Source organism: Collinsella sp. AM40-7AC (assembly GCF_003468125.1).
Lineage (GTDB): Bacteria > Actinomycetota > Coriobacteriia > Coriobacteriales > Coriobacteriaceae > Collinsella > Collinsella aerofaciens_O.
In genome coordinates this window covers 57,672-115,342 of record NZ_QSGK01000004.1, presented here as the reverse complement: position 1 = coordinate 115,342, position 57,671 = coordinate 57,672, and the positions used below count along the sequence as shown (strand labels likewise).

40 protein-coding genes, 1 tRNA gene and 3 rRNA genes (1 of these 44 only partly in view) are annotated in these 57,671 nt (G+C 59.4%); 5 read left to right on the top strand and 39 right to left on the bottom strand.

What is annotated here, in order from left to right; translation table 11 throughout:
* The 22 genes from DW892_RS04720 to uvrA all read right to left on the bottom strand — a co-directional run.
* Positions 1-1,019, bottom strand: the 5' portion of a protein-coding gene (locus tag DW892_RS04720) for an ABC transporter permease (protein ID WP_117758574.1). 19 nt of this gene lie to the left of the window's left edge; only the first 1,019 of its 1,038 coding nucleotides appear in the window; the start codon lies at positions 1,017-1,019; its stop codon lies beyond the left edge, outside the window.
* A gap of 157 nt (positions 1,020-1,176) precedes the next feature.
* Positions 1,177-2,853: an ABC transporter substrate-binding protein gene (locus DW892_RS04715; protein WP_117766057.1), complete on the bottom strand. Its 1,677-nt coding sequence runs from the start codon at positions 2,851-2,853 to the stop codon at positions 1,177-1,179.
* Positions 2,854-3,143: 290 nt separating this feature from the next.
* A complete protein-coding gene (secG, locus tag DW892_RS04710) occupies positions 3,144-3,398 on the bottom strand; it encodes a preprotein translocase subunit SecG (protein WP_006236144.1) in 255 nt (84 codons plus the stop codon).
* A gap of 165 nt (positions 3,399-3,563) precedes the next feature.
* The gene (gpmI, locus tag DW892_RS04705; RefSeq protein WP_117766055.1) at positions 3,564-5,117 is read right to left on the bottom strand and encodes a 2,3-bisphosphoglycerate-independent phosphoglycerate mutase; all 1,554 of its coding nucleotides are present in this window, start codon (positions 5,115-5,117) and stop codon (positions 3,564-3,566) included.
* Between the two features lie 5 nt (positions 5,118-5,122).
* The gene (gene tpiA, locus DW892_RS04700; RefSeq protein ID WP_089572945.1) at positions 5,123-5,890 is read right to left on the bottom strand and encodes a triose-phosphate isomerase; all 768 of its coding nucleotides are present in this window, start codon (positions 5,888-5,890) and stop codon (positions 5,123-5,125) included.
* On the bottom strand, positions 5,883-7,073 hold the full coding sequence (pgk, locus tag DW892_RS04695) for a phosphoglycerate kinase (RefSeq protein WP_117766053.1): 1,191 nt from the start codon (positions 7,071-7,073) through the stop codon (positions 5,883-5,885). The genes tpiA and pgk overlap by 8 nt, the downstream gene beginning before the upstream one ends.
* 140 nt (positions 7,074-7,213) lie before the next feature.
* Positions 7,214-8,239, bottom strand: a complete 1,026-nt coding sequence (gene gap, locus DW892_RS04690; RefSeq protein WP_099431436.1) for a type I glyceraldehyde-3-phosphate dehydrogenase — start codon at positions 8,237-8,239, stop codon at positions 7,214-7,216.
* Between the two features lie 193 nt (positions 8,240-8,432).
* On the bottom strand, positions 8,433-9,362 hold the full coding sequence (gene whiA / locus DW892_RS04685) for a DNA-binding protein WhiA (protein ID WP_117766051.1): 930 nt from the start codon (positions 9,360-9,362) through the stop codon (positions 8,433-8,435).
* A 6-nt stretch (positions 9,363-9,368) separates the two neighbouring features.
* Positions 9,369-10,289 carry an RNase adapter RapZ gene (rapZ, locus tag DW892_RS04680; RefSeq protein ID WP_022094878.1) on the bottom strand — a complete coding sequence of 307 codons (921 nt, stop codon included), beginning with the start codon at positions 10,287-10,289 and terminating at the stop codon, positions 9,369-9,371.
* A gap of 101 nt (positions 10,290-10,390) precedes the next feature.
* A complete protein-coding gene (locus DW892_RS04675; RefSeq protein ID WP_022094877.1) occupies positions 10,391-11,077 on the bottom strand; it encodes an N-acetylmannosamine-6-phosphate 2-epimerase in 687 nt (228 codons plus the stop codon).
* 70 nt (positions 11,078-11,147) lie between these two features.
* Entirely contained in the window at positions 11,148-12,113 is a 966-nt protein-coding gene (locus DW892_RS04670) for an ROK family protein (RefSeq protein WP_117766049.1), read from the bottom strand.
* A 171-nt stretch (positions 12,114-12,284) separates the two neighbouring features.
* Complete coding sequence (locus DW892_RS04665; RefSeq protein WP_117647503.1) at positions 12,285-13,205, bottom strand: dihydrodipicolinate synthase family protein; 921 nt, start codon at positions 13,203-13,205, stop codon at positions 12,285-12,287.
* 68 nt (positions 13,206-13,273) lie between these two features.
* Entirely contained in the window at positions 13,274-14,125 is an 852-nt protein-coding gene (locus DW892_RS04660; RefSeq protein WP_117766047.1) for an acetylxylan esterase, read from the bottom strand.
* The gene (locus DW892_RS04655; RefSeq protein ID WP_117766045.1) at positions 14,118-15,095 is read right to left on the bottom strand and encodes an acetylxylan esterase; all 978 of its coding nucleotides are present in this window, start codon (positions 15,093-15,095) and stop codon (positions 14,118-14,120) included. The genes DW892_RS04660 and DW892_RS04655 overlap by 8 nt, the downstream gene beginning before the upstream one ends.
* Before the next feature lie 80 nt (positions 15,096-15,175).
* Positions 15,176-16,003 (bottom strand): ABC transporter ATP-binding protein, encoded by an 828-nt coding sequence (locus DW892_RS04650; protein WP_117635937.1) that lies wholly within the window; start codon positions 16,001-16,003, stop codon positions 15,176-15,178.
* Complete coding sequence (locus tag DW892_RS04645) at positions 16,004-18,019, bottom strand: dipeptide/oligopeptide/nickel ABC transporter permease/ATP-binding protein (RefSeq protein ID WP_099431432.1); 2,016 nt, start codon at positions 18,017-18,019, stop codon at positions 16,004-16,006.
* Positions 18,020-18,022: 3 nt separating this feature from the next.
* A complete protein-coding gene (locus DW892_RS04640; protein WP_035138896.1) occupies positions 18,023-18,979 on the bottom strand; it encodes an ABC transporter permease in 957 nt (318 codons plus the stop codon).
* Between the two features lie 157 nt (positions 18,980-19,136).
* The gene (locus DW892_RS04635) at positions 19,137-20,750 is read right to left on the bottom strand and encodes an ABC transporter substrate-binding protein (RefSeq protein ID WP_117766043.1); all 1,614 of its coding nucleotides are present in this window, start codon (positions 20,748-20,750) and stop codon (positions 19,137-19,139) included.
* A 365-nt stretch (positions 20,751-21,115) separates the two neighbouring features.
* The gene (uvrC, locus tag DW892_RS04630) at positions 21,116-23,056 is read right to left on the bottom strand and encodes an excinuclease ABC subunit UvrC (RefSeq protein WP_316242603.1); all 1,941 of its coding nucleotides are present in this window, start codon (positions 23,054-23,056) and stop codon (positions 21,116-21,118) included.
* A 6-nt stretch (positions 23,057-23,062) separates the two neighbouring features.
* Complete coding sequence (gene murJ / locus DW892_RS04625) at positions 23,063-24,643, bottom strand: murein biosynthesis integral membrane protein MurJ (RefSeq protein ID WP_117766040.1); 1,581 nt, start codon at positions 24,641-24,643, stop codon at positions 23,063-23,065.
* A 105-nt stretch (positions 24,644-24,748) separates the two neighbouring features.
* Positions 24,749-25,249, bottom strand: a complete 501-nt coding sequence (gene ybaK, locus DW892_RS04620) for a Cys-tRNA(Pro) deacylase (protein WP_006236166.1) — start codon at positions 25,247-25,249, stop codon at positions 24,749-24,751.
* Between the two features lie 132 nt (positions 25,250-25,381).
* Positions 25,382-28,261 (bottom strand): excinuclease ABC subunit UvrA, encoded by a 2,880-nt coding sequence (gene uvrA / locus DW892_RS04615; RefSeq protein WP_117766038.1) that lies wholly within the window; start codon positions 28,259-28,261, stop codon positions 25,382-25,384.
* Between the two features lie 193 nt (positions 28,262-28,454).
* Between uvrA and DW892_RS04610 the strand changes: the two genes are divergently transcribed.
* From DW892_RS04610 to DW892_RS04595, 4 genes are all read left to right on the top strand, one after another.
* Complete coding sequence (locus tag DW892_RS04610) at positions 28,455-30,608, top strand: LTA synthase family protein (RefSeq protein WP_117766036.1); 2,154 nt, start codon at positions 28,455-28,457, stop codon at positions 30,606-30,608.
* A gap of 145 nt (positions 30,609-30,753) precedes the next feature.
* Entirely contained in the window at positions 30,754-31,584 is an 831-nt protein-coding gene (locus DW892_RS04605; RefSeq protein WP_022094864.1) for an Mrp/NBP35 family ATP-binding protein, read from the top strand.
* Positions 31,585-32,856: an NAD(P)/FAD-dependent oxidoreductase gene (locus DW892_RS04600; protein WP_117766034.1), complete on the top strand. Its 1,272-nt coding sequence runs from the start codon at positions 31,585-31,587 to the stop codon at positions 32,854-32,856.
* Positions 32,857-32,936: 80 nt separating this feature from the next.
* Positions 32,937-34,577: an NAD(P)/FAD-dependent oxidoreductase gene (locus tag DW892_RS04595; RefSeq protein ID WP_117766032.1), complete on the top strand. Its 1,641-nt coding sequence runs from the start codon at positions 32,937-32,939 to the stop codon at positions 34,575-34,577.
* A 65-nt stretch (positions 34,578-34,642) separates the two neighbouring features.
* Here the strand turns inward: DW892_RS04595 and uvrB are convergent, their stop codons facing one another.
* From uvrB to recJ, 15 genes are all read right to left on the bottom strand, one after another.
* Positions 34,643-36,883 (bottom strand): excinuclease ABC subunit UvrB, encoded by a 2,241-nt coding sequence (uvrB, locus tag DW892_RS04590; protein WP_117746698.1) that lies wholly within the window; start codon positions 36,881-36,883, stop codon positions 34,643-34,645.
* Between the two features lie 51 nt (positions 36,884-36,934).
* Entirely contained in the window at positions 36,935-37,516 is a 582-nt protein-coding gene (locus DW892_RS04585) for a lytic transglycosylase domain-containing protein (RefSeq protein WP_117766030.1), read from the bottom strand.
* Positions 37,509-38,150 (bottom strand): dephospho-CoA kinase, encoded by a 642-nt coding sequence (gene coaE / locus DW892_RS04580; protein ID WP_117766028.1) that lies wholly within the window; start codon positions 38,148-38,150, stop codon positions 37,509-37,511. Before coaE ends, DW892_RS04585 begins: the two co-directional genes overlap by 8 nt.
* Before the next feature lie 192 nt (positions 38,151-38,342).
* A 5S ribosomal RNA gene (rrf, locus tag DW892_RS04575) occupies positions 38,343-38,458 on the bottom strand.
* 144 nt (positions 38,459-38,602) lie between these two features.
* Positions 38,603-41,575, bottom strand: a 23S ribosomal RNA gene (locus DW892_RS04570).
* A gap of 399 nt (positions 41,576-41,974) precedes the next feature.
* Positions 41,975-43,480, bottom strand: a 16S ribosomal RNA gene (locus DW892_RS04565).
* The 16S, 23S and 5S rRNA genes sit together here, the layout of an rRNA operon.
* Before the next feature lie 537 nt (positions 43,481-44,017).
* Positions 44,018-44,377, bottom strand: coding sequence for a 50S ribosomal protein L20 (gene rplT, locus DW892_RS04560; protein ID WP_006234421.1), 360 nt, complete (start codon positions 44,375-44,377; stop codon positions 44,018-44,020).
* Positions 44,378-44,423: 46 nt separating this feature from the next.
* Positions 44,424-44,615, bottom strand: coding sequence for a 50S ribosomal protein L35 (gene rpmI / locus DW892_RS04555; RefSeq protein ID WP_006234422.1), 192 nt, complete (start codon positions 44,613-44,615; stop codon positions 44,424-44,426).
* A 32-nt stretch (positions 44,616-44,647) separates the two neighbouring features.
* Positions 44,648-45,217, bottom strand: coding sequence for a translation initiation factor IF-3 (gene infC, locus DW892_RS04550; RefSeq protein WP_006234423.1), 570 nt, complete (start codon positions 45,215-45,217; stop codon positions 44,648-44,650).
* A 248-nt stretch (positions 45,218-45,465) separates the two neighbouring features.
* Positions 45,466-45,552, bottom strand: a tRNA-Leu gene (locus tag DW892_RS04545).
* Between the two features lie 39 nt (positions 45,553-45,591).
* The gene (locus DW892_RS04540) at positions 45,592-47,025 is read right to left on the bottom strand and encodes a transglutaminase-like domain-containing protein (protein ID WP_117766026.1); all 1,434 of its coding nucleotides are present in this window, start codon (positions 47,023-47,025) and stop codon (positions 45,592-45,594) included.
* A 256-nt stretch (positions 47,026-47,281) separates the two neighbouring features.
* Entirely contained in the window at positions 47,282-48,148 is an 867-nt protein-coding gene (fba, locus tag DW892_RS04535) for a class II fructose-1,6-bisphosphate aldolase (protein ID WP_117766024.1), read from the bottom strand.
* Between the two features lie 196 nt (positions 48,149-48,344).
* Positions 48,345-49,028, bottom strand: a complete 684-nt coding sequence (locus tag DW892_RS04530; protein WP_117766022.1) for an MBL fold metallo-hydrolase — start codon at positions 49,026-49,028, stop codon at positions 48,345-48,347.
* A gap of 84 nt (positions 49,029-49,112) precedes the next feature.
* Positions 49,113-51,473 carry a bifunctional (p)ppGpp synthetase/guanosine-3',5'-bis(diphosphate) 3'-pyrophosphohydrolase gene (locus DW892_RS04525; protein ID WP_117766020.1) on the bottom strand — a complete coding sequence of 787 codons (2,361 nt, stop codon included), beginning with the start codon at positions 51,471-51,473 and terminating at the stop codon, positions 49,113-49,115.
* Positions 51,474-51,488: 15 nt separating this feature from the next.
* Complete coding sequence (gene recJ, locus DW892_RS04520; RefSeq protein ID WP_117766018.1) at positions 51,489-54,776, bottom strand: single-stranded-DNA-specific exonuclease RecJ; 3,288 nt, start codon at positions 54,774-54,776, stop codon at positions 51,489-51,491.
* A gap of 276 nt (positions 54,777-55,052) precedes the next feature.
* Here recJ and DW892_RS04515 point away from each other — a divergent pair, with 276 nt between their 5' ends.
* The gene (locus DW892_RS04515; RefSeq protein WP_117766016.1) at positions 55,053-56,051 is read left to right on the top strand and encodes a bile acid:sodium symporter family protein; all 999 of its coding nucleotides are present in this window, start codon (positions 55,053-55,055) and stop codon (positions 56,049-56,051) included.
* Positions 56,052-56,081: 30 nt separating this feature from the next.
* On the opposite strand, the gene DW892_RS04510 is transcribed toward DW892_RS04515, so the two are convergent.
* Both DW892_RS04510 and DW892_RS04505 read right to left on the bottom strand, forming a co-directional pair.
* A complete protein-coding gene (locus DW892_RS04510; RefSeq protein ID WP_117766014.1) occupies positions 56,082-56,879 on the bottom strand; it encodes a DUF4931 domain-containing protein in 798 nt (265 codons plus the stop codon).
* 3 nt (positions 56,880-56,882) lie between these two features.
* Positions 56,883-57,560 carry a copper homeostasis protein CutC gene (locus DW892_RS04505; RefSeq protein ID WP_117766010.1) on the bottom strand — a complete coding sequence of 226 codons (678 nt, stop codon included), beginning with the start codon at positions 57,558-57,560 and terminating at the stop codon, positions 56,883-56,885.
* Positions 57,561-57,671: the final 111 nt, after the last annotated feature.

Sequence of the window (57,671 nt, the reverse complement as noted above, 5' to 3'; positions counted from 1 at the left end):
CCGCCAAGGCGGATGCGCGGGTCGAGGAATGCATAGCTAATGTCGACGAGCAGGTTGATCACCATAACGACGACAACAATGAGCGTAACGCCGCCCATAACGATGGGCCAGTCGCGCATGCTAATGGCGCGGTAGACCTCGAAGCCGATGCCGGGCCAGTTAAAGACCGTCTCGGTCAGGATGGCGCCCGAAAGCATGCCGCCGAAGTCGACACCAATATAGGTAACGACGGGGATGAGTGCATTCTTAAGCGCATGCTTGATAATGATCGCGCGATTGGAGAGACCCTTGGCCTTTGCCGTACGGATGTAATCCTGGTTCATGACGTCAAGCAGCTGCGAGCGCATAATGCGGGCGGCATAAGCGGTCGAAACCGAAGCCAGCGTAATGGTCGGAAGCACATAGTGCATCCAATCCTGATACTGAGAGCTGGAACCGCCGGCACCCGAGATCGGCATGGAGAATGCACCGCCCGTGGCGTCCTTGAGAATGACGCCAAAGAACAGCTGCAGCAACATACCGAGCCAGAAGGCCGGGACGGCAACGAGAATCGACGTGGTGAGCGTTACCAAAATATCCCAGAAGGAATAACGCTTGACCGCCGAAATGATACCCGCACCGATACCCATGATTGCCTCGAGCACGATAGCGCACGCGGCAAGTTTGACCGTATACGGATACTTCTGGGCAAAGATTTCCGTAACCGGCAGCTTGCGCTGGTACGAATTGCCCAGATCGCCATGAAGCAGGCCGTTCATGTAATACAAGTAACGGTCCACGAGCGACGTTTGAACGGGGTCGCCGTTCTCGTCAAGGATCGCGTTGCCGTCCTCGTCCGTCTGGACCAGGTGATAGCGAACGCGAAGCTGAAGCTCTACCTCGGGGGACAGAGCCTTGTCTCCACCGATCAGCTTGATCGGATCTCCCGGCACGATATTCTGGAGGGCGAACAGAATCAGCGTAACGCCCAAAAACACCGGGATGAACTGAAGCACACGTTTAACGATGTACTTACCCATACCACTCCCCTATCTAGGGATTAACCTAATTGGGATGCCGATCGCCAGACCGGCATCCCAAAATTACCATCAGCCAGTTTACCCCAGGTTAGGGAGAACTGTATGTTTCCCATGAGGTCTACGTAAATACTTGACCCTCACGGAAGCTGCAAAACCCTTAGGCGAGCTCGGCGGTACCCAGATCGGCGTGCTTCTGCGGATCAACATAGAGATGCTTGACGCGGTCAGAGCCAGCGATGGTGTGCGTGTAGAACATCACCGGGATAACCGGGCAGTCAGCGGCGACCATGGCGTCGGCCTCCCGCATCTTGGCGATGCGCTCCTCGTCATCAACCGTGGTGCGGGCCTCGTCGACCTTGGCATCGAACTCGGGGTTGCTGTAACCGGAGCGGTTGTCGCCACCGAGGGAGTCGGAGTGGAACAGCGGGTACAGGAAGTTGTCCATGATCGGGTAATCGGCGATCCAGCCCAGACGGCCGAACTGATAGTTGAAGTTCTGATACTGCTCGAGCAGGGCAGACCACTCAGGGGTATCGGAGACAGCGGTAACGCCAACCTTGGCGAGGTCGCCGATGATGGACTCCATGATCTCCTTGTGACCACCGTCCTGGTTGTAGGAAAGGGTCACATTAATGCCACGATCGCCGTTAGCGCCAGCGGGAGCGACCTTGTCGAGGTACTCGTTAGCCTTGTCGACGTCATAGGCGCAGAACTCCCATGCGCCCTCCTTGTAGCCGGCGATTCCCGGAGGAACGATGCCGTCAGCGGGGGTACGGGTACCCTTGAAGATGGTCTTGCAGATGGCCTCACGGTTGATGGCCAGGGAGATGCCCCTGCGCAGGTCGGCGTTATTGAACGGCTCGGCCGTGGTGTTGCAGGTCAGATAGTACGTGGAAGGCTCGGCACCGAGCAGCATATGCTCGCCGTCACCCATGGTGTAGCCGTCCTTGGACTCGCCACGGTCCTTCTTTGCGGCGTCGATCTGAGCAACGGGAACGTCGCAGACATCGAGGTTACCGGCCTGGAACTCCTTGTAAGCGGTCTCCATGTCCTTGATGACCTGGAAGTGGATGGCGTCGATCTTGGCCTTGTCGCCATAGTAATCGTCAAACTTCTTGAGGTTGATCTCCTGGCCATCCTCCCACTTACCGTCCATCATGAACGGGCCGTTACCGACCGGGGCAAGGTAGAAGCTCTTGACATCGGACTCGGCGCACTCGGGAACCGGGGACAGAGCCGGGTGAGAGGCGACGAAGGGGAAGTCGGCGTAAGCGGAAGACAGCTTGACGACGAGGGTCTCATCGTCGGGGCAAGTAACACCGCTGAGCTCGGTAGCGTTGCCGGCAAGCAGATCGTCATAGCCCTCAACCATGGAAAGGTGATAGGAGACCTCGGAAGGACCATACTCGGTGGCGATGGCCGACTTGGTGTTGACTAGACGCTCCCAACCGAGCTTGAAGGACTTGGAAGTAACGTCGTCACCGTTGTGGAACTTAGCCTTCTTGATCTTGAAGGTGAACTCGGTGGCGTCGTCGTTAGCCTCAAAGGACTCGCAAGCCAGCGGAACGATCTCGCCCTTCTCGGGGTCGTACTCCGTCAGAGCGTCGAAGAGCTGGTACTCGACCTGAGTGCCCTGATCCTCCTGGACGTTGTAGGGGTCGATGCAGACCGGGTTGTTGATGTAGAAGTTCAGCGTCGAACCGGAGTCAGATCCGGAAGCGTCGCCGCCCTTCTTGCCGCATGCGGCAAGAAAAGCCATGGAGCTCGCAGCGAGGGTGCCGCCAACAAAGGCGCGACGACCCATAACGGGCTGGTGGAACATAGAATCAGCCATGCCATCCTCCTTATGAGATAGGACAAAGTGAATTCGGCCGGGCAACGTCGAGACAGCCCGATCGAACCATTCAAACGCGGTCCGCCGTTATGGCTGGTTATGCAGTGCGGACCAACGTTTCGCAATACAGTAGCGCATTTTATGCACAATATGGCGCTAATTCCGGTTAACGGTCGAGAATTTCTTTAGTTAGGCGAAGTATGTGGGGATATTTTGACTCTATTACAAGTCTGTAAACAAAAAGGGCCCCGCACATGCGGGACCCTTTACAAACGTATATACGCCGATGCTTAGTAGCCGACGATGCCCTGCGGGAAGAAGAACATGCACAGAACGACACACACAGCAAAAACGACGGCCATAATTACCGTCAGGCGATCGAGGTTCTGCTCCATGACGCCCGTGGCAGAGCTGGAGTTATACAGCGAGCTAGCGATCATATCCGAAACGCCGGTACCCTTACCGGAGTGCATCAGGACGAGAATCGTCAGCGCCACGGCAGAAACAGCCCAAACGACAAACAGAAGAATCTGAAACGGACCCATAGATAAGCTCCTTAATAGAACAATTCAAACTCCAGTACTGTACCACAACCTCCAACACTCCCCCACCTGCCATTTAGGGACGGGGTAGAAATGGCAGAAATATCAAAAAAGGGGGTTGCCCGAATTTGGGCAACCCCCTCGCATGAAAACGCTTGGAGTTTTCACTTAGGCCTCGGTGGCGAGCACGCGGCCCGTCATCTCGGCGGAAGGCTCAATACCAGCCATGGTGAGCATGGTCGGAGCGATATCGGAGAGACGGCCGTCCTCGATACCGGTGAGCCGTGCCTTCTCATTAACGATGATGAACGGCACGCGGTTGGTGGTATGGGCCGTAAACGGATGCTTGGAACCGTCGGAAGCAACGTCAAACATGTGATCGGCGTTGCCATGGTCGGCGGTAATCAGCGCAAAGCCGCCCTTGGCGAGAATCGCCGGGACAACCTTGGACAGGGCATCGTCAACAGCCTCGACGGCCTTAACGGCGGCGTCGAAGACACCGGTGTGACCAACCATGTCGCAGTTCGCGAAGTTCACGATGTAGAAATCAGCGCGATCCTCGTTAATAGCGGCGACGAGCTTCTCGGTAACCTCGGGAGCGCTCATCTCGGGCTGCAGATCGTAGGTAGCAACCTTGGGGGAAGCGACGAGCACGCGCTCCTCGCCCTCCTTGGGCTCCTCGATGCCGCCGTTGAGGAAGAACGTCACATGGGCGTACTTCTCGGTCTCGGCGGTGTGCAGCTGCTTCAGGCCATTGGCGGCGATAACGTCGGCCAGAACGTTCTCGGGGAACGTCTTGGGGAAGGCGACCTCGACGTCAAACGTCGGATCGTACTCGGTCATCGTCACAAAGTGCGAAAGCTTAATCTGCTCGCGCTCAAAGCCGTCGAACTCCTTGTCCGTGAACACGCGAGTCATCTGACGAGCGCGGTCGGGACGGAAGTTGAAGAAGATGGCCGCGTCGCCCTCGTGGATGCCCTCGTTGTGGGCAGCGAAGGGCTCGACGAACTCGTCGCCGCGCGGATCCTTCTCGTAGTAGGCCTTGATACCGGCAACGGGGTCGGTATCGGCATCGGACGCGTTGACCATGACGTCGTAGGCACGCTGGATGCGCTCCCAGCGGTTGTCGCGGTCCATGGCCCAATAGCGGCCCGAAACGGTGGCAACGCGAGCGTCGCAACCGGTCTCCTCGGAGATCTTAGCCAGGAAAGCGCAGAACTCGCTCATGTAGCCGGCACCGGACTGCGGGTCGACGTCGCGGCCATCCATGAAGGCGTGGACGCGAACGGTCTTGACGCCATGCTGGGCAGCCATCTTGACCAGAGCCTCGACGTGGTTCATGTGAGAATGAACACCGCCAGGGCTCATAAGGCCCATGAGGTGCAGGGTCTTGCCTTCGGCCTTGACGTCGTCCATAGCCTTGACGAAGACCTCGTTCTTGGCGATGGAGCCGTCCTTGATGGCGTTGTTGATGCGCGAAAGCTCCTGGAACACGATGCGGCCGGCACCGATGTTGAGGTGACCCACCTCGGAGTTGCCCATCTGGCCGTCGGGAAGGCCCACGTCCTCGCCCGAAGCACCGAGCGTGGTGTGAGGATACTTCTCGTACAGGCTATCAAGGAAGGGCGTCTTGGCAGCGGCGACGGCGTTCTCGCCATCAGCCGGAGCAAGGCCGCAGCCATCCATGATGATCAGGAGTGCAGGAAGATGACGCTGTGCCATATGTCCTACTCGCCTGCCTTGACGACCATAGAGGCGAAGTCGGCAGCCTTGAGCGAAGCGCCGCCCACGAGGGCGCCGTCAACGTCGGGCTTGGCGACGAGCTCGGCAATGTTGCCGGGCTTAGCGGAACCACCGTACAGGACGCGGATACCGTCGGCGAGCTCCTCGCCAAACATCTCCTTGAGGGTCTCACGGATAGCGCCGCAGACCTCCTGGGCGTCCTCAGCGGTAGCGGTCTTTCCGGTGCCGATGGCCCAGATGGGCTCGTAGGCGACGACGACCTGCTTGGGGCAGGTGATCTCAAGACCAGCAAGGCCAGCCTTGACCTGGTTCACGACGTGCTCGACATAGGTGCCAGCCTCGCGGACCTCGAGGGACTCGCCGCAGCAGAAGACGGGAACAAGACCGGCGGCAACGAGGGCCTTGGCCTTCTTGTTCTGGTCCTCGTCGGTCTCGTGGAAATAGTCGCGACGCTCGGAGTGGCCGATGATGCAGTAGGTGCAGCCAGCGGACTTGAGCATGTCGCAAGAGGACTCACCGGTGAAGGCACCCTTGGCCTCCCAGTACACGTTCTGTGCACCGAGGGCGATGGGGGCAGCCTGAATGCGGTCATGAACCGTGGTGATGTCAATGGTCGGAGGGCAGACGAGCACCTCGACGCCAGCCGGAACCTCGGGCAGAGCCTGAGCCAGCTCGTCGGCGAGCTTGGCGGCCTCGGCGACGTCGTTGTTCATCTTCCAGTTACCAGCGATGAGAAGGGTGCGATTAGGCATCGAGAAGCGCCTCCACTCCGGGCAGGGCCTTACCCTCGACGAGCTCCATGGAAGCGCCACCACCGGTGGAGATCCAGCTCATCTTGTCGGCCAGGTTGAACTTGTTGACAGCTGCGACAGAGTCGCCACCGCCGATGATCGAGGTGCAGTCGGCCTCGGCGACGGCCTCGGCGATAGCCTGGGTGCCGTGAGCGAAGTTATCGAACTCGAAGACGCCCATGGGGCCGTTCCAGAACACGGTCTTGGCGCCCTTGACAGCCTCGGCGTAGAGCTCCTCGGTCTTGGGGCCGATGTCCATGCCCTCACGATCGTCGGGGATAGCGTCGGAAGCGACAACCTCGGGGACAGCGTCCTCGCCAAAGTGATCGGCAACGCGGTTGTCGATGGGGAGCAGGATCTTGACGCCCTTCTCCTCGGCCTTCTTGAGCATCTCGCCGGCGCGCTCGACCCAGTCCTCTTCCTTGAGGGACTGACCGACGGTCAGGCCCTGAGCCAGGAAGAAGGTGTAGGCCATGCCGCCACCGATGATCAGGGTGTCAGCGGAGTCGATGAGGTGATCGAGAACGCCGATCTTGGAGGAAACCTTGGAACCGCCGACGATAGCGACGAAGGGGCGCTCGGGCTCGGCGAAGATGCCGGTCAGCGTGTCGACCTCCTTCTCGAGCAGGAAGCCGGCGACGGCAGGCAGGTAAGCGGCGGGGCCCACGACGGAACCCTGGGCGCGGTGAGCGGTGCCGAAAGCATCGAGAACGAAGACGTCACCATAGGAAGCGAGCTTCTTGGCGATCTCGGGATCGTTCTTCTTCTCACGCTTGTCGAAACGGACGTTCTCGAGAACGAGGACCTTGCCCGGCTCGACGGAGGCAACAGCCTCGGCGGCCTTCTCGCCGTAGGTGTCGGCGACAAAGGCAACATCGAGACCAGAGAGCTCAGCGAGCTTCTTGGCGACAGGCTCAAGGGAGAGCTCGGGCTGGAAGCCGGTGCCATCGGGACGGCCGAGGTGGCTCATGAGGACGACGCGAGCGTTGTGCTCAACGAGGTAGTTGATGGTGGGCAGGGCAGCCTTGATACGGGTGGTGTCGCCAACGACGCCATCCTTGATAGGCACGTTGAAGTCAACGCGGACGAGAACGCGCTTGCCGTCGACATCGATGTCGCGGACGGTCTTCTTGGTAAAGGCCATGTTTGCTTCTACCTTTCGTACGTGTCTGCCTCCCATTACGGCAGACGATTTCCTATAAAAAGGGCGCGACCCTAGGGTGTAAGCCCTATGAGGCCGCGCCCTTCTTTAGACGCTCAACGAGCTATTCGCTAAAAGCTAAATTAAGCAACGAACTTCTCGAAGTACTTGATGGTGCGGACCATCTGAGAGGTGTAGGAGTTCTCGTTGTCGTACCAAGAGGTGACCTGAACGAGGGTCTGGCCGTTGCCGAGGTCAGAGCACATGGTCTGAGTGGCGTCGAAGATGGAGCCGTGGGTCTCGCCGATGATGTCGGTGGAGACGATGTCGTCCTCGTTGTAACCGAAGGTCTCGGAGATGGTGGAAGCGTAGGCCTTCATAGCGGCGTTGACCTCGTCGACGGTGACCTTCTTGTCAACGACAGCGTAGAGGTTGGTGATGGAGCCGGTCGGCGTCGGGACGCGCTGGGCGGCACCGATGAGCTTACCGTTGAGCTCGGGGAGAACCAGGCCGATAGCCTTGGCAGCACCGGTGGTGTTGGGGACGATGTTGACGGCGCAGGCGCGGCTACGACGCTTGTTGCCCTTGCGCTGCGGGCCGTCGAGCGGCATCTGGTCGCCGGTCCAGGCGTGAATGGTGGTCATGATGCCGGACACGATGGGAGCGAAGTCGTTCAGACCCTTGGCCATCGGGGCGAGGCAGTTGGTGGTGCAGGAAGCAGCAGAGATGATGTTGTCCTCAGCGGTCAGCGTCTCGTGGTTGACGTTGTACACGATGGTGGGCAGATCGCTGCCGGCCGGAGCGGAGATGACGACCTTCTTGGCGCCAGCGTTGATGTGGGCCTGAGCCTTAGCCTTGCTGGTGTAGAAGCCGGTGCACTCGAGAACGACGTCGACGTCGAGGTCGCCCCAAGGCAGGTTGTTGGCGTCGGCCTCCTTGTAGATCTTGATCTCCTTGCCGTCAACGGTGATGGAATCCTCGCCAGCAACGACCTCGTGATCGCGAGCGTAGTTGCCCTGCGTGGAGTCGTACTTCAGCAGGTAAGCGAGCATATCGGGAGAGGTGAGGTCGTTGATAGCGACGATCTCGGAGCCCTCATGACCGAACATCTGACGGAAAGCCAGACGACCGATGCGACCGAAGCCGTTAATAGCAACCTTTACTGCCATTGTGTCTCCTTTCGTAAGGCCCCCGCAAGCTACAGCGCCCGCCGTTGAGGCCCACAAACTAACCACTCGCCTAATATACCTTTTTTTTGACTTGAATTTCACGAGAATAGTCGAAATTGAAAATCAAATTTACGTTAAAACGTTTTAAAGAATAAAATAGCAGCTAAATCCGTATATAAGTCGATACTTTAAACTACCGGTTTGCTTCAATGAGCTTTTCAAGCCTCAAAACTCGATGGTAGAGGGCCGACTTCGACAAGGGAGGGTCAACCATCTCCCCTAAATCACGCAGCGACAGATCGGGATAGCGCTCGCGCAGGTCGCAAAAGACCGCCAAGGCATCCGGAAGCGCATCGCGAAGGCCGCGCTGCTCGAGCTCATCGATAAGCGCAAGCTGATGTTGGGCAGCACCGGCGCTTCTGGTCTGGTTGGCGAGCTCGGCGTTCACGCGACGGTTCACATCGTTCTTAACCAACTTGACCGCGCGCGCCTCCTCAATCTCGGCAACGCTGCGCTTGGCACCAATCAGCTTTAATAAATGCTCGATTTCCTCGGCGCTCTTAATGTACACGGCATATGACCCCCGCCGCGCATTAACACGAGCATGGACCCCAATCTGCCCCAACAGATCGCAAAGCCCCTTGGCATATTGCTCGCCCTGCACCGCGATCTCCAAATGAAAATCGCCGCGTGGATCGGCCACGAAGCCGCCCGCGATGAGCGCGCCGCGGATGTAGGCAAGCCTGCAGCAGGGACGGGCAACGATGTGTCGGGGAACACCAGCGACGAGCCCTCCTCTGCGGTCTAGAATGCCCAGCAGCACCAGAGCCTTGTCCAAGTCGGGTTGATCGGGCAGGGTAATGAGATAGTTACGGACCTTATGCAAGACCGATTTACGAACGGTGAATTCCGTTTTGAGCTTAAGGATGCGATGCGTCAGCGTGATCATCGTGCGCGCGACGGCTCCCGTCTCGGTCGCGACCGTCAAACGATACCGCCCGGAGCCGGCCAACGAAAGCGTACCGCTCACACGCGTCAGGGCGGCAAGCGTCGACAAATCGCAGTATTCACATTCGGGTTCGCAGCGCGCAAGCTCGTCGCGCACCTCAGCGGTAAACGACATGCAGGCCTATGCCTTCGTGTTGGCGCGCGACAGGTCGCGGTGGGAGATGCTCACGTGATACTGGGCGCCTTCCAGGTAACGGGCCGTGGCCTCGGCAATGGCGACGCTGCGGTGTTGACCGCCCGTGCAACCGATGGCAATAGAAAGCTGCGGCTTGCCCTCCGCGATATAGCCCGGCATCACCGTATCGAGCAGCTGTGTCCAAGCCTTCCAAAACTCCTGCGTCTTGGGGTGGTCCAGAACAAAATCGGAGACCTTTTTATCGAGACCGGTCATCGTGCGCATCTCGGGATCGTAAAACGGATTGGGCAGGAAGCGGACGTCGATCATAATGTCCGCCTCGACGGGCATGCCGTGCTTAAAGCCAAACGAGAACACATGGACGTCCATGAGCTGTTGGTCGGACAGCTCGGAAAATGCCATACGTAGCTTGTTGCGCAGCGCAGAGGTGCGCAGACGACTCGTGTCGATAATCATATCGGCTCGATCGCGCACGCCCTGCAGCTGAAGGCGCTCGCGCTGAATGGCATCGGCCGTAGTCTCCCCCGGCTTGGCAATGGGATGACGGCGGCGATTTTCGCTGTAGCGACGAATCAGCACCTCGTCAGAAGCCTCCAGGAACACGATGTCGCAGCTCATCTCGCGCTCTTCGAGCGCGGCGACCGCATCGAGCAACTCGTCAAACAGTCCCTGGCTACGCAAATCGCAGGTGACGGCGAGATGCCTGCCCACGCCCGTATTGATGCCGACGAGCTCGGCAAGCTGGGCGATGAGACGCGGAGGCAGGTTATCAATGCAAAAATAGCCCATGTCCTCGAACACGTGCATGGCCTGTGTGCGGCCCGATCCGGACATTCCGGTGATGATGACGATATCGGGGATGCGCTCCGAGCGCTCCGCCGCATCCATGGCATCTCCCTTTTGCATGTGCTGCCTCCCAAAAACAAGCGCGGGACCCAGCAACCCGGATCCCGCGCGGTCAATTGCCTATATTGAGTATACCGCCCCGAGCGGATACGAGGCCTGTCTTACGCCTCAAGCGCAGCCTTGAACCAACTCGTAATACTCGTGGGGTGCGTGATGGCGGTGCCGACGACAACGGCCCAGGCGCCAGCATCGATCGCAGCGCGAGCCTCCTCGGGCGTGTGCACGCGGCCCTCGCAGATGATGGGAAGACCGGGGAATTCCTCGGTCGCCTGACGCAGGAGTGGCAGGTCGGGGCCATCGGCCATGGTGCAGTCGATGGCGGCGACGCCGTGAGAAAGCGTGGTGGATACCAGGTCAAAGCCCATATCAACCGCACGGCGAATGTCCTCGATGGTGGCACAATCCGCCATCAGGAGCACACCCTCCTCGTGCAGCGGGCGGAAGGTATCCTCGACGGTCTTGCCATCGGGACGCGGACGATCGGTGGCGTCGATCGCCACGATATCGGCACCGGCAGCAACGCAGGCGCGAGCGTGACGCAGCGTCGGCGTGATGTAAACGCCCTCGTGTCCATCCTTCCACAGGCCGATGACGGGAACCTCACAGCGACCCTTAATAGCGGCAATGTCGGCAAGGCCCTGACAGCGAATGGCGGCGGCGCCGCCAAGCTCGCAAGCGCGAGACATTTGAGCCATGGTCTCGGGCGTACGAAGCGGCTCGCCCATATACGCCTGAACGCTCACGACGAGCTTGCCCTTCAGGGATTGAATCAAAGGATCGACGGTCATAAGGCTGCAACCTTTCTCAGAACAGCCTCCCGAGGCGTGCTGTCTCGGGAGGCTCCTACAGCAGATACGTTTACTTCAACGAGGCAAGAAGATGCTCAGCGGCACCGATGAGCGGAGCATCGCCCTCCAGAGAACCGATGAGGATCGGCGTGTCCTGAAGCGGATCGAGCGCCTGGCTGGCATAGCCCTCGTGCACCGAATCCTTCCACGTCTGCGAACGCCAATCGGGACCTTGGTGAATCACGCCGCCCGAAAGCACGATGACCTCAGGGTCCAGGATGTTAGCGAGCGAGCCCAAGCTGGCGCCCAGCGCAAAGCCGGCGTCATAGATGACCTCGGTCGCCTTTGCGTCGCCAGCACGACACAGGTCGTTCACGTCGCGACCGACCGAAGGACGGCTGGGGTCAACTCGACCGAAGCGTTCGTCGTACATACGGCCAATCGAGGTGCCCGAAGCAACAGACTCAAGATGGCCGGAACGCCCGCAGGCGCAGGGAATGCCGGCGGCAGCCGAGCACTCGATGTGGCCCATATGACCGGCAGCACCATGGAAGCCCTGCATCACGCGGCCGTTCTCGACATATGCGCCACCGATGCCCGTACCGATTCCCAGGCACAAGACGGAGAACTTGCCCTTGCCGACGCCCCAGTGGGCCTCGCCCAGAGCATGAGCCTGCACGTCGCCCACAACGGCAACGGGAAGACCAAGGTCCTCGCGCAGACGCGGCCCCAACTGAACGCCGGACCAGCCGGGCATGATCTCATTGGCATAAGCAATGGCGCCCGTCTTGGGATCGACGACGCCTGCGGCACCGATACCGACACCGAGAACCTCGACATCGGGATTCGCCTCAAGAGCGGCCTTGATAGACGCCTCGATACGCTGGAAGACGGCCTCGCCGCCCTCCTGGGCCTCGGTAGGAACCTCGGCCTCAAAAACGGGATGGGGCACACTACCGTCAGCCGGGTACTCCATGATGGCAGTCGCAATTTTAGTTCCGCCGATATCGACAGAGCAGACGTACTTGTTCTCCATGTCGCTCTCCTTCGGAGATAAAAACAACTACAGGAAATGCGCCGTCAGGCTAGCCGTCACAGCGCAGTAAAGGTTTTCCAGGTGTCCGAGATCGCCGAGAAACCGTGTGGCCATTGACCTAATGGGTCATGGCCACACGGTTGAACGGCGAGGTCGGGTGCCTGGGAAGCTTTACAGGAGACCGTTGTCCTGAAGGACCTTCCTAATCGCCTCGACGTTCTCGCCGGTCATGGCCTTCACCGGGCGCGGCATGGTCGGGCTGTCGAAGATGCCCATGAGATTCATAGCGGTCTTGAAGGCGCCGACGCCACCGGCATAGCCCTGGACGCCCGAGGTGACGTCCCAGATGTGCGAAATCTCATTGAGGCGATCCTGCTCGGCCTTGACGGTAGCCCAGTCGCCGGCCTGAGCGGCCTTCCACTGGCGCACGTAGCCCTCGGGCTCAACGTTGGCAAGGCCCGGGACAGAACCGTCGGCGCCACCGAGGTAAGCGCCGTCGACAACAACCTCGTGACCGGTGAGGATGCTCATCGGATGGCCGTTCTTCTCGTTCTCCTGAACGAGATAGCGGAACGAGATGTCATCACCCGAGGAATCCTTGACGCCAGCAAGGACGCCCTCGGCGCCGAGCTTGGCAAGGAGCTTCCAGGGGAGCTTGGTGTGAACGCAGACGGGAATGTCATAGGCAAAGATGGGCAGGTCGAGCTCCTCGTGCAGGATGCGGAAGTGCTCCTCGACCTCGGTCATGCCCTGCAGGGCATAGAACGGGCAGGTGGCGACAAGCGCATCGGCGCCCAGCTCCTGAGCGACCTTACCGTGCTCAATCATGCGCTCGGTCTCGGTATCGATGATGCCGACCAGGACGGGCACGCGGTGGTCGACGATACGAACGGCCTCGGCGATGATCTGGCGACGACGCTCATCGGTGGAGAAGACGACCTCGCCCGAGGATCCCAGGAAGAACAGGCCATCGACGCCGGCATCGATCATGCGGTTGATGCTGCGCTCAAAGGAGACAACATCGAGCTGGTGATCTTCGGTATCGGGAACAACGACGGGAGGGATAACGCCGGTGAATTTCTGAGTTGCCACAAGAATCTCCTTAGTTGTCTGGCGGGCGGCCCTATGCCACCCACTCTTGTTGGCAGTGTCCAGGCCGTCTAGGCCAAAGAACACGGGTAGAACGTTTGGTTAAAAAAGTCGATGACTTCGTTTTCGAACGCATTGATGCGCTCGTGAGCGTATTTTGCATAGATGATATGCCTCCGGTCACACTCAAGACCGTTGAATACGGCAAACTGATCCTTGGGATCGCTCACGGTATCCATAAGCGATGTGCCCATGAGCACCGATCCGCGCACCCGAGACGACAGCACCTCGAGGCCGCCAGGAAGCGGATTGGCAACCGCCGTGCGGGCGAGGCCCCGCTCGTCCAGAGCAGAAACCGCCAGCGCGACTCCGCCGCCAAGACCCTCGCCCCATGCAAAGATGCGTTCGGGGTCCATGCCATCAAGATTGCGCGCGACCTCCGCCAACGCGCAGCCCCAACGGACGCGCCTGACAAAAGCGGGCGAGGTAATCCCCTGCCGCAGATCGCTGGGTCCAATCGCCTCATCGTCCAGCGCGAGCACGGCATATCCCATGGCCGCAAACCTCGTCATGTGATGCCATCCCCGCACGGGTCGGTCGATGTCGTGAAACATCAGACATAGCGGCACAAGCTCGGATGCTCGGGCGCGACCGGCAGGCTCGATCAAACGTGCGTTGACCACATCGCCACCAAGCTCAAAGGAAACCTCGGAGTAGCGGGCATACGGATTGGCGAAATCGATCGCCGTAATGGCCAGGCCTTGAATCTCAAGATCCATAGCACATGTCTCCAAATCAGAAACATCTGCCTGAACATCACCGTGCCAGTCCCGATATTCAGAGAGCCTTGACGAAACCGTTCCGGGAATCCCCACAAGGTCGGGGACAATCAGCTCGCCGACATTGCTCTCGCACTTAGACATGAGCCTTCCCTCCCTTGCAGAAAAACGGAATGATCAGATCGTCAAAATCCTGAATCTCCTCGTGGCCAAAGCCTTCAAAGAACTCATGACGCTTTTCGCAGGTCAGGTTGTTATAGACTGCAAACTGCGTCGCTGGCGGACAGACGATATCGGCTGTGCCAGTGCCAAACAGCACGGGGCATTTGACCATAGGGGCAAAGTTCTTGGAATCGAAGTACGCCAGCTTGGCATAGGCTTCGTCAATACGAGTCGAGTCCTCGTCAAACCAGCGAGACCAATAGCGCAGGCCCTCGTAGGCAATGTCGTCGGCATCCAAATCCCAGACCAGGCGGAAATCTGACAGGAAGGGATAGAGGATGGCGGCACGATTGATAAGCTCGCTGTTAAGTGCACAGGTCGCAATGCCCAAACCGCCACCCTGCGACGCGCCGTTCACAAACACACGCGCAAGATCAATGCCCTCGAGCTCGCGAACGATGCGGCACAGGATGCGAATATCTTGGTGCAAGCGGACATAGTAGAGGTTGGCCGGGTCGCCGTCGATACCGGCAACGATATGACCGGCAACCGTTGTGCCCTCAAATCCACCAATGTCCTCGGAGGGACCTCCTTGGCCGGGGCAGTCGAGGGCGATGAGTGCCATGCCCATGCCCGCAAACGACGCCTGCTCAAACCAGCTGCGGCTTGCACCCGGATACCCATGGAACTGAAGTACCAATGGCACGGGCTCGTCCGAGACGGGTTTAAGGTACTTGGCATGCAGGCGCGCGCCACACATGCCGGTATACCAGAGGTCGAAAAGCTGGCAGGTCGCGGCATCGGCGACCGATGCCGTCTCGATCGCATAGTCAAGCCCGACGGCGTCGGCCTCGGCCATGCGATCCTTCCAAAAGAGATCGAAATCTGATGGACGGGGCATGGCGCCTCGATATTCATCAAATTGATGTTGTAGCTCCTGAGCACTTGGCATGGCTCGTGAACCCAACCTTTCGAAATCGCAACGGAGGTGCGCCCGGCAAGGGAACCGGGCGCACGGGAGGGAATGCGAGGCTACTCGCCGAGCTTGGGATGCAGCAGCGACGGCGCAGCGCCGAGCAGCATCTTGGTGTAGGGGTCCTGGGGGTGCTGGAAGACCTGCTTGGCCTCGCCCTGCTCGACGATCTTGCCGCCATTCATAACGATGATGTCGTCAGAGATATAGCGGACCGTCTGGATGTCATGGCTGATGAACACCATGGCCAGGCCGAGCTCCTTCTTAAGGTCAGTCAGCAGGTTCAGAATCTGCGCGCGGACTGAAACGTCCAGAGCCGAGGTGGGCTCGTCGGCGATGATGGCATCGGGGTTCAGCGACAGGGCACGGGCAATTGCGACGCGCTGGCGCTGGCCGCCCGAAAGCTGGCCGGGAAGAACCTCGGCAGCGGAGCTGGGCAGACCGGTGAGCTCCAAGAGTTCCTTGACGCGCTCCTCCTGCTCGGCCTCGGTACCCAGGTTGTGGACGCGCATGGGGTCGAGCAGCTGCTCGCGAACGACCATGCGGGGGTTGAGCGCCGTGGCGGGGTTCTGGAACACGACCGAGATGACGCGACCCATGTGGCGACGGTCCTCGGCGGTACGTTTGGTAACGTCCTTGCCCTTAAAGTAGACCTTGCCGCTCGTGGGGGCCTGCAGGCCGCACATGACGTTAGCGGTGGTGGACTTACCGCAACCGGACTCGCCGACGATGCCGATCGTCTGACCGGGCATGAGCTTAATCGTTACACCCTGGACGGCGTGAACCAGGTTGGGGTGCAGAATCGAGCCGGTACGGGTCCTAAAGGTGACGTGGACGTCATCAAGGAAGATGATCGGCTCGACGCCGTTGACTGCGGTCTCGCTCATCTACATCACCTCCGCGTGAGGGGTCAAACCATTTGCCTTGAGCACCTCGTCGGGGAGCTCGGAATAGAAGTGCTCGGTGCCGGGCACGCGCTTGAAGACCGGACGGGTGTCCAGGCCAATACGCGGATGGCTCGAGCGGGGCGCGAAGCGATCGCCCTTGGGGAAATCGCGCGGACTCGGAACGGCGCCGGGCACCTGGTGCAGGCGGCCCGAACCGCTCTCGATGGACAGAACGGAGCCCAGAAGACCGCGGGTGTACTCGTGGATCGGGTTAGTGAGCAGCTCCTTGGTGGGCGCCTGCTCGATAACCTGGCCAGCGTACATAACCGTGATGTTGTGGGCGACCTCGGCGACCAGCGCCAGGTCGTGCGAAACGAAGATCATGGCAAAGCCGAGCTTGGCCTGAAGATCGTTGAGCAGCTTGATGACCTGCTTCTGGACGGTAACGTCCAGAGCGGTCGTGGGCTCATCGCAGATGACCAGCTTGGGGTCGCGGGTAAGGGCCATAGCGATCAGGACACGCTGACGCTGGCCGCCGGAAAGCTCGTGTGGATAGCTCTCGAGCGTGCGCTTGGGATCGAGGCCGACGAGCTCCAAGAGCTCCTCGGCGCTGCGGGTTCCGCCGCGTTTGGTGAGCTGCTTCATCTGGGCAGAGATGAGCATGGAGGGGTTGAGCGAGGACAGGGCGTCCTGATAGACCATAGCGATATCGGTACCGCGCAGGCCGAACCACTCCTTCTTGCTCATCTTGAGCAGGTCACGGCCCTCCCAGAGGACCTCGCCGGAAAGGTGCTCGTCCTCATCGGTCAGGCCCATGATGGCCAGCGTGGTGATGGACTTACCGCAACCGGACTCGCCCACCAGGCCCATGGTCTGACCAGGACGGACGTCAAAGTTGACATGGTCGACGACGTTAATATCACCGTGATGCTCAAACTGGATGCAGAAGTCACGGACCGAGAGAATCGGCTCGACAGACTCGTCGGGCACATGACGATCGTCACGCTTGAGTTCGACATCGCGCAGGGCGCCAAGGCGAGCGGAGAGGGACTGGGCCTGCTCCTTGTAGGCGCGAACGGGGTCGGAGACCAGCAGGTCGGCCTCGCGACGCTTGGAGGAATCGGTAGGATCCAGGGCGGCGGAGGGAGCAGCGGCCATGGCGTCGGTAATGCCCTCGGAGAGGATGTTGAGCGCCAGGCAGGTGATCATGATGGCCAGGCCCGGGAACAGCGCCTGCCACCAACGGCCGGCGAGCACGCCGCCGCGGGCGTCGGCGAGGATGTTGCCCCAGGTAGCGGTGGGCTCCTGGATACCAGCGCCGATGAAGGTCAGCGAGGCCTCGAAGATGATGGCGTCGGCGACCAGGGTAACGGTGAAGACCATGATCGGGGCGATGCAGTTACGCAGAACATGCTTGATCAAAATCCACGGAGCCTTGGCGCCGGAAACGATGACCGCGCGGACATAGTCCTCGCCGTACTCGGACACGATGTTGGCGCGCACGATACGGGCAATCTGCGGAGTGTACATAAAGCCGATGGCGAAGATGATCGACGGCACGGAGTTACCCAGGATGGAGACGAAGACGGCCGCGAGGGCGATGCCCGGGATGGACATGATGATGTCCAGGATACGCATGATCGTCTCGGAGACGGCCTTGCGCGAAACCGCTGCAAGGGCGCCCACGACCGAGCCGCAGACCAGAGCCATGGCAGTGGCGCCAAAGCCGATGATCAGCGAGTAACGACCACCGTAGAGCATACGCGACAGAATGTCGCGGCCCTTATCGTCGGTACCGAAGATAAATCCGTTGCCGGGAGCCTGGCGAGCCGTAAAGATCTCGACCGGGCTATAGGGGGCAAGAAGGGGCGCCAGAATCGCAGTCAGGGCGACCAGCACCAGCACGACGGCGGCAATCTTAGAAGACAACGTCATCTTCTTCCAGCCACCGAGCTTGAGCCCCTTGGAGGCAGCCTTCTCGAGCTGCTCGGTTTGCTTCTCTCGAATCTTTACCATAATCTACACCGTCCTGATGCGCGGGTTGATGAGCAGGTAGAGCATGTCAACCACGATGTTGATGATGATGAAGGCAAGAGCAACGACGATAACGACGCCCTGAACCAGGTTCGCCTCGTTGCCCTGAACGCCCTGCAGAATCGCGGTGCCCATGCCGGGGAGGTTGAAGATAACCTCGATGACGACGGCGCCGCCCATGAGGTAACCGATCTTAAGACCGAGGGTGGTGACCGGGGTGATCAGCGCATTGCGAAGAACGTTGATGCCGACGACGACCTTCTCGGGAACGCCGGCGCCGCGAGCCATACGGACATAATCCTTGTCGAGCTCCTCGACCATGGCGGTACGCACGATACGAGTCATCTGGCCCGTCAGCGGAAATGCCAAGGCGATAGCGGGCATGATCATGCGTCCCAGATAGCCAACCGGATTCGTGGTGAAGTGAGGCAGAGCACCCGATGCCGGGAGCACCTTAAGGTAGGAAGAGAACAGCAGGATCAACAGAACGGCAAGCCAGAACGACGGGGTTGCCAAGCCGGCGATGGAAAAGACACGGATTACTTGGTCCGGCCATTTGTCGCGATACAGTGCCGCGATGACGCCGAGCAAAAACGAAACGACCGCACCGATGGCAAGACCGATGAAGGTCAGCTGCATCGTGACGGGCAGGGCCGTGGAGATGCGCTTGGCAACGGAGTTGCGAGCAGCACCATAGGTGCCCATGTCGCCATGGATCAGATCGCCCATATAGCGCACGTAGCGCACGGGCCAGGGGTCGTCCAGACCATACTTCTCATGGTACTCGGCAACCGCCTCGGGCGAGGCACCGTCACCCAACGCCGTGTAGGCGGGGTCGGTCTTGGAGAACGACATAAGGAAGAACACCAGGACGGTGACGCCCAATGCCATGATCGGCAGCGCCACAAGACGCCTTCCAATCAAACGTAGCAAGTTGTTCACGTTCTCTCCCCTTTCTTTTGTCGGTAGGACCAACTGGTATATGAGTACGGATACTCATTACAAGACCCGAGCGACATCGTTGCCGCCCGGGTCTTTGTTTCAACTATGAGGATACGGTCCCAACGACCGACATCCTGCATACAGACTCAAGCGAGTCTTACGCCTTGACGGTCGCGACGCCCCTGAAGGACATGCTCGTCGTGCCGATGCCCTTGAAGCCATCGAGGGCCTCGCCGTTGGGCGCAGTGGACGGATCGTCCCAGGAAGCGGAGACGGTCTTGACGTGGACAACGGGGTACAGAACGGCGTTGTCGGCAATGATGTCGAAGCACTCGTTCCACTTCTTCTGCTGCTCGTCGCCCTCGGCGGCAAGAGCCTCGTCCATGAGACCGTGGAGCTTCTGCCACTCAGCGGACTCCTTCCACGGGCAACGGGTCTGCATCCAGACGTTGTCACCGTACCACCAGTTGAGCAGCAGGTCGGGGTCGGCACCGAAGCAGGAAGGATCGCCAGGGGCAAGGAGGATATCGTAGGCCTCGCCGCCGTCGATGGCAGCGTAGGTGGCCGGCGAGGTATCGGTCTGGATGGTCACATCGAAGCCGAGAGCGTCGAGGTCATTCTTGACCTGGGCGGCCATGCCCTTAATCTGCTCGTTGTCGGTGGTGCGCAGGGTGATGGCACCCGGGGTGATGCCAGACTCCTCGATGAGCTTCTTAGCCTTCTTGGCGTCGGTCTTGTACACCGTGGAAGCCTCATGATAGTTGGTGAAGCTCTTGGGCAGGTAGCAGCTGGCAGCGGTGGCAAGGCCGGCGAAGGTGTTGCTGACCATCTTCTCGGTGTCGAGCGCATACATGACAGCCTGACGGACCTTGACGTTGTTCCAAGGCTCCTTGGCGACGTTGAACATGATGAAGCGGGTGCCGAAACCCTGAACGTTATCGATCTTGCAGCCGGCGCTCTCGAGCTGGTCGACGGCGTCAGCGGTAACGAGCTCCATAACGAGCGTGGAGCCCTCCTGCTGAGCGGTAACGCGAGCGGTGGGGTCGGTCAGGATGCTGTACTGGATCTTCTTATCCTCGGCAGCGTACTCACCGTTGTACTCGGGGTTGGGAACCAGGGTGATCTCGGTATCGGAGATAGAGTCGTACATCCAGGGGCCGGAGCCGATCGGCTGCTTGGCGCGATCCTCCTCGGTCTGGGTGGCCGGGGTAACGCGGACGATGGCCAGACGATCCTTGAGCAGGGAGAAGTTGGGGACCTTGGTCTTGACCGTCACGGTGCTGGCGTCCTTGGCCTCGATGGACTCGAAGGGCTGGAAGAACGGAGCATAGGTAGCGGAAGCGGCGCAAGCGGTGTAGGAGGCGACGACATCGTCAGCGGTGACCTCGGTGCCATCGGAGAACTTGGCGCCCTTGCGGATGGTGACCTCGAAAGTGGTGTCGTCCACAGCCTTGGGATCGTCGGTGGCGAGCTCGTTGAAGGTGCTGTAGTCGTGGTAATCGATGCCGTAGAGGCCCTCGACGACGTGCCAGTTAGCACCCAGGCCCACAGCGGAGCCGGTGCTGGCGGGATCGAAGCTGGACGGAGCGTAAGCGGAACCAGCGGTGATCACGCCGCCGCCACGGTTGGCAGAATCGGTGGAGCCGGAAGCGGAACCCTCGTCGCTAGAGCTGCCACCGCAGCCAGTGAGACCAAGCCCTGCGACAGCAGCGACGCTGCCGGTGAGGCCGAGGAACGAACGCCTGGACATACCCTTGTTGATGATGGCCATGTCTTCTCCTATCAATAGAGAATCTTACTCGGGAGCACCTAGACTTGCCCCCGCGCAACTTGCGGACGATATATACCTTACCTACCGACGAACCCAACTGAGGTGCCGCGCTCGGCGACCGATACATACATACGCTTGAACGGTATTTACTACCGTTCACCGAATTCATTGACAAACGATTCGCCAGACAGTATGTATCGACGAGGTGAGATATCAGTCTTCGTCAACCCGCAGGATAGCAGGGTTGTTCACCATGGCTAGTCAAACGTTTTAGCGTTAATAGAACCCGAAATCGGCTGGTAATCGCCGCGAAATAAATGATTGAAAATCGGCCAATCATGTATATCAGTTGTTTAGAAGCGCATTTAGTTTTCGGAACGGTTGGCCGATGTCTGGGCGCGCTCGGCATTCCATGCAACAAGTGCCTCGTGGACCGCTTTGGCGACATCGGCCGGAACGCCTCGAACTTCTGCAATCTCCTGCTCGCTTGCCGCACGCAAACGCTTCATCGAGCCAAAATGGCGCATAATGGCACGTTTTCTGGTGGGTCCCACGCCTGGAACGTCATCGAGTACCGAAACCGTCATGGCTTTATCGCGCAGCTCGCGGTGGAACGTGATGGCAAAACGGTGCGATTCATCGCGCACCTGTTTAATTAGATAGAGCGACGCGGACCCGGTTGGAAGCACGACGGGAGTCTCGTCCCAAGGCACGAAAACCTCCTCATCGGCCTTTGCCAAGCCACAAACTGGTATATCGAGCCCAAGAGTTTCAAGTTGCTTGATCGCAGCGGTCAATTGCGGCTTACCGCCATCGACAACGAGCAAATCGGGGCGCGAGCCAAAGCGCTCGTCGGCCATGCGCTCGGGAGCATAGCGTCGTCCCAAAACCTCGGACATCGACACGAAGTCGTTTGCCTCGTCCAATTCGGCCTGAATTTTAAAACGACGGTACTGGCTCTTGTCGGCGCGCCCGTTGGTAAACACCACCATCGAGGCGACCGTAAAGGTGCCATGCAGTGTAGAGATATCGAAGCACTCGATACGCAACGGCGGCGATGGCAGCGCCAACGCACTTTCGAGCTCCAGGAGCGCTTGATTGGTGCGGTCGTCAGCGTACCCCGTTCGCATCATGTAGCGCATGAGGGCATGGCGCGCATTTTTGGATGCCATATCGAGCAGACGGTGCTTTTCGCCACGCTGCGGCCTATGGAGATGGCAGGAACGCTCGCGCTTGCCCGCAAGCCACTCCCCCAGCGCCTCCGCATCCTCAAGCTCGACGGAAAGGTTGATCTCAGCTGGAATATCAGCCGTCTCGTCGTAATAGCGCTTAAGAAAGCCCGACTGGAGCTCTTCCTCGTCAACATCAAGGCCCTTGTCGAGAATGAACTCGCAGGTGCGAACTGTTCGGCCCTCGCGAACGACGAAGACGCAAGCGGCGGAGATGGTCTCCTCGCGATAGAACCCGATGACATCGATATCGACACTGGAGGGAAAAACGACTTGCTGACGATCGTCCAGACCCCTGATGACCTCCAAACGACGTTTGACGCGTGCCGCGCGCTCAAAGTCGAGCGCCTCGGCGGCATCCGTCATCTCGGAGGTCAGCTCATCGACGACATCCTTGCGATGGCCCGACAAAAAGCGCTCGACACGCTTGACGTTCTTGGCATAGTCTGCCGGGGAAATCGCGCCGACACACGCACCCGGGCCGCGCCCGACATGGTAGTCAAAGCAGGGACGCCCGTTTTGCGCGCAAATCATATTGACGATGTCTTCCTCGCCCTTGTGGGACTCGACGATACGACGACAACGACGCCACTCCGCACAGGATGCGGAGCAGATGGGGATAACCTTGCGCAGCGTATCTATCGTCTCACGTGCCGCACGGCTATCGGTATAGGGTCCAAAATAGCGCGTTCCCGGCTTATGACGCTCACGCGTATATTTGATAGCGGGATACAGGTCGCCCTTTGTAATGGCGATAAAGGGGTAGCTCTTGTCATCCTTGAGGTCGACGTTAAAGTACGGATGGTACTGACCAATCAAATTGCGCTCGAGCACCAACGCCTCATGCTCGGTCTCCACCACGATATAGTCAAAGCTCGCCACCAGCTGCATCATGAGCGGGATCTTTTGACGCTCATCCTGCAGTGTCACGTATTGACGCATACGGGCGCGTAGGTTTTTTGCCTTGCCCACGTAGATGACATCGCCCTTGGCGTCTTTCCAAAGGTAGCAGCCGGGCTGCGTGGGAACGCGCGAAACCTGCTCGGCAAGCGTTGGAATGTTGTCGTGACCGGCCACGCGCACCTACTTACGACGAAGCAGCGCCGAGACCTCGGGCATCTTAAGGACGGCGGCAAGGCCAAAGGTAACAGCAAGCGAGACGACACCCGCAACGCAAACATAGCCAAGAGTAATCAGAATCGAGCCGCCAAGTGCCCCGACAAAGTGCTCAAGCGCCCACATGACGCCGGCGCCTGCGGCAGCACCCAGGCCACCGAGCAAAAGGCCAAAGAAACCGCCATGCAGGATAGATTTGACCTGAAGGCCACGCAGGCGACGACGCAGCCACCACAGCGAACAGCCGACCAAGATCACGTAGTCGACAACATACGAAAGCGCGATTGCCGGCATACCGAAGCCCAGCACAACGCCAAACAGCAGAACCGAGCCGGCCTGGCCGATGGCGGAATACAGGCAATAGCGGCTATAGGGCTTCATATCGAGCAGGGCAGAGAAGCTCTTCTGCATCAACACGACCACGCCGTAGAGCGGCAGCGAGAACGCCAGGTAGACAAGGAACTCGGACACCAGCGCCACGCCGGACTCGTCAAACTTACCGGCACAGTAAATCATGTTGAGCGGACGCGCGAAGACAATCAGGTACAGCGCGAACGGAATCAGGAAGAACAGCATCTGGGCGACGCCGCGCGAAATGCCCGTGCGAACGCTGTCGTAATCCTTCTCCTGTGCGTCGTGAGAGAGCTCGGTATAGAGCGCCGTCGAAAGCGAGGCGGCAATCAGCGCGTAGGGTAGCGTGTACCACAGGCGCGCATAGGCGATGACGGAAGGGCCAGTCTCGGGCTGGACCACCAGCGCGGCAGCGTTGGTGATAGAAGTCGAGACAAACATGCACACCGTGGCGAGCAGCGTCGGGATACCGAGCGCAATCGTCTGGCGCAGCGCGGGGTCCTTAAAGTCGATATGGATATGGGGATGCACGCCGTGCTTGCCAAGCGCGGGGATCTGACATGCCATCTGAACAAAGACACCGAGGGTCGTACCGGCCGCAATCAAGATGATGCCGGCACGTTCACCAAACTGTGCGGACACGGGCGCAAAACCCATAAAGCTCGCAATGACGATCACATTGTTGAGGACCGGGGCAAACGTCGACCAGAAGTAGTCGCGGTGTGCGTTGAGAACGCCCGAGAACACCGAGCCCAAACCATAAAACAGAATCTGGATGGCAAAGAAACGGAACATGAACGCAGCGGTATCCATGCTGCCGCCGTCACCCGAAAGGAACGATTGCGTCCAGATAAAGCCCGGGGCGAACACGGTCCCCAGCAACGAAATGCCACCCAGCACCAAAAGCAGAATGCCGAGCAGGTTGCCCACGTACTCGTTCGAGGCCTCGCGACCCTGCTCACGCCTCACGCCCATGTACACGGGCAAAAACGCCGTCACGAGCATGCCGCCCATCACGAGTTCGTAGAGCATATTGGGCAGGTTGTTGGCGACCTGATAGGAGGACGAGAGTAGCGACATGCCGATAGCGGCCGCCATTGCCCACGTGCGGATAAAACCGGTGACGCGAGACACGATAGTCAGGATGGTCATAAGCCCGGCGGAACGACCAACCGTGGAGTAGTCCGACGAACCCATGTCGTCAGTGTCATCTCGCGACGAAGAAGCTTCGGATGAGGGTGCCTGAGACGCAGATTCTTTTGCAAAATGAGCTCCGCGCTTCAATTCTTCCTGCGGCATCGCTCAGTCCTCTCTCGTAATCGCGGCAACCGTCGCCCCGCAAAATGCAATTAAATCATCGGGTGCAAGCTCGAGCTGATAACCACGCTTGCCTCCCGAAATAAAAATGGTATCCCAAAGGACACATGTCTCATCAATGAGCGTCCGGTAGCGTTTTTTCATACCGACCGGGCTGCAGCCGCCGCGAACGTAGCCAGTCGCCGCAAGCAAATCCTTCACATGCATCATGGCCAAAGACTTCTCCCCCGCGGCACGCGCGGCGGACTTTAGATCGAGCTCGTCGGCAACAGGGATGCAGCACACGACATAGTCGTTGGACGGCGTCACGCAGACCAAGGTCTTAAACCCTTGACCGGGCTCCTCGCCAAGCTGCTCCGAAATCGCGACCCCCAGGCCCACCGACTCATCACCATCGTCTTCGTACGTATGTAGAACATAGGAAATGCCGGCGCTTTCCAGCTCGCGCATCGCATTGGTTTTTGGCGTCTTTACAGCCTTTGCCATGACATATCCTTTCCCTCGCATTCGGACGCAAGGATTAAGTATATGTCCAATTCGGCTGCATACGTCACTTCGGCACAGCAAGCGCCATCGAATCACAAGGAGTCGATGGCGCCCATAAACTGAATCGCCTATTTATTGAGCATCAAGTTGAGCCTGACGCTCCCGGTCACGTCTGAGCAACGGCGCCAAAAACTTGCCCGTATAACTCCGCGGACAGTCCGCAACCTGCTCCGGTGTGCCCGAAACCACGACGGTTCCGCCGCCGTTACCGCCCTCGGGACCCATATCGATCAGGCGGTCGGCAACCTTGATGACATCAAGGTTGTGTTCAATCACCAGCACTGTGTTGCCCGCATCGACCAAGCGCTGCAGCACATCGAGCAGCTGGCGGACGTCCTCAAAATGAAGGCCGGTCGTCGGCTCGTCCAAAATATAGAACGTCTTGCCCGTCTGGCGTCGATGAAGCTCCTTGGCGAGCTTCACGCGCTGCGCCTCGCCGCCCGAAAGCGTCGTGGCGGGCTGGCCCAGGCTCACGTAGCCCAAGCCTACATCGTACAGCGTCTGGAGCTTTCGCTTGATCTGCGGGATATTCCCAAAGAAAGCCAGTGCCTCGGCCACGCTCATGTCAAGTACGTCCGAGATGGTCTTGCCACGGTAGGTGACCTCGAGTGTCTCGCGGTTGTAGCGTTTACCGCCGCAAACTTCGCAGGGAACGTAGATATCGGGAAGGAAGTGCATCTCGATCTTGATCTGTCCGTCGCCCTTGCACGCCTCACAGCGCCCGCCACTCACGTTAAAGGAGAAACGACCCGGCGAGTAGCCGCGCGCCTTCGACTCCGGCGTACTCGCAAACAGAGCGCGAAGATCATCCCACAGGCCGATATAGGTAGCAGGGTTGGAACGCGGCGTGCGGCCAATCGGCGACTGGTCGATATCGATAACCTTATCGATACACTCGATGCCCTCGATTTTCTTATACGGACCCACAGGGCGCGTCGAACGGTGAATGGCATTCGTAAGGGCAGGCGCAATGGTGTCGGTAACCAGGGAGCTCTTGCCCGATCCCGACACGCCGGTAACAACCGTAAGCGTACCAAACTCGATCTTGGCGGTAACGTTTTTGAGGTTGTTGGCTCGAGCGCCCGTAATTTTAAGGCAGCCACGACCGGGCTTGCGCCGTTCATCAGGCACCCGGATCATTCGTTTGCCGGTCAGATAAGCGCCCGTCATCGACTCAGGACAAGCCATGATATCGGCAGGCGTTCCCGCCGCGACTACGTGTCCGCCGTTGACGCCGGCGCCGGGCCCCATGTCGATCACGTAGTCGGCGGCACGGATTGTATCCTCGTCGTGTTCGACAACGATAACGGTATTGCCGATATCGCGCAGGCGCTCGAGCGTCTTGATCAGGCGCTCGTTGTCACGCTGATGAAGACCGATCGAGGGCTCATCCAGAATATAGAGCACGCCCATGAGACCCGCGCCGATCTGCGTTGCCAGGCGAATACGCTGCGCCTCGCCACCGGAAAGCGTCGCCGAGGCACGATCGAGCGTCAGATAGTCGAGTCCAACATCGACCAGAAAACGCAAGCGCTCCAGGATTTCCTTGACGATGCGCCCGCCGATAAACTGTTGGCGCTCGGTGAGCTCCAGGCCCTCAAAAAACTCGAGCGACTCACGGCACGACAGGCAGCAAACTTCATAAATGGACTTGCCGCCCACGGTGACGGCGAGCATCTCGGGGCGCAGGCGAGCGCCATGGCAGCTCGAGCACGGCTCCTCGCGAATGTACTTCTCCAAGCGCGCCTTGGTGTTCTCGTTCGTCGTCTCGGTATAGCGTTCGTACAGGATGTTGCGAACGCCCGAAAACTTGGTATCCCACTGGCTGCGACGTCCGTCGAGCTTTTGGTAGTCGACCGAGATCTTCGTATCGCCCAGGCCATCCAAGAATGCACGACGCACGCGAGGGGGCAAGTCCTTCCACGGCGTATCGGTGCTCACCTTAAAGTGTTTGCAGACCGCAGCAAAAATCTGCGGATAGTAGTTCGAATTGCCAAACAGGCTACCAAAGACTCCGTCGGCAATGGACTTCGAGGGGTCCTCGATCAGCGCCTCGGCATCAACGGTTTTCTTAAAGCCCAGGCCGTCGCACTCAGGACATGCGCCATAGGGAGCGTTGAACGAAAAATCACGCGGCTGAAGATCGTCAATGGAGTGACCATGCTCCGGGCACGCCAAGGCCAACGAATACTCCAGCAGCTCGCCCTCGGTCCCCTCGGGAGCATCACGATCGGGCAGCATGTACACGTTTACATTGCCGTGGGCCAGCGCGGTCGCCTGCTCAACAGACTCGGCGATACGGCCCAGAGAGTTCTCACGGATCACGATGCGATCGACCACGACCTCGATATCGTGCTTGAACTTCTTGTCCAGATCGATCGGATCGTCGAGCGAGCGCACTTCGCTGTCGACACGCACGCGGCTAAAGCCCTCGGCGCGAAGGTCCTCAAACAGTTTGGCGTACTCGCCTTTTCGCCCGCGCACCACCGGTGCCAGCACAAACGCGCGGCGACCCTCCCCCGCCGCCAAGACTTTGTCGGCAACCTGGTCGGTCGTCTGGCGCTCAATGACGCGGCCGCATTCGGGACAGTGCGGGGTGCCCACACGGGCGAACAGCAGGCGCAGATAGTCATAAATCTCGGTTACGGTGCCAACCGTCGAGCGAGGGTTTTTAGACGTCGTCTTTTGGTCGATCGACACCGCCGGCGAAAGGCCGTCGATTGAATCCAAGTCGGGTTTGTCCATCTGGCCCAAGAACTGGCGTGCATAGCTCGAAAGGCTCTCGACGTATCGACGCTGGCCCTCGGCATAGATAGTGTCAAATGCCAGCGAGCTCTTGCCCGAGCCAGAAAGACCGGTAATGACCACGAGTTGGTCACGCGGAATGGAAACATCGATATCGCGGAGGTTGTGCTCACGAGCGCCGCGAATAACGATAGAAGAATCAGACATGGAAGCTCCTTGCCTCCTATTGCATCGAATCATACTGCCGATGAGTTTAGCGCACTCGACGCGCACAGATGTTCGTAATACAAGATTCGCAGACCTTTAGCTTTGCGTATCGGGTGCTTTGTTTCTCGAAATACCGTGGAGAGGTTACAGTAATCTAATACTGAACTAAATTTGCCGTAACAGAGGAACGTCCATGACCGAAGATATCCCCCTTGAAATCACTTCGAGCGACATGGCCAATCTGCCCATATTCATCGCCGTCCTTATCGTGGCCATCGTCGTGGTGCGCGTATATTTTTCAATCAAACACAATAAAAAGCCGCCCATTGCCCGCGTCTTTTGGTGCGCGACGCTCCTCATCCCGCTCGGCGTGGTAGCTGCATGGATTACGAATCAATTGCTCGTAAATGAGGACAGTTCCCTATGGCTCCTTTCTTATTCGGCGCTCGGTGCTGCCGCCGTCATACTTCTTGTCGAGCCCTTGGTTTCGGGACTTATCGACCAAACCGATCTTGCGACGGGAACGGTTGCCTGTATTTGCCGTGACATCCTTGTCATCGCCGCTGTTTCAGCGCTCTCGTTCGTTTCACTCGAAATTGCCTGTAACGAAACGTTCTATCGCATTCCCGCCAACTCATTCGGGTTTTCCGTCGGGCTGCTCGCGACGGTTCTGCTCTCCCTTTATTTGCTGGGACAGCGTCATGGAGGCGTCATGGCCCTCGTGCCCGTCGCCTGTTGCATCCTTGGCATTGCCGAGCACTTCGTCATAACGTTTAAAGGCGAGGCCATCCTGCCAAGCGATATCTTGGCCCTTGGCACCGCAATGGAAGTGAGCGAGGGATACGAGTTTACCTTTACCGCCGGAATCGTAACCTCTCTCGCCCTGCTGGAGATTTCCCTGGGGCTTCTTTCTCTTATCCGACCGCGAAAGCTCCGTACGCCCACCCATGTCTTCCCCGCAATCGCCGCTAACCTCTGCGCTTTTCTGCTAGTGACCGTTGTGGGGCTCTCGGGCTTTTCCAGCATCGACTTGGAGCAGGCGCTGGATTTTGGATTTGACCGTTGGCAGCCCATCACCACGTATGCGTCTCAGGGTTTTATCACTTCGTTCACCGAAATGGTCAACGAGTTGCCCATTGAGAAGCCCGAAGACTATACGCCCGATGAGGCGCAGAGCATCGAGCAGGAGCTCGCCGCCGCCTACGACAGCACGTATGGCTCGAGCGAGCAGCGCGCGGCGGCCGTTGCCCAATTCAATGAAATCAAGCCGACGATTGTTGCCGTCATGAACGAGAGTTTTAGCGACCTTTCGTGCTTTGAGCAGCTCCAGGCGGCCGGGTACACCGGTCCCGCATTCTACAACTCGCTTCCCGACACACTTGTTCGCGGCACCATGCTCGCTTCGGTCACCGGTGGCGGAACGGCAAACTCCGAATTCGAATTTTTGACCGGAGCGACAACGGCCTTTGTCGGACTAGGAAAAATCCCCTATCAGCTGTATCAGATGAATGGCGTCAACAGCCTGGCAAAGGACCTTAAGGAGCTTGGGTATACCGCTACCGCTATGCACCCGCAAAACCCCGTCAACTACCATCGAGATAAAATCTATCAGCAGCTGGGCTTCGGAGACTTTCTTTCAATCGGCGATTTCGAGGGTGCGCCCTGTTACCATGCCGGCGTATGCGACTACGCCACCTACGACAAGATACTCGACCTGCTTAGAACCGACGAAGCCCCGCAGTTCATCTTTGACGTCACGATGCAAAATCACGGCGGCTACGACTATGGCACCGTTCCCGCCGAGGAGCTGACAAACTATTGGGTCGAGGGGGCCAGCGAGGGCGCCAATAGTGCACTCAACACCTATCTTACCTGCATCAACGCATCCGACCGGGACCTCGAGTACTTTATCAACGAGCTCCGCAATATCGGCAGACCGGTTGTCCTTGTCTTTTTTGGCGACCATCAGCCGAGCGCCGCAACGACCCTCAACGACGAGCTGTACCCTCAGGAAGATACGGCAAGCCACGCTTTCCGTATCTATCAGTCGACCTATTTCGTCTGGGCTAACTATGAAATCGCCGGCAATACCGAGCTCAACGTCTACGACACCGTCGGGGCAAACGAGATTGCAGCCATTACCCTTAATAAGATCGGCGCCCCGCTCACCGACTATCAAAAAGCTCTGCTTGCAACAAGGTCAGATGTGCCCACCATCAATGTCGCCGGCTACCTTGGTGCCGACGGGCTGCGCTACGACTTGGAATCTGAAGACAGCCCATACGCCTCGACGATCGACAAGCTGCAGCGCATGCAATACCTCGAGTTCGCCAGCAAAGTTCAGTAAGCCCGCCCATTCGCTTGGACCCATCGTATTGCAAGCACGCTCGGCCCAAATGCATCGCAAATGACTCCCGCTCGCAAACGAGGGTACAATGACGCTCGTGTCACATCACGGGGCCCCGGCCCCAACATATACAAAGGAGTCATACATGGGTTGCGAGCACGCACAGGCCGCCGGCGGACAAACGTCGCCGTCGCAATTTGAGGAGAACACGCTGTCCGAGGTCAAACGCGTCATCGCCGTGCTTTCCGGCAAGGGCGGTGTCGGCAAGTCGTTTGTCACCGGTGCCATCGCCACCGAGCTTGCCCGTCACGGCCACAAGGTCGGCGTCCTCGATGCCGACATCACCGGTCCCTCTATCCCCAAGATGTTCGGTATGAGCGGACGCCACGTCCATGCCCTTGGCAACCTTATGCTGCCCGAAATCTCCGAGCACGGCGTCAAGGTCATGAGCTCCAACCTTCTGCTCCAAAACGAGACCGACCCCGTCCTTTGGCGCGGTCCGGTCATCGCAGGCGCCATTAGGCAGTTCTGGAGCGAGACCTCGTGGGGCCCCATCGACTACCTGCTGGTCGACATGCCTCCGGGAACAGGCGACGTCGCGCTCACCGTCTTCCAGTCGCTGCCCGTCGACGGCATCGTCATCGTCACGAGCCCGCAGGATCTGGTCTCGATGATCGTCGCCAAGGCGGTCAACATGGCCGAGAAGATGAACGTCCCCATTCTGGGCATTGTCGAGAACATGAGCTATATTGAGTGTCCCGACTGCGGCAAGAAGATCGAGGTCTTTGGCAAGAGCAAGCTCCCCGAGGTCGCAGAGCGCTATAACCTCGACATCTTGGGCCAGCTTCCCATTAATCCGGCACTCGCCGAGGCCTGCGATAAGGGCGAGGTCGAGACCGCACTGCCCGATGGCATGTTGCCCAAGGCAGTCTCTGCCGTCGAGGCCATTACCCCGCACGAGACCGACGAGGCCTAAGTGAACGCGAGCGCCTTCTATGACGTCCTGGTAATCGGCGGCGGGGCTTCAGGCCTCGCCGCCGCCATTACGGCCGCACGAGCTGGCAAAAGCGTCTGCATCGTTGAGCGCGATGTCGCCTGCGGCCTTAAGCTCCTTGCGACCGGCAACGGCCGCTGCAACCTCTCCAACGAATCAATTGATCCACAGCGGTATAACCACCCCGCATTCGTTGAATCCGTTATGGGCCCCCGGCCCGAACAAGAGCTTATGGGTTTCTTCTCCTCGCTGGGCATCATGACAACCTCCGAGGAAGGCCGGCTGTACCCGCGCTCCCTTCGCGCCGAATCGGTGCGCGACACGCTTCTCAACGTTTGCGACCGCCTAGGTATCACCTTAATCTGCGGAGCCAACGTTGCCTCGGCGCACAAAGCTTCCGAAGGCTGGGCACTCCAAATAGACCGTCCAGCGCGGGCGCTCAAGGCAAAAAAGCACGACGACCGAAAATCGGAGCTCCGCTCGCTTCGGAAAGCGCTCGCCGATGTCCCTCGCAAGAACGAGGCCCTGCAGGCACATACCGTAATTATCGCCACGGGCGGCAGCCCCACCGGTATCGCCGATACGTTTAGCCTCCCCCTCACTTCGCTGCGCCCCATCCTCTGCCCCGTATCGGCAACGGTCGTTGGCGATCGGGCGGCACTCAAGACGTTGGATGGTCTGCGCGTCCGCGCCCGCTTGACGCTCACCCGTAACCATAGTGAGCTCTGGCACGAAGACGGTGAAGTACTGTTTCGAGCCTTCGGCATCTCGGGCGTCGCTGTCTTCAACCTCTCCCGTCGTATCCAGCGCGGCGATACGATCCTGCTCGACGTTTTCCCCGACCTCTCTAAAGACGAGCTGCTCGATATGCTCAACCGGCGCGTTAAGCTGCTCGGCGGCTTTTCGCCCCGCGATCCCCGTTGGCTCGACGGCATGCTCGCCCCGCAACTCTCCCGCGTCGTCTGTACAGCGTTCGAGCAGTGCCATCCAGGCTCCAACGATGTCATCCACCTGGTCTCGATCCTCAAGCACTTTAAGTTGCTCGTCGAGGGAACAGCCGAGGAGCGCTCGGCGCAGGTCACGCGTGGTGGCGTATCTGTCGAGAGCATCTCAACACCCAGTCTACGCGCGCGCAGCGTTGTCGACGCCCCGCTTTACGTCTGCGGCGAAGCGCTCGACATCGACGCCGATTGCGGAGGCTTTAACCTTGCGTGGGCCTGGCTCTCGGGCATTCGCGCTGCAAGCAGCTTGTAGCCGCGCAGTCTATAATCAAAAACGCATTCGGGCCGTCTGGGATACCGGACGGCCTCTTTCTTGCCTCTAAGGAGACCTCGATGATCGAAATCACCCAAGTCAACGCGTCGCTCGATGAAGCCGGCGATGAAAATGCCTGCCTCATTGTTGGCAAGCGAGTCGCCAAGCGCGTCTTACGTTGCAAGGACTCCGAGATCAAGTCCATCGAGCTCCACCGCAAGTCAATCGACGCTCGCAAAAAACGAGACGTCCATTTTATCCTGAGCTTTCGTGTTGAGCTGACTAGTCCCCACCTCGAGCGAGAAGCGGTCGACAGCGTCACCGAGCGTGACCGCTCGCGCGTACGCGCGATAGAAGACGATGGGCCTTCATTCCCCTCCCCCGTCTCCGACGCGCCTCAAGAACGCCCCGTCGTTGTCGGCGCCGGATGCGCCGGCCTTTTCGCTGCGCTCACGCTCGCCGAAGCAGGTCTTAAGCCCTTGCTTATCGAGCGCGGCGACCCGGCATTTCGCCGCTCGCAGGCGATCGACCTCTTTCTAAAGGAGCGCATCCTCGACCCCGAGAGCAATATTCAGTTTGGTCTGGGCGGCGCAGGGACCTTCTCGGACGGCAAGCTCAATACGGGAACAAAAAATCCCGTCCATCGCCTTATCCTCGAAACCTTCGTCGAGGCGGGTGCGCCCCGCGATATTCTGTGGGATGCCAAGCCGCACATTGGCTCCGACATCCTTCCCAAGGTTGTCACCGCTATATCCCAGCGCATCGAGCAGCTCGGAGGTGTCGTCCGTTATCGAACGAAGCTCGTCGACATTCGCACCGACGCGTCTGGCGCCATCACCGGTATTGATGTCCAATCGTCCCAAGACGCCACTTACGAGCCAATCGAGACAAGGCACCTCATCCTCGCCTGCGGGCATTCTGCTCGCGATATTTTTGAGCTCCTTAAGGACCACAACGTGGCCCTCGCACAAAAGACCTTTGCCATGGGCGTTCGCATCGAGCATCCGCAACGCGACATCGACAGAGCCCAATATGGAGCCTCGGCGGGACATCCAGCGCTCGGGGCGGCCCCCTACAAACTTGTTGCCCATCTTCCCAACGGCCGCAGCGTGTTCTCGTTTTGCATGTGCCCCGGCGGACAGGTTGTTGCCGCCTCTTCAGAACCGTGCCATCTGTGCGTCAACGGGGCCAGTCTCAATGCCCGCGACGGACGCAACGCAAATGCCGCCCTGCTCGTTAACGTCACGCCTGAGGACCTTCCCAACGATGACCCGCTCGCCGGCATCGAGCTCCAGCGTGCCTGCGAGGCGGCCGCCTATCGCCTGGGCGGTTCCAACTGGAACGCACCGGCACAACTCGTCGGAGATTTCCTCGCAGGACGCGCCAGCAAGGCGCCCGGAAAGGTAAAGCCCACCTATCCGCTCGGTGTGACCTGGACGGCAATTGACGAAGCCCTACCGCAGCATATCGTCGAGTCGCTCCGCCTGGGACTTCCCCTACTCGGAAAAAAGCTACGAGGCTACGACCGCCCCGATGCCGTTCTTACCGGCGTGGAGACTCGTTCGAGCTCACCGGTCACTATCACCCGAGACCGAACGTGCCACGCCGTGTCGACCCCGGGCCTCTACCCTTGTGGTGAGGGAGCTGGATATGCCGGCGGCATCATGAGCGCGGCCACCGACGGCATCCGTTGTGCTGAAGCCCTGATCGCAGACCTCTAACGCACAAATTCCAGCGCGCAAAAGACATAGGCCCCGAGCTCCACAGGGAACTCGGGGCCTGTTCGCTATTTCTTAAACCGTGCACCCTGGCGTTTTCTGCCCGATGCGAACGTGGAACCCTTGCGGGCCTGCGAGCGTAAGCGCTCGATCGTCTCGTCCTCAGACGCACCCTCGAGCATCGCCCGAATCTGAACGACAGCATCGCGCAGGCGCGCCGCCTCCTCAAAGTCCATAGCGGCAGAAGCGTTACGCATATCCTCTTCCATGGTTTCGACGATCCGCACAAGCTCGTCATGCGGCAGTTCTTCCAACTGCTCCGCAAGTGTCTGCTCGGGCGCCACCGTTTCCGGCACACCGCCCTCGCCCGACTCATCGGGCGTATAGAATGCGCCATGGCCAAGAGAGTCGCCCTTCGAGCGTCCCTTGGAGCCCACAGTTTTTTCGGCCTCGGCAATAAAACTTGAGATGTCGTTGATGGCCTTGCGCACTGTCTTGGGCACAATGCCATGTTCTTCGTTATATGCCATCTGAATCTCGCGACGGCGCTGTGTCTCCTCGATGGCCTCTTTCATCGAATCGGTCACAACGTCTGCATACATGATGACTTCGCCATCGGCGTTACGGGCCGCACGGCCAATCGTCTGAATCAGCGAACGGCGGTTGCGCAAGAAGCCTTCCTTATCGGCATCGAGAATTGCCACCAGTGAGACCTCGGGAAGATCCAAGCCCTCGCGAAGCAGGTTGATGCCAACGAGAACATCGATCTTGCCCTCGCGCAGCGTTCGCAGGATCTCGACACGGTCCATTGTCGCCGTATCAGAGTGCATGTAATTGACCTTAATGCCCGCATCAAGTAGATGGTCGGTCAGGTCCTCGGCCATGCGCTTGGTCAACGTAGTCACCAGCACGCGCTCCTTGCGGGCAACGCGCTCGCGAATCTCGTCCTCAAGATCGTCAATCTGACCGCGAACTGGACGCACGTCAATCTTGGGGTCGAGCAGGCCTGTCGGACGAATAATCTGCTCCACGTCGTTTTGGCTCACCCGCAGCTCGTAGTCGCCCGGCGTGGCCGAAACATAGATAAACTGGGGGATCCTTGCCTCAAACTCATCGAAACGAAGCGGGCGGTTATCGAGCGCCGAGGGCAGGCGAAAACCGTGTTCCACCAGCGTCACCTTACGCGAGCGGTCACCTTCGTGCATGCCGCGAATCTGCGGCACCGTCACATGGCTCTCATCGATGATGCAGAGCATATCCTTGGGAAAGTAATCGATTAGGGTAAACGGCGGCTCACCCGGCTTGCGACCGTCCAGATGACGCGAGTAGTTCTCGATGCCGTTGCAAAAGCCCATCGTCTCGAGCATCTCAAGATCATAATCGGTACGCTGCTGCAGACGCTGCGCCTCGAGCAACTTGTCGGTCGCCTTGAGCTCCGCCACGCGCTTCTCGCACTCTTCGCTGATCGATTTCAGAGCCGCCTTGACCTTCGGCTTCTCGGTCACGTAGTGCGATGCCGGCCATACGGGAATGGCCTCGTACTCACGAAGCATCTCACCGGTGACCTCATCGATCTCGGCAATCAGCTCGACCTCGTCGCCAAAGAACTCAAACCGCAACGGATGCTCGGCATAAGGCGGATACACGTCAACAACATCGCCGCGCACGCGGAACGTGCCACGTGCCAGGTCATAGTCATTGCGATCATATTGAATGTCGATAAGTGCATGGATAAAGTCATCGCGCTCGAGCGGCACCTTCTTGTCGACGTTTGGAGCCAGACCCGCATAGTCCTCAGGAGAGCCAATGCCATAGATACACGAGACCGATGCGACAACGATCACATCACGTCGAGAGAGCAGTGACGCGGTCGCCTGATGGCGCAGCATCTCGACCTCTTCGTTAATCGAGGAGTCTTTCTCGATATATGTATCGCTTTGCGGCACATACGCCTCGGGCTGATAGTAGTCGTAGTACGAGACGAAGTAGACCACAGCGTTATTGGGAAAGAACTCTTTGAGCTCGCTCGCAAGCTGAGCGGCGAGCGTTTTATTCGGAGCCATGACAAGGGTCGGCTTACCCAAGGCCTCAATGGTTTTGGCCATCGTAAAAGTCTTACCCGAACCAGTCACACCCAGCAAAACCTGATAGCGGTCTCCGTCCCTCACGCCCCGCACAAGTGACTCAATGGCCTTAGGCTGGGAACCAGCGGGCTCGTATGGAGACACGACCTTAAACGGCACATCAGCGCCCTCAACGCCAAAGCGCTTAAGTTCACCACCAACGCGTTCTACTTCAAATTCCGCCATGGATACTCCTAACTCATACATCTGCAGTATACGCGGGCGGTGGGCTTAGTCCTATACGAACCGATCGGGATAGAGAGTCTTATATCGAACCCAGGCATTATTGACGCGAATCAGATAAGCCTGAGTTTCAGGGAAGGTAATCGCATTATGGAGTGACGTGTTCTGCTGCGCCCATCCGTCGACATTGCCCATACCGGCGTTATAGGCGGCGATGGCACTATCCGTCGACCCGTTGAAATAGGCGAGAAGATACGAGAGGTATGCGCAGCCAAACTCGATATTCGTAGCCGGATCGTTAAGATTGTCGGCCGAATACTCCCCTCCGTCGACAAGGCCCTTGGCGATCATATCCTGGGCAGTCTCGGGCATCAGCTGCATCAATCCCTGAGCACCCTGATTCGACTCGGCCTCGGGGTCCCAATTCGATTCCGACTTAATGACAGCGCACACCAGATACGGATCCAGATTATGCGAAATACTGGATTGCTTTACATAAGCCTCGTAGTCAATCGGATACAGCGGCTTAAAGAAAGCGGCAGGGGCACACGAGTAGACGAGCGAAATAAGGCCGAAGACGAACACAACGGCAAGTGGTGCCACGCGATACCACGTAAAGAAACGTGCCTTAGGCATCGGCCTCCTCCTTATCCGCAGTATCTATAAACCCGTGGCATGCAAGCCATGAGTCAAGCTGCTCAAAGAGCGAATCATCGGCTGCCGAATTATCAATCACCGTTGTAGCGAGATTGCACAGCGCAGACTCATCGGGCTGGCAAGCAGAACGGGCATCGAAATCAGATGGCTCCATGCCACGTTGAATAGCGCGCTCGCGACGAACTGACAAAGGGGCGCTAATGACCAGAATTTCATCAGCCAAGCCAAATGCATCCTCAAAACCAGTCGGAGCAGAAACCTCAACCACCGCAAAGGGGTAACGGGGTGATGAAACCGTACAACAAACCGGATCGAGAATCCTAAGCGAAAGCTGTTCAATCAGAACGGGATGCACAATGCCATTGAGCCGTGCGACCGAATCAGGAGAAGCGAAAGCTCGAGAGGCGAGGATGCTGCGGCGAATGCCGCCTTCCTCATCCAAAATGTCCCAACCGAATTCATCCGCGAGAGCATTGACGATATTAGAGCCCGGCACATACAGCGATTTTGCAAGCTCATCCAGATCGATAAGCATAGCGCCACGAGATTCGAAATAGCGGCAGGCAGTCGACTTACCCGAAGCAATATTGCCCAAGACAAATACGGTAAACATCAAGCCCTCCCTAACGCCAATGCGAGTAATTATCGCTCAAATAAACTAGATGGACTCAAAAAACAGCCAAACAGTAAGAGCGCATACGGGGAAGCTAGGTCCCAAAGCACAACGTGTATATAACGCAAAAAAGGGGGAGGCCGCGAGGCCTCCCCCTTCTTCAAGTCATCCGACGGCTCGGTGCCGTCCACCGGTCAGCGGCGCCCTGGCCTCCCACGGGCTGGCCCCGCAGTACTCTCGGCGCGATGGGGCTTAGCTTCCGGGTTCGGAACGGGACCGGGCGTGCCCCCCATGCTCTGGCCGCTGACCGGTGGGCGGCGCCCACCGTTACGGTGTCCGGGTGTCTACTCACGTGCCCTGGGGGCCGCATGGCGCATAGGGGAGATGACTCGGGGGCATCCTCGTGCCCGGACCGCGCATGAGCGCGAAGTCCCGCGGGCCGCGAGGTGCGGTTCCGGAAGAGCTCGGGCGATTAGTGCGGCTCGGCTGAGGACGTCGCCGTCCTTGCACCTGCCGTCTATCGACCAGGTAGTCTACCTGGGCCCTTACCGGAAGGAGAACTAATCCCTGGAACGGCTTCCCGCTTAGATGCCTTCAGCGGTTATCCGCGCCGCACGCGGCTACCCGGCCGTGCCGTTGGTCGACAACCGGTTCACCGGAGGTGCGTCCACCCCGGTCCTCTCGTACTGGGGGCAGCCTCCATCGATTCTCCTGCGCCCACGGAGGATAGGGACCGAACTGTCTCACGACGTTCTGAACCCAGCTCGCGTACCGCTTTAAACGGCGAACAGCCGTACCCTTGGGACCTGCTCCAGCCCCAGGATGCGATGAGCCGACATCGAGGTGCCAAACCTTGCCGTCGATGTGGACTCTTGGGCAAGATCAGCCTGTTATCCCCGGAGTACCTTTTATCCGTTGAGCGACGGCCCACCCACTCGGGGCCGCCGGATCACTAGAGCCTGCTTTCGCACCTGCTCGGCTTGTTGGCCTCGCAGTCAAGCCCGCTTGTACTCTTGCATTCAAAAGGACGGTTGCCGACCGTCCCGAGCGGACCTTCGCGCGCCTCCGTTACCCTTTAGGAGGCGACCGCCCCAGTCAAACTGCCCGCCTGGCACGGTCCCCGAGCCGGTCGACGGCCTCGGGTTAGGACGCCGGTCGCGCGAGGGCAGTATTCCAAGGGCGGCTCCCCGGGGGCTGGCGCCTCCGGATCTGTGCCTCCTGCCTATCCTCTACACGCGGGACCAGCGGCCAATGCCAAGCTGCAGTGAAGGTTCACGGGGTCTCTCCGTCCTTCCGCGGGTAAGTCGCATCTTCACGACCAGTGCAATTTCACCGGGTCCATGGTCGAGACAGCGCCCAAGTCGTTGCGCCTTTCGTGCAGGTCGGAACTTACCCGACAAGGAATTTCGCTACCTTAGGACCGTTATAGTTACGGCCGCCGTTTACCGGGGCTTGGCTTCGGGGCTTCGCCTTGCGGCTAACTCCTCCGCGTGACCTTCCGGCACCGGGCAGGCGTCAGACCCTATACGTCGCCTTGCGGCTTCTGCAGAGTCCTGTGTTTTTGGTAAACAGTCGCTTGGGCCTCTCCACTGCGGCCCGCCTCCGCTCCCGGAGCAAGTCCGTTCACGTACGCGCGGGCACCCCTTCTCCCGAAGTTACGGGGCCATTGTGCCGAGTTCCTTGACCATGGTTGACCCGATCGCCTCGGTATGTTCTACCCACCCACCTGTGTCGGTTTGCGGTACGGGCGCGCACGCGCCTGCCTAGGGGTTTTTCTAGGGACCTCGGGCTCACTCGCTTCGCTTGATCGCTTCGTCCGGAGCCTCGCCCTCGTGCGGACCGGATTTCCCTGGTCCGCGGGCCGCGCTCCATCACGGGGACGTCCAGAACCCCGCCGAGCCACCCCCATCCGTCGCCCCGTCGGTCGTAGCGCCGCGTGCGCGGTGCAGGAATGTCTGCCTGCTGCGCGTCGGCTACGCCTCCCGGCCTCGCCTTAGCCCCCGACTGACCCTGGGAGGATTAGCCTTGCCCAGGAAACCTCGGGTTCACGGCGGACGAGTTACTCTCTCGTCTCTCGCTACTCATGCCAGCATTCTCACTCCCATGCGCTCCACCGCCGGTCGCCCGGCGGCTTCCCCGCCCATGGGAAGCTCCCCTACCGATTCTGAAAATCAAAATCCCGCCGCTTCGGTGTCCAGCTTAGCCCCGTGTATTGTCGGCGCATGTCCACTCGACCAGTGAGCTGTTACGCACTCTTTGAATGCATGGCTGCTTCTAAGCCAACATCCTGGTTGTCTGGGCGGACGCACATCCTTTGCCACTCGGCTGGAACTTGGGGACCTTAGCGGGCGGTCCGGGCTGTTTCCCTCTCGAGCACACAGCTTAGCCCACATGCTCTGACTGCCGCGCTCTGGGCCGCCGGCATTCGGAGTTCGGTTGGATTCGGTAGGCGGCGAAGCCCCCTCGTCCATCCGGTGCTCTACCTCCGGCGGTGAACGCGCGACGCTAGCCCTAAAGCTATTTCGGGGAGAACGAGATATCTCCGGGTTTGATTGGCCTTTCACCCCTATCCGCAGGTCATCGCCGCCGTTTTCAACCGACGTGCGTTCGGCCCTCCACGGGGTCTTACCCCCGCTTCAGCCTGCCCACGGATAGCTCACCCGGCTTCGCGTCCGCGGCGCGGGACTCAAGTCGCCCTGTTAAGGCTCGCTTTCGCTCCGGCTCCCTTTCGGTTAACCTCGCCCCGCGCCAGCGACTCGCTGGCTCATTCTACAAAAGGCACGCCGTCACACCATATAGGTGCTCCGACTGCTCGTGGGCGCACGGTTTCAGGTACTGTTTCACTCCCCTCCCGGGGTGCTTTTCACCTTTCCCTCACGGTACTGGTGCGCTATCGGTCACAGGGTAGTACTCAGGCTTGGATGGTGGTCCACCCAGGTTCGGACCGGGTTTCACGTGCCCGGCCCTACTCAGGGACCGCGTCGCGCCGTCCGGTCTGGGTTCGCGTACGGGGCTGTCACCCGCTGCGGCCGGCCCTCCCATGCCGTTCCGCTCCCCAGCCGGACCTGCGCCCGGGGGCGGCAGCCCCCGGATGCGCGGCCCTGCAACCCCGTCGGCGGAACCCCTGCCGGGTACGCCCGCTCGACGGTTTGGCCATCGGTCCCCTTTCGCTCGCCGCTACTCGGGGAGTCTCGAGATTGATTTCCTCTCCTCCGGGTACTTAGATGTTTCAGTTCCCCGGGTTGTCCTCCCGGCCCCTATGTGTTCAGGGTCGGGATATCCGTACTGCTACGGATGGGTTCGCCCATTCGGAGACCCCCGGGTCGAAGGATGTGTGCTCCTCGCCGGGGATTATCGCAGCTTGCCGCGTCCTTCATCGGCTCCCTGTGCCAAGGCATCCGCCGTGCGCCCGTGGTATCTTGCGGGACCGCTCTCGGGCCCGCGGGATATCCACGTGTCGCTAAAATTAATTAATCGATATCATGAATAGCGCTCGTATGTCGCAATTCGGGTATCTCATACCGCGGCACAGTAGTTGACTGTGCTCGCGATCAGATGCTCCTCACTCATATATAAGTGAATTCTTCTTGTTTGGATCGGATGAATGATTGCTATCATTCTGTCTGATAAATCGCAGAAAAGAATCGAGTCTGGAAGATTCGGATCTTCCATCTCTCTCCTATCGCTATGCGGCTCTCAAGGTACGCGGGTGCGACCCCGGGGACCGGGTGCTGCGGGGAATCATCCTGGCGGACATCTACCGGACGGGCTCCTGCCCTCTATTCGAGTTAAAGTGTTTTCTCTCTAAGAATGTATCTCCCTAGAAAGGAGGTGATCCAGCCGCACCTTCCGGTACGGCTACCTTGTTACGACTTCACCCCCCTCACCCTCCACACCTTCGGCGCCTCCCCCCTCTCGGTTGGGCCGGCGACTTCGGGTGCAGACGACTCGGGTGGTGTGACGGGCGGTGTGTACAAGGCCCGGGAACGCATTCACCGCGGCATGCTGATCCGCGATTACTAGCAACTCCGACTTCATGGGGGCGGGTTGCAGCCCCCAATCCGAACTGGGGCCGGCTTTCCGGGATCCGCTCCCCCTCGCGGGGTGGCATCCCTCTGTACCGGCCATTGTAGCACGTGTGCAGCCCAGGGCATAAGGGGCATGATGACTTGACGTCGTCCCCGCCCTCCTCCGCCTTGACGGCGGCGGTCCCGCGTGGGTTCCCGGCATCACCCGATGGCAACACGCGGCGGGGGTTGCGCTCGTTGCGGGACTTAACCCAACATCTCACGACACGAGCTGACGACAGCCATGCACCACCTGTATGGGCTCCTCTCGGCCACGGGGTCTCCCCCGCTTCACCCATATGTCAAGCCCTGGTAAGGTTCTTCGCGTTGCTTCGAATTAAGCCACATGCTCCGCTGCTTGTGCGGGCCCCCGTCAATTCCTTTGAGTTTTAGCCTTGCGGCCGTACTCCCCAGGCGGGACGCTTAATGCGTTGGCTGCGGCACGGGGGGATCGTCCCCCCACACCTAGCGTCCATCGTTTACGGCTGGGACTACCAGGGTATCTAATCCTGTTCGCTCCCCCAGCTTTCGCGCCTCAGCGTCGGTCTCGGCCCAGAGGGCCGCCTTCGCCACCGGTGTTCCACCCGATATCTGCGCATTCCACCGCTACACCGGGTGTTCCACCCTCCCCTACCGGACCCAAGCCGCGGAGGTTCCGGGGGCTTCGGGGGGTTGAGCCCCCCGCTTCGACCCCCGGCCTGCCGGGCCGCCTACGCGCGCTTTACGCCCAATGAATCCGGATAACGCTCGCCCCCTACGTATTACCGCGGCTGCTGGCACGTAGTTAGCCGGGGCTTCTTCTGCAGGTACAGTCTTGACTCTTCCCTGCTGAAAGCGGTTTACGACCCGAAGGCCTCCGTCCCGCACGCGGCGTCGCTGCGTCAGGGTTCCCCCCATTGCGCAAGATTCCCCACTGCTGCCTCCCGTAGGAGTCTGGGCCGTGTCTCAGTCCCAATCTGGCCGGTCGGTCTCTCAACCCGGCTACCCGTTGTCGGCACGGTGGGCCGTCACCCCGCCGTCTACCTGATGGGCCGCGGAGCCATCCCCTCCCGTCGGGGCTTTAGCCGGGGTGCCATGCGGCACCCCGGGGTATCCGGTATTACCCGTCCTTTCGGGCGGCTATCCCGGGGGAGGGGGCAGGTTCTCCACGTGTTACTCAGCCGTTCGCCACTCGCTTCCACCCGGAGGTGGGTGCCGTTCGACTTGCATGTGTTAGGCGCGCCGCCAGCGTTCATCCTGAGCCAGGATCGAACTCTCCGTCCAAAATATTCTGGGCTTCGAGCCCGTCCGGTCCTCTCAGTCCATCGCTGATCGGTTCCGTTCGATTCATATGGTTTTAGTATAGGAAAAGGAATTTCTCGGGGCCGCCTCTCGGCGGCCTTGCGAAAAACAAATCCAAGTTAGACCATTTCAAATGGTTCGATGTCTGCCCGGATGCGACACTGGAGTCAGTGTCCATCCTCGCAGTATCCGGTTCTCAAGGTGCACGCCCCGCGGCTGATCCGGTCCGACCGGGCCGCGCGGCAAGGAGATATATTGCCAGACCGCGAAGCCCTGTGGGACGTCAATTCCACTCTTCACAAGTCCTACACAACATATTGCTTTCTATAGGTAATAGAAAGACTGGTGCGGATCTTCCGCACGTATCAGATGATGACCCTTTGGTTCAGGAATATATCGAGATCGGTCACCTGTATGTGTTTATTTACCCGCGCTTTTAGCAATGTAAACCGCGCTTCAGATAAAAAGAGGGAGCGCCGCGCACAACGCGACACTCCCCTAGCGATTCAAGAGAATCTATTAGGCCTCGAGAGCCTTCTTGGCGATGGTAGCCAGCTCGTTGAAGGACTCGATGTCCTCGTAAGCCATCTGAGCCAGGACCTTGCGGTCGAGCTCGATGCCGGCAACCTTCAGGCCGTGCATGAACTGAGAGTAAGAGATGTCGTTCAGGCGAGCAGCAGCGTTGATACGAGTGATCCAGAGAGAACGGATCTCGCGCTTCTTGTTGCGGCGATCACGATACTGATACTGCAGGGAGTGCTGGACCTGCTCTTTAGCATGCTTGTAAGTACGCGAAGCGGCACCGTAGTAACCCTTCGCACGGTGCATAACGGTACGGCGCTTCTTCTTGGCGGCAACAGCGCGCTTAATACGTGCCATGTTCTATCAACTCCTAGACGGTAAAACGAAAAACGGGAACGCGAACTTAGGCGAGACGCGACTTGATGACCTTGCGGTCGGCAGCGGCGATCTCGGTCTCCTGACGGAAGCCACGCTTACGCTTGGTGGACTTCTTGCTCAGGATGTGGCTCTTGAAAGCCTTGGCGCGCATAAGCTTGCCGGTACCAGTCTTGCGGAAACGCTTCTTGGTGCCGCTGTGGGACTTCATCTTAGGCATGAAATACTCCTTAATCGGTTACAGAACACTAGTTACTTGGTATCGCTTGCCGCTTTATCCTCATCGAAGGCGCCCTTAATCGGGGCGAGCAGCATAAGCATGTTACGGCCTTCCATTTTAGGCTTGGACTCGACCGTAGCGTAAGGCTTGAGATCCTCGGCGAGACGCTCGAGAACGTTAAGGCCCTGCTCCGGGTGAGCCATCTCACGGCCGCGGAACATGATGGTGATCTTAACGCGTGCGCCCTTCTTGAGGAAACGCAGAACGTGGCCCTTCTTGGTCTCGTAGTCGCCAACGTCGATCTTGGGTCGGAACTTCATTTCCTTGACCTCGACCTTGGACTGGTTCTTACGAGCAGCCTTGGCCTTCATGGCCTGCTGGTACTTGAACTTACCGTAGTCCATGACCTTGCAGACCGGCGGCTCCGCGTTGGGAGCGATCTCGACCAGGTCGAGACCCTGATCGTCGGCGACGCGCTGGGCATCGCGGATGGCGAACAGGCCGAGCTGAGAGCCATCGACGCCAATCAAACGGCACGAAGATGCAGTGATCTCGTCGTTGATGCGGGTGTCATCAGACTTAGCTATTTTCCCTACCTCCATTCATAAAAAAATAACCCGGCGCTTCTTTGCAACCAGGTCGTACACATAGACATCCTCAATATGAGGAAGGGAATCTAAGTTGTATGACCAGTCAGCTGCTCATTGGCGCCAAAAGGTGGGAGCCCTCGGGTTCCTCTTTAGGGCATTGCGGGAACAACGCCTTGCGAATAATAACACGTACTGCGCGTTATCACATTACGTACACGAAAAAGGGGGCCTTGACCCCCTTGAACGCTCACTCGCATGTATGGTGCCCGAGGCGAGACTCGAACTCGCACGTTGTTGCCAACGGTGGATTTTGAGTCCACTGCGTCTGCCAATTCCGCCACTCGGGCACGTAATGCGTGAGTTAGTTTATCACAGCTTTCTGTTGATTAGTCCGAAAATGGAACTTCAAGCATTTCGATGAGTTCGACCGAGCGGAGCATCTCGCGCCGACGGCATCCGCGACCGTTGACCGAAGCCTCACCCATCTGGTTATCGTAAGGGTCCTCGCGCATGCCGTCGAAAGCAGGCACAAATTCAGCCTGGAATCGATTATTGGCCACCATGCGCCACGGGTCGAGATTGCCAAAGTAGTGACGACGACGCCACTCCTCCCCCATCCTGCGTGCCGAGGAACCAAACGATACGTCGGCGTTAAGCCAACCGGTCTGTGGAGTATAGAACTCAGCCCAATCGTGCGGCCCCACCGAATCGGGCGCAACATACAGGCCGCTCTGCCAACGGGCAGGAACGCCCGCGATGCGGCACATGGTGATAAACGTGAGCGCCATAATGCCGCAATCGCCGCGGAGCGAGTGCGCACAGTCATCGGCAATAGATCCCAAAAGCAGGTACGGCGGCTGATAGCGATAGTCGATATGCTGCGTCAGGTAATCATAGATAGCACGGGCGCGATCGAGCGGATCCTCGAGCCCGTCAATGACACGGGCCGTCAGCTGCTGCAGATACGGCGTGAATGCAATGTGCGGACGGTCCTCGGAGGTGTCCACGGGCAGTGGCACGTCCATGCAAGGATGCACCGGAAGCGCACCCCCATAGACATCACGATAAGCGGCATCAATTTGATAGCGATAGGTCACCGAGAATGAGCGCTCACTCGAAGAAGACCACGAGGCGGTACGCGCCGAAGCATTCGCGGGGGCAACAGCACCCTCCGGCGTCATATCGAGAACCTCGATATGAGACTGTTGACGACAGGCGGCGGCAACGGGTAGCCACGAGCGAACAGTCTCTCCCTCCAGAGCACCAGGAACAGACACGCATGCCTTGAGCGTAATGGCGCGAGACAGCCCGCCTTGCGATTCCATCTCCTTAAGCATCTGATTGCGCAGCGCCATACCATCCGTAGAATCGGGGCGCAGACCCGGAACCTCCTTGGGATACACGCGCAAAGAATCAAGGAAGTTGTCGAGAACGAACAGCTCGCCATCGATAAAGCGCCAGTCAATACGCTTACGATTAATCAGGTCATCAAACTGCTCTTCGATAAACTCTGGCCACTCCTCGCGAATCATCGCAATAGCCTGATCGCGCGACACCGAAAAATGAAGCGGCGTCTCGAGCATGCGATACCGCTCGGCACGAACACAAGCAGCCAGCGAAGGCTCGGGGTTCTGCTCCAAAAGGCGATCGCAGGCAGCAACAGCCTGCGTCAAATACCCGGCATCCTTAAGACGAAGAATCTCAGGCGGTAGCCCAATATCGAGATGGCGAAAATCATCACTGCAAACATCAACAGAGCAGCCAACAGGACCCTCGTCAATAACCTTCCCATCCGAAGGCAGTACATTAATAACAGCCATACCAAAACTCCAAGTCACTAGAACGCTTGAAGCCCATTGTAGCGAGATAAAAAGAAAGCCCCAACAAGGGAGCCATCAACACCGCTGAACGGTAACCATATAACTAAAATCAGACCAGTAACCCTGTAGCAAGTTAACAAAGGAGGCCCCGTTTCCCCGGAGCTGATTCCGTCGCGCGACTTCTGGCGAAGCCAGGTGAGCGCGAGGGAAACAGCGTAGGGGAAACGGGGCCTCCGGCGGGAAGTTAAACCGCTACTTACGCCTTGTTGACGGAGCCAAACTCCTCCATGAGCTCCTTGGTGCGAGCAACAATGTTGTCGCGACCAGGCTTGAGGAGCTTGCGGGGGTCGAAGCCCTTGCCCTGCTGATCCTTGCCAGCCTCGATGTACTCGCGGACGCCCTTGGCGAAGACGAGCTGCAGGTCGGTGTTGACGTTGATCTTGGAGATGCCCAGGGAGATGGCCTTCTTGATCTGATCCTCGGGGATGCCGGTGCCACCGTGCAGGACGAGGGGCAGGTCGCCGGTCTGGGCCTTGATCTCGCCCAGACGCTCGAAGGAAAGACCGGCCCAGTCGGCGGGATACACGCCGTGGATGTTGCCGATGCCGCAGGCGAGGAAGTCAACGCCCAGATCAGCAATCTGCTTGCACTCAGCGGGGTCAGCGAGCTCGCCGTTGGAGGTCACGCCGTCTTCGGTACCGCCGATGCCGCCGACCTCGGCCTCGATGGACATGCCCTTGGAGTGGGCAAGCTCAACGAGCTCCTTGGTGCGGTCGAGGTTAAGCTGGAAGGTCTCCTCGTGAGAGCCGTCATACATGATGGACGTGAAGCCGGCCTCGATGCACTTGAAGCAGTCCTCGTAAGAACCGTGATCGAGGTGAAGGGCGACGGGAACGGTAACGCCCGTGGCCTCGACGGCAGCCTTGACCATGTCGGCGCAGACCTTGAAACCGCCCATCCACTTAGCGGCACCAGCGGTGCACTGAAGGATCAGCGGAGACTTGGCCTCCTCGGCGGCCTGGAGAATAGCCAGGGTCCACTCGAGGTTGTTGGTGTTGAAGGCACCAAGACCGTACTTGCCGGCCTCGGCCTTCTTGAGCATGTCTGCTGCGTTGACGAGCATAAAAGAAACCTCCTGTAAGGTTGCTCCGATAACGCCTGAGATTTTACCACGGCGCACCCGAGCATAAACGTTCGTTTGTTCACGAATATCGTCCAAACAGACTTTTTTTTGACCGTTTGCCCTACGAAATCGACCCGTTGGGGAAAAATAGCTTGACGTTTGGACGCTTCTCGTGCTTCAAAAGCCGACTATTAAGCTACATCTGCATGAAAGGGTTCTGAATGAGTTCGCGTGCCATGGTGGTCGAATCGCCATGACCGGTTAGGCAAACGGTATCGGGCGGGAGAAGCCGGGCGAGCTTGGAGAGCGAGCGCAGAATCGCCGCCTCGTCTCCTCCAGAAAGATCGGTGCGGCCGTGCCCACCCGGAAACAGGGTGTCGCCCACAAAGGCAATGTTCCCCTGCTCGGTGGCAGCAAACAAGACGATCCCGCCCGGCGTATGCCCTGGCGTCTCGATCACCTGCAGGTAGATATCGCCCACCTCGATAGCATCTCCCTCGGCGAGCAGGTGCGTCGGCTCCCCGGGGTCAGGCGTCTCAATGCCCCACATAGCTCGCTGTTCCTCGATGTTCGCATGCGGCACCGCCACATCCTTAGCACACAGCTCATACTGGCAGCCCTCGCCAACGGTGGTTCGCACGCCTGCAACACCACCAACATGATCGGCATGGCCATGAGTGCATACGGCGCCAAACACGCGTACGCCGGGATGCTCGGCTCGAATATGCTCCACCAGGCGTTCGCCTTCCCATGCGGGATCGATAATCACGCACTCATTATCCGAAATAACAGCATAGCTATTGGTCTGAATGGGACCGTTTACGAGCGTCTCGATCTCGACCGATCCCTTGGGAGTTAAATCCAAGGACACAGCACTCATGTCCCTCTCCCCTCTATAGAACTCGAGGCATCAAACGATGCCTCGAGTGTAGCGAATATCGATAATGTGACACGTTCGTCGCGACTAAACGCGGCGCTTAAGCTGGGCTCCACCCTCGCCGGGCATCAGGCGGCGCGCGTCGTAGACCGAGTCAACGCTGCTGATAGAAGCCAGCAGCGGATCCAGACCACTCGCGTCCGAGATTTCGACCATAAAGCGCAGGGTTGCAATACCCTCGCGGTTGGTCGACGTGGCGGCGGAAAGGATATTGCCGCCCGCATCGCCAATGGCAATGGTGACATCCTTGAGCAGGCCCATGCGGTCCAGGCACTCGACCACGATCTCGACCTGGAAGAGGGTGTCGGCAGCGCCGTCCCACTCAACGTCAATCATGCGCTCGGGGTGTTCCATAAGACCCTTGACGTTGGGGCAGTTGGCACGGTGCACCGAGACGCCGCGGCCGCGCGTGATGAAGCCCACGATATCGTCGCCCGTCACCGGATTGCAGCAATGCGCCAAACGGACCAGCAGACCGCTGTTGCTCTCGCCCTTGACGATAATGCCGTTACTGGCGCTCTTGCCGCGCTTTTGCGGCTTGCGGTTGGAGCCGCGAGCGGGCTGCTTCACGACCTCGGCGATAGCCTCGGCCTTGGTGAGCTGTTCCTCGGGCTTGGGATCCAAGATCTGCTCGACTTTGTTGCCCACAGCGCGCGGGGCAACCTTGCCGGCGCCGACGGCGGCAAACAGGTCCTCGAGCTGCTTGAAGTTAAACTGCTCCGCCACGGCGTTGAGTGCACGCGTCGAACGCGGCGTAGAAATGCCATAGCCACGCTTACGCAGGTCCTTGGCCAGCATATCGCGACCGGCGGCAGCGTCGTCGTCCTTGGTCGCAGCGGCAAAATAGCGGCGGATCTTTGACTTGGCGGAAGGTGTCTTAACGATCTTGAGCCAATCGCGCGACGGCTTGGAACTCTTGTTGGTCAGAATCTCGACACGGTCGCCCGTCTTGATCTCGTGCGTGAGCGGCGCGACCGCACCGTTGATCTTGGCGCCGACGCAGTGGTTGCCCACCTCGGTGTGAACGGCATAGGCAAAGTCGAGCGGCGTAGAGCCGGCACGAAGCGCCATGACCTCACCCTTGGGCGTAAAGACGAAAATCTCCTGATCGAAGAGGTCGACCTTCAGCGAATGCAGGTATTCCTTGGCGTCGGTAATCTCGTCAGAAGCCGCCCAATCGAGCGAATGTTTGAGCCAGTTAATCTGGTCGTCCAAACGTTGAGCGTCATTGGTCTTGGAAGCAGACGATCCGCCCGATTTCTTATAGAGCCAGTGGGCGGCAATGCCGTACTCGGCCTGCTCATGCATCTCGTAGGTTCGAATCTGAATCTCGAGCGGACGAGCTGTGGGGCCGATAACCGTCGTATGGAGCGACTGGTAGTTGTTGACCTTGGGCATGGCAATATAGTCTTTAAAACGACCGGGCATGGGGTGCCATAGTGTGTGCACCGCGCCGAGCGTGGAGTAGCAATCGCGCACCGAATGCGTGATGACGCGCAGTGCCACCAGGTCGTAGATCTCGGAGAATTCCTTGCCCTTGCGCTTCATCTTTTGGTAGATGGACCAATAGTGCTTGGAGCGGCCATTAATCTGGAAGCCCTCCAGGCCAATGCGGTTGAGCTCATCGGTGAGCGTCTTGATGGTCTCGGCCAGATAGCGCTCGCGAACCTCGCGCGATTCAGCCACCATGCGCGCGATGCGCTGGTAGGCGTCGGGCTCCAGGTAGAAGAAGGACAGGTCCTCGAGCTCCCACTTAATAGAGCTCATGCCCAGGCGGTCGGCCAGGGGCGCATACACGTCCATGGTCTCGCGAGCCTTAAACAGGCGACGATCCTCGCGCAGGGCTGCCAGCGTTCGCATGTTGTGCAGACGATCGGCAAGTTTAACGATGATGACGCGAATGTCCTTGGACATGGCAAGGAACATCTTGCGCAGCGTGAGGGCCTGCTTCTCGTCCATGCTGTCGACTTCGATATTGGTGAGCTTGGTCACGCCGTCGACGAGCTCTGCCACGGTTTCACCAAACAGGCCGGAAACGTCGGCAAGCGAGGTTTCGGTGTCCTCGACGGTATCGTGCAGCAGCGCGGCGCACACCACATCGCAGTCCATCTTGAGATCAGCCAAAATGATGGCCACCTCGACGGGATGGTTGATGTACATCTCACCCGAGCGCCGCTTTTGGTTGCAATGCTTCTCGGCAGCAAAGCAGTAGGCCTGCTCCACCTTAGAAAAGTCGTCCTCATTCATATATTTGAGGCACAAGCGCTCCAGCTTGTCGTAGCTGTCCGCCATAATCTCGGGCGGCAGCTCATCGGCATGCTTATAGTGCTCCATCTCCGAGAACGGCTGGAGGGTGGAATCATGGGCGGTACGGGCTGCGGTATCCATCGAGGTCCCCTTCCCCTAGGCCCGCGGTACGATCGGGCGGTTAACTTTGGCTAGCATATCAGAAGCACACGAATCGAGCGCCCAACTCCGGAAAGCCGAGAACTCCATGCGCGAGCGCAAGCCCTCCAAATAGCGAATTGACCTGCTCAATTGCACGCGGCCGGGGTTTTCGGCCATCGCGATGCGACGAGTGTCGTCAAACCCCGAAACTCGACAGAAACCAAGCTCTTCGAAGATTCCCAGGCCACTTTCCACCGAGCGCTCGTCGACCGGCGTGCGAGCATCGATGGCAAGGCACATCTGCGCAATATCGATATCGCTCGCACTAAACGAGTCGTCTCCGGTCTTGCCGCGGTTGGAGCGCCACATGGTTTGCAGCGCGCGATAGAGCGTGACGAGCTCGTCGCGCTCGGGCGCATAGCAGTCGAGTAGGCGCTCGTTAATGCGGGCGTCGCGCGACGAATAGAGCAGGTGGATCACGGCGGGCCGGCCATCGCGACCGGCGCGTCCGCTCATCTGGTTAAACTCAATGCCGCCAAAGGGCATGTGGTAGAGCACGACATGGCGGATATCGGGCAGGTTCACGCCCTCACCAAAGGCAGAGGTCGAAACGATGCAGCTGAGGCTTCCGTCTCGGAATGCTTCCTCCACGCGACGGCGATCGGAACGCGCAAGCCCCGCGTTATAGAACGCGATATGGGTTGCGCAATCGGGCACACGCTTGCGCAACGTCTTGGCGAGCGCCACGGACTGGTCGCGCGAATTGACGTAAATGACGGTCTTCTCCCCCGTCGCCACGATCGACACCAAACGGTTCTCGCGGCTCGCAAGGTCGCGGTCGTCCTCGAGCTGCAGGTTCTCGCGCACCGTCTCGTCGACCACCGTGCGAGTGATCGGCAACATGCGGGCAAGCTCGGCCACGACCGGAGCCGTCGCGGTGGCCGTCGCAGCCATAACGACCGGGTCGCCCAGGGCTTTGAGGATATCGGGCATGTCAAGATAGGCGCTACGGTCGCCGCCCTTGGCAAGGCCGGCGTGGTGCGCCTCATCGATAACGACAAAGCCGATGCGGCCCGAACGCGCGAAACGGTCACGGTGGATAGACAGGAACTCGGGCGTCGTGAGCACGATACCGGTGCGGCCCGAAGCTAGACCGGCGAACACGTCATCGCGTGCGGCCTCCACGGTCTCGCCGGTCAGCACGCCAACGCCAATGCCAAGCGCTGCCATCGTCGACGAGAGGTGATAGGCCTGGTCGGCAACGAGCGCACGCAGCGGATAGACAAAGATGCTCGCACGCCCGCGAAGGACCGCCTCGCGCGCGGCATGCACATGGAAGATGAGCGACTTGCCGCGCCCCGTTCCCATAACGGCCAGAACACTTTGGTGATCGGCCAGGGCATCGAGCGCCTCGACCTGCACGCGGTGCGGCTGGTTCGAGCCGATAAAGCTATGGATAAGCGAGCGCGTCAGCTCGGTATAAGAAAGCTGGGCGAGTGTCTCGCGCTTACGCGACTCCAGGCGCAGGCCAGAATCCGCCGGTTGCACGCCGCGGCGAAGTTCACATGCCGGATCGTCGATATTGGACGCCGTGGTATCGCGCACCAAGACATCTTTGATCATGAGCTTGGGCTTCACGCGTCCCTGCCAATGCTCGGCCACGGCCTCGAACACCAAGTCGACGGCGCTGTCGCAATTGATGAGCTTATCGATCTGCGGCACGCGGAACATGATGGCCGGCACACTCGCGGCGCCATCGGTCGCCACAAAGCGCATGTGCTCGCCGGTTTTGCCCACCACGGCGCGATCGCACATCGTCACGCCCTCGGCGGCCAGAAGCGGCACCTTATTGCCCTGGCCAAACGGCTCAAGACGAGAAATCTGCTCGATAGTCTCGATATTCAGCTCGGAGAGGTCAACGGTGGCGGCAACCTCATCAGTGTCCTCAAAGTCATCGGCGGGAAGCTCCGATAGCACGGCCGAAAGGCGACGGCGGAACTCATCGAGCTTGGATGCCTCGATGGTCACACCCACCGCACCGGCATGCCCGCCGCGACGAATCAGCAGGTCGGAGCAACGCTCGACGGCGTCGAACAGGTTGACTTTGCCCACCGAGCGGCCCGATCCGCGTGCAATGCCGTCCTCGATCGAGAAGAGCAGCGCCGGCACGTGATAGCGATTGGTCAGGCGGCTCGCCACGATGCCCTTGACGCCCTCGTGCCAGCCCTCGCCGCCCACGACGATTGCGCGCCCGCCGTCATAGGTCTCCTCGACCTTCGCCATGGCATCGCGCGTGAGCTCCGCCTCGATCTCGCGGCGCTGGCGGTTGATCTCCTCGAGCTCGGCCGCCAGCGCGCTTGCCTCGATAGGATCGCGGGCAAGCAGCAGGTCGAGCGCCAGCTTGGGATCAGCCATGCGGCCGGCAGCATTCAGGCGAGGGATGAGCGAAAACGACAGGCCATCGGCCGTAATGCTAGAGAGGTCGGCCTTGGCGAGCGCCGCCAGCGCGATGTAGCCGGGACGAGCCGTCACGCGCATCTGCTGGATGCCCTCGGCGACCAGCGCGCGGTTCTCGGACGTGAGCGGCATCATGTCGGACACGGTACCCAGCGCCGCGACCTCAATCAACGAACGCCAATACGACGGCTTGCCCAGACGCTCACCCAAAACCTGCACCAGCTTGAGCGCCACACCGGCACCGGCAAGCTCGCGCGAGGGGCCCTCGTCCTCGAGCTTAGGGTCGGTCAGGGGCACGCCCTGCGGCACCTGATCGGAGGGCTCGTGATGGTCCGTGACCACCAGGTCGATTCCCAGGCTCTCCAGATAGGAAACCTCTTCCTTGGCGGCAATGCCGTTATCGACGGTCACGATCAGCTGGGGGCGAGCGAGCTCGTTAACGCGGTCGAGTGCCGCGCGCGAAAGACCGTAGCCCTCATCAAAGCGATGCGGAATAAACGGCGTGACATCGGCGCCAAACGTGCGCAGCGCCTCGGTCAACAGACAGGTCGACGTAATACCGTCAACGTCAAAATCGCCAAAGACTGCAATGTGCTCGTGGTTGCGAATAGCACGCTCGACGCGGTCGGCAACGACCGACATGCCCGGGATAATGAGTGGGTCGGCCCAGTCGCGATCGAGCGAAGGCGTCAAAAACAATTGGCCCTCTTTGATGGAGCCAATGCCGTGCGCGACCATAATGCGCGCCACCAGCCCGGGAATGCCCAGACCAGCCGAAAGCTCCTTTTCGAGCTCGGGGTTTTGCTGAGCGACCGCCCAGCGATGCGTCGTCTTAAGCGATGACATAGGCACCCACCCCCGATAGGGGCAGGTCGCCGCGATACCTCTCACGGTTCATAGCGATGAGTCCTCTGTGTATGCCCGCTTCGGCAGGCAGATCTGTTGAACGGATTTATTATACCGTGCAGTGCGGACGCCAATCGCCGCAGCACGCCGCGGTTTCGATAAACGATGCCGGTAATAGCCTCGAAATAATCAAGCGTTTCTGACGCACGGACGCATGCGAGCGTCTAGCATATCCATTCAAAACGGATTCACGAGCAAAGGGAGTCGCAAGCGCATATGAAGCAGTGGGTTGGACTGGGCAAATTTCTCGCGGGGCACATGCAAATCATCGTTCCGATTTGCGTGGCGCTCGGCGTGCTCTTTCCCCAGCAGATCGGCGTGCTCAAGCCCATCGTTCCCGCCCTGTTTGCCTTTATGACGTTTCAGGGTGCGCTCAGCAACACCTTCCACCAGGTAACCGAGGTGTTCCGCCGTCCGCTACATTTGATTTTGGCGTTATTTGTCTCGGCTGTGCTCATCCCCATCGCGGCGTATGCCATAGGGTCACTCTTCTTTGGCTCCAACCCCAACCTTGTCTGCGGCATCGTGCTCGAGTACAGCGTGCCCGTGGCAGTCACTGCCTTTATGTGGATTAGCATGTTCGGCGGCAACGGCCCGCTCGCGCTCACCATCATCCTGACGTCCTCGGTTATCTCCCCTGTGACGATTCCGCTCACGCTTAAGCTCTTGCTGGGTGCCACCGTCTCGATCGATGTGCCGAGCATGATGCAAGACATGGCCTTTATGATCGCCATCCCCGCCGTGCTCGGCATCGTGATCAACGAACTCACGCGCGGATGGGGACACGAGAAACTCTCCCCCGCGCTCTCGCCCGCCTGCAAGTTCATGATGATGGGCGTCATCGCGTCCAACTCCACCGCCATGAGCGAGTACGTGCTGCACATGAACGCGGTGCGCCTAGAAGTCGCCCTCTTTATTTTGACCTTCGCCATCAGCGGCTTTGTCGTCGGTTTTCTGGTCGCTCGTGCGCTCCATCTGCCATATAGCGAGACGACTACCATGTGCTTTACCTGCGGCATGCGTAACATCTCTTCGGGCGCCGTCATCGCCACGCAGTACTTCCCGGGCGAAGTCGTGTTTCCCGTCATGTGCGGAACGCTGTTTCAGCAGGTGTTGGCCTCAATTATCGGGCATCTCTTTGAGCGCCTGACCGGCGAGGAGCGCGCCGCCCAGCGCAAGCGGGTCGAGGCTGGCCGCAGCGTAATGGCGAAATAGCCAGCCACAGGCGCGAGGCCGAGCCTTTGGCTATGCAAGCGCCTCCAGGCGTGCGCGCAGACGCTCAGCATCGATATCGAGCGTCGTCTCGGCATTGACCTGGGCCAAACGATAGCCCACAAAGTAGGGCGAAACCACCCAACGCGGCAGCGCCTTGGCAATGGTCCGACCGTCCAGGTGATAGAAGAACAGGTTGTACGACTCTGCGCGACCGCCATGGTGTTCGCGCAAAATGTAGCGCAGAACCACCTGAATCGCATCGGCAAACAGGTCTGCCTCGGCTTGGTCGTGGGCGTCGTCGCTGGCGGCGATTCCCTGTGGAGCCGAGACGTTGACCTCAAAGAATCCCATGATGGGCTCGGTTGAGATGTTGACCGCGATTCTCCCCTGTTGCCAGACATTGATGCCTTCGAAATTGGCAGAAGTCAGCGAAGTGTAGCCGTCTTCCTGCTCAAAACCCACAATCTGCATGTGCGGATGAACGAGACTACCGCCCGAGAGCGGACCCTTGTTCTTGTACATGAGCACGCTTCGATACTGCTGTGAATCGATCATCTGCTGCCAGCAACCCAGGGCAAACCGCATCACATGGTGGAGTTCATCCGGCTCATAGGTCACCAGGTCGGCATCGTGATCGGCCGACTCGATCAGCACGGTTTGACGGGTGGCGCGCAGGGTCTTGAACTTATTCTCGAGCCAAATGCAATCGCCATCACGGCGAATGATGTCGGTGAGCCCTTCTGTATCGCAAAAGGGGCACGCGGTGCCGGGACGACGGTTGTCGTCGGGCTTACCGTTCGCCTGCTGAACGTCAAATACCAGCGCCACGGGTTATACCTCCAGTGGCACGATCCTGGTGCCATGGAGCTCGGAGACGCCCAGTGCCGCCGCCACGGTATCGCGGTTGGCCGTGGAAATGCCGCCGCCGGGAAGGATGGTCAGGCGGTCTCCCGCACACTCGATAAGACGCGACAGATGCTCAAGGTTGTCCTCGATCGGCGTGCCGGCGGCACCGCCGTGCGTCAGGATGCGCGTAACGCCGCAATCGGCGAGTGTGCCGACGGCGTCGAGCTGAGCCTCGGGCGAGAGCTGATCAAACGCCATGTGGAAGGTGATGTCGATGGGCTCACGCTTGCATTCCTCGGTCGCGCAGCCCGCGGCCATCACGAGGGCGCCCAACGTAAGCTCATCGAGCGCCCATCCGCCAGCGCAGGGCTTGCAGCAGCCAAAGACCAAGCCGTCAACGCCGGCGCTTACGGCAAGGCCCAGGTCCATCTCCATCATGCGCAGCTCGTCTTGGTTGTAATGAAAGTCACCGCCACGCGGACGAATCATGCACATCACGCGCGCATCGTGCTCGTGAGCGTAGTTGACCGTGGCGCTGATAACGCCGGCAGAAGGCGTGGTTCCACCGACGGCGAGGTTGTCACACAGCTCAATGCGCCCCGCACCGGCATCGATAGCTGCCGGCACCCGCTCAAAGTTCTCGGCACAAAACTCATACAGCATAGATAGACCCCCAAAGACAGCAGATGTTTTCCGACGGGCATTGTCACACATCCCCATGAAGTTGCGGTGGAATAGGGACTGTTTTGGCCTCTGAGACTCCCATTTAGTCCC

Coding starts and splice junctions, on each gene's coding strand:
- DW892_RS04715 (WP_117766057.1), bottom strand. CDS start 2,853: ATGGCTGATTCTATGTTCCACCAGCCCGTTATGGGTCGTCGCGCCTTT.
- secG (WP_006236144.1), bottom strand. CDS start 3,398: ATGGGTCCGTTTCAGATTCTTCTGTTTGTCGTTTGGGCTGTTTCTGCC.
- gpmI (WP_117766055.1), bottom strand. CDS start 5,117: ATGGCACAGCGTCATCTTCCTGCACTCCTGATCATCATGGATGGCTGC.
- tpiA (WP_089572945.1), bottom strand. CDS start 5,890: ATGCCTAATCGCACCCTTCTCATCGCTGGTAACTGGAAGATGAACAAC.
- pgk (WP_117766053.1), bottom strand. CDS start 7,073: ATGGCCTTTACCAAGAAGACCGTCCGCGACATCGATGTCGACGGCAAG.
- gap (WP_099431436.1), bottom strand. CDS start 8,239: ATGGCAGTAAAGGTTGCTATTAACGGCTTCGGTCGCATCGGTCGTCTG.
- whiA (WP_117766051.1), bottom strand. CDS start 9,362: ATGTCGTTTACCGCTGAGGTGCGCGACGAGCTTGCGCGCTGCGAACCC.
- rapZ (WP_022094878.1), bottom strand. CDS start 10,289: ATGCAAAAGGGAGATGCCATGGATGCGGCGGAGCGCTCGGAGCGCATC.
- DW892_RS04675 (WP_022094877.1), bottom strand. CDS start 11,077: ATGACCGTCGATCCTTTGATTCAATCCCTGAAGGGCAAGCTCGTCGTG.
- DW892_RS04670 (WP_117766049.1), bottom strand. CDS start 12,113: ATGGAGAACAAGTACGTCTGCTCTGTCGATATCGGCGGAACTAAAATT.
- DW892_RS04660 (WP_117766047.1), bottom strand. CDS start 14,125: ATGTCTAAGTGCGAGAGCAATGTCGGCGAGCTGATTGTCCCCGACCTT.
- DW892_RS04655 (WP_117766045.1), bottom strand. CDS start 15,095: ATGCCAAGTGCTCAGGAGCTACAACATCAATTTGATGAATATCGAGGC.
- DW892_RS04650 (WP_117635937.1), bottom strand. CDS start 16,003: ATGAGCGAGACCGCAGTCAACGGCGTCGAGCCGATCATCTTCCTTGAT.
- DW892_RS04645 (WP_099431432.1), bottom strand. CDS start 18,019: ATGGTAAAGATTCGAGAGAAGCAAACCGAGCAGCTCGAGAAGGCTGCC.
- DW892_RS04635 (WP_117766043.1), bottom strand. CDS start 20,750: ATGGCCATCATCAACAAGGGTATGTCCAGGCGTTCGTTCCTCGGCCTC.
- murJ (WP_117766040.1), bottom strand. CDS start 24,643: ATGGGTTCGTCGGACTACTCCACGGTTGGTCGTTCCGCCGGGCTTATG.
- ybaK (WP_006236166.1), bottom strand. CDS start 25,249: ATGGCAAAGGCTGTAAAGACGCCAAAAACCAATGCGATGCGCGAGCTG.
- uvrA (WP_117766038.1), bottom strand. CDS start 28,261: ATGTCTGATTCTTCTATCGTTATTCGCGGCGCTCGTGAGCACAACCTC.
- DW892_RS04610 (WP_117766036.1), top strand. CDS start 28,455: ATGACCGAAGATATCCCCCTTGAAATCACTTCGAGCGACATGGCCAAT.
- DW892_RS04605 (WP_022094864.1), top strand. CDS start 30,754: ATGGGTTGCGAGCACGCACAGGCCGCCGGCGGACAAACGTCGCCGTCG.
- DW892_RS04595 (WP_117766032.1), top strand. CDS start 32,937: ATGATCGAAATCACCCAAGTCAACGCGTCGCTCGATGAAGCCGGCGAT.
- uvrB (WP_117746698.1), bottom strand. CDS start 36,883: ATGGCGGAATTTGAAGTAGAACGCGTTGGTGGTGAACTTAAGCGCTTT.
- DW892_RS04585 (WP_117766030.1), bottom strand. CDS start 37,516: ATGCCTAAGGCACGTTTCTTTACGTGGTATCGCGTGGCACCACTTGCC.
- coaE (WP_117766028.1), bottom strand. CDS start 38,150: ATGTTTACCGTATTTGTCTTGGGCAATATTGCTTCGGGTAAGTCGACT.
- rplT (WP_006234421.1), bottom strand. CDS start 44,377: ATGGCACGTATTAAGCGCGCTGTTGCCGCCAAGAAGAAGCGCCGTACC.
- rpmI (WP_006234422.1), bottom strand. CDS start 44,615: ATGCCTAAGATGAAGTCCCACAGCGGCACCAAGAAGCGTTTCCGCAAG.
- infC (WP_006234423.1), bottom strand. CDS start 45,217: ATGGAGGTAGGGAAAATAGCTAAGTCTGATGACACCCGCATCAACGAC.
- DW892_RS04540 (WP_117766026.1), bottom strand. CDS start 47,025: ATGGCTGTTATTAATGTACTGCCTTCGGATGGGAAGGTTATTGACGAG.
- fba (WP_117766024.1), bottom strand. CDS start 48,148: ATGCTCGTCAACGCAGCAGACATGCTCAAGAAGGCCGAGGCCGGCAAG.
- DW892_RS04530 (WP_117766022.1), bottom strand. CDS start 49,028: ATGAGTGCTGTGTCCTTGGATTTAACTCCCAAGGGATCGGTCGAGATC.
- DW892_RS04525 (WP_117766020.1), bottom strand. CDS start 51,473: ATGGATACCGCAGCCCGTACCGCCCATGATTCCACCCTCCAGCCGTTC.
- recJ (WP_117766018.1), bottom strand. CDS start 54,776: ATGTCATCGCTTAAGACGACGCATCGCTGGGCGGTCGCTCAGCAAAAC.
- DW892_RS04515 (WP_117766016.1), top strand. CDS start 55,053: ATGAAGCAGTGGGTTGGACTGGGCAAATTTCTCGCGGGGCACATGCAA.
- DW892_RS04505 (WP_117766010.1), bottom strand. CDS start 57,560: ATGCTGTATGAGTTTTGTGCCGAGAACTTTGAGCGGGTGCCGGCAGCT.